We start from the raw sequence: 55048 nt of genomic DNA, 5'->3' as shown, positions 1-55048 counted from the left end.
TCATTCTCAACTGGACGATCGTGTAGATCTCTCGCAAGAAGCTGTAATAAGCGTTGCCTATGCGCCATCTCATAGCCGCCCGCGCCAAGGCGGGCGGCACGCCCTCCGCCGAAACCGAGCTCACCTGCGCCCGCGCAGGCCCTCCGAGCATTCGACGCCCAAGCGGGTCTTCGTCCGCGAAATATCGAAAGTCCTGATAGCTCGGGAGGTTCCCTGACTTCTCCAGGCATACATGGAACATGTGCGTAAACGCGAAGTCGGGATGCCAGTCAACTATCGCCTGGACCGCTTCACCATCACACCTGTTCACCTCGCCAAGCGCATGCTCTGTCCGTGCACACACTGCCGTTACGTCTTCCACGCGCAGCTCGTACACCCGACGTACACAGTGACCAAGCACTACCGGGACCACATCACGACGGCGCCCGTCGCACCTCCAGGCGGCGTAGACCTCCCGAGTGCGTGGCGACCGGCAGAACAGGTTTAGTACGTCACCGGCCGATGTCTCCAACACCACTCGGCACCCACTCCCGCCGTAGCGACCAACTTCCCGGTTCTCTAACGTAGTTGAAGGCGCTGCCGCGGGTCACGCGCGCGGGCGGCAGCAACGCCGCCACCTTGTAGCCTGACCGGATGGACGCCCACGATCCCGACCGCCCCGCATCGCCGGCGGACCTGACATCACTGCATGCCCCAGACAGCCCTGACGTTGCGCTGCGCGAGGTGGCTGACTGGTTCCGCGCCTTCCCTGGAATGGAAGCGACCTTCGGGGCATGCATCCGGCAGGGCATCGACGAAGTTCTGGACGGCGCCAGGACAGGACGGTACGACATCACCGACAAGGACACGGTGGAGTCGACAGAAAAGACCTACCTCGGCACAAAGATGGAGATTCTAATCCGGTCGGCATTCGGCCTGGCGCGCGGAAAAAAGATGGACTTTCTGGTAGACGGTCACGAGGTAGACGCCAAGTGGACCATCAGGAAGAACTGGACCATACCGGTCGAGGCTAAAGGCCACATCTGCCTGCTGATGTCAGCAGACGATCACGCTGCAACGTTCAGGGTAGGGCTTGTGAGGATCGGCGCCGAGTCGATCAATCCCGGCAAAAACAGGGACGCAAAGAGCGGATTGTCACGTACCGGCCGGGACGGGATCGAATGGCTCGTGTCCGAGGGAAGTCTGCCCAAGAACCTTTTGCTACACCTTCCCGAAAGTGCGCGCGCCAAGATCCTGCTCCACACGTCAGGCCAAGGGCGCGTAAACGCACTATTTTTGCACGCCCTGAGGCGCAAGATAAATAGAAGGGTCATACAAACGCTGGCCCAGCAAGAAGACTACATGGCGCGCATCCGTGACGATAAAGGGAATTCACGAGCACGTTCAGCGCTTCGTCGGCAGGGAATTATTATTCTCGGAGGAGCACTCCGACGGCACAAGGAGATCGCACTTGGCCTAGGAGGCCCTGTTCCCGAACGGGATGAGTTCGTCAGTTTCTGCATAGCCAAGCAACAGCCCGAGCACGACCTTCTCCCGTCAGTCGAGCTTGATGGAGCGTCATGGATCGCTGTCGACGACCCCAAGGCAGCTCCCGACCCAGCACCCAAGATCCCAACGAAGTGATTTGCAGCCTCTTATGCCAGATGAGTGGAATCCGCCTGCCGGATCCTGGGCATCCTCAGAAGCCCGCCGCAGGAACATGCAAGCCATCCGCAGCCGCGACACAAAGCCGGAGCGGCTGATCCGCAGTCTCCTGCACGCCCGCGGCCTGCGCTACCGGGTAGCGGCCAAGCCGCTACCCGGCCTTCGCCGGACGGCCGACGTGGTCTTCCGCCCAACGAAGTTGGCAGTGTTTATTGACGGCTGTTACTGGCACGGGTGTCCCGAGCACTATGTCTCGCCCAAGACCAACCCCGGCTACTGGTCGGACAAAGTGGCCCGGAACATGGCACGCGACCGCGACACAGACCAGCAACTCAATGAAGCCGGCTGGACCGTGCTGCGCTTCTGGGAGCACGAATCGCCGGAGGACTGCGCGATCAGGATCGCGGCGACGGTGAGTCGACTCCGAGCCGAAGGGAAGTAAGCGGTTAGCGCTCGTTCTTCTTCGCTGCCTCGAACGCCGCGTAGATCTGCTCTCCAACCGCCTGGGCCACAGGCGGCGGAAAGGCATTACCGACCTGCCGATAGGCCGCCGTCTTCCGGCCACTGAAGTTCCAGTCGCTGGGGAAGCCCTGGATGATCGCTGCCTGGCTCACCGTGAGCTTAGGGCCCGCCTCCGCGAAGAGGTCGCGTTCCTTATCCTTGATCTCATCCGGGTCATTGGCGACGCCCAGCCCGCAAACTCCTAGTTCCGCCCAGGCGCGCTTCGCACGCGTCGGACCGAGATCTGCTCCTCCGTGCTTCTTCGAACCGCCTACGAGAGTCGGGGCCACGCCCCCCAGAGCCTTCTCGTACCAATTCTTGAACGCCTCCTCGGCCCTCAGGTCATCAGCCACTGCGTCGAACCGCTCACGCATCGTGTCGTGCAGCGCCTCGCCAACCGAGACCTCCGGGCGGGGGTGAGGCTTCGTGTGCTCAAAGAACCGAGCGAACTCCGGCTTCATCGCCACCAGAATGGCCCTGGGACGGAGCTGAGGAACGCCGTACCTCTTGGCCTCCAGCACCTCCCAGTAGCACTGCTCGTAGCCCATTGACTCCAGCCGCTTGATGATGTCTTCGCGATAGCCAGCGAACTTCTGGTCCACCAGCCCACGTACGTTCTCGATCATCACCGCTTTGGGGTCAAGCTGTTCAACGAGGTCGAGCATCGTCGGGAAGAGGTCACGCTCGTCATCCCGGCCGAGCTGCTTGCCGGCCGCCGAGAAGGGCGGGCAAGGGACGCCACCAGCCAACAGGTCGAGCTGTCCGCGCTCCAGGCCCAGGCTCTGCGGGTCAAAGTCTCTTAGGTCCGCCTGGATGACCTTGCAACCGGCCCACTCAGCATCCTGGCTGGTGTTCGCCTCCAGAGTGCTGCACGCATCCTTGTCGATCTCGATCAAGGCAACGTGCTTGAAGCCTGCATGGTGCAGGCCGACGGCCTGGCCCCCGGCTCCAGCGCAGATTTCAACCGACTTGTACTTGAGGTCATTGGTGCGGATCATGCCCCCTCCTTCCGGCTAGACAACGGCGGACACTCCACGTGACCAGCCGTTACAGAGGGTGACAGACCCCACTGACAACGAGACCGCTCCAAGTTTGCAGTACGTTGCTTCATTCTCCGAACACACCCCCCGCCCCACCGAACACTCATACGATATGGCTCATGCTTCGCAGCCCTGTATGGACCCGGGATGAGCTGGTGCTGGCCTGTGCGCTCGTCGTGAAGAACGGCTGGCGTGAGCTTCGGGTCGGGGACCTGGCCGTACAGGAGCTCTCGGACCTGCTCCGGTCGCTTCCGCTTCACGACGGCATCGCCAACCGCCTTCCCGAGTACCGGTCGGTCGGCAGCGTCAGCCGCAAGACCACTGACCTCGCCACGAACCATCCCGCCTACGTCGGCAAGCGAACGAAGGGCGGAAGGCTCGATCACGAGATCATCAAGGCGTTCATCGCGAACGAGGCCGACATGCTCGAAGCGGCGAGGGCCATCGAAGGCGGCATCGGGTCTGGTGCACTCGCCCGGATCCCGGAGCAGCCGGATGAAGTCGCCGAGGACGGCACCACAGCACCTGAGGGCCGCCTCCTCGCCCGGTGGGCGATCTACCGGGAACGCAACCCCAAGCTGCGCCAGCGGAAGATCGCCCAGGCCCGTCGGCTCGGCCAGCCCCTGCAGTGCGAAGTGTGCGAGTTCCACTTCGGGCAGGTCTACGGGGAGCTCGGCAAGGACTACATCGAGGTGCACCACACCCTGCCTCTCCACATCTCGGGGCCTCGCGAGACACGGCTAGAGGATCTGGCATTCCTGTGTTCCAACTGCCATCGCATGTGCCACACGAGCCATCGCGGCGAATCATGGCGCACCCCCGATGCCGTACGGGCCGAAATAGCGAAAGCCACGGGGTCGGAGAGCACCGAGTAGCTACCTGAGGGCTGGGCGCACTGTCCTCGCATCAGGCCGCCTCGGCCTCAAAATGCATCTGCGCCCGGTCCAGGAAGTCATCCGGATCCCGCCCCTGCGCAGCCAGCAAGTGCAGCACATCTGCAATCAGGTCAGTCGCCGCTTCCTCCAGCGCTGCGCTGCTGCGGACTGCTGTTCGCCGGTACTGCTCCAGCAGGGCCGCAGCCCGCTGGACCCGGCGGCACTGGGGCGCGGGCTCCAACGAGAGTTCGCACCAGACCGCCTTGCCCGTGGCGGTGAGAACCGTGCCCCAGTCCACGGCCAGCCCTGCGAGCAGATGGAGACCCCGGCCGCACTCGGCATCACAGGCCGCCTGCGTGCGGGTCGGCACTGCATGGCTCTTGTCGTGGAGCTCCAAACGCAACCGGTCACCTGACGCCTGAAGGACAAGCGTCGCGGCGGCACCCTCACCGACATGCTTGGCGACGTTGGCAGCCAGCTCCGAAGCGACCAGCTGCACCTCGTCCGCCACCGCGCCGAGCCCCCACAACCCGAGTTGGGTCCGGACGGCTTTTCTCAGCATCCACAGCTCCGAAGCGGCGGCCTCGAACGGAAGGACGCAGCGGAGTTGGGGTTGGACGCGTTCCTTGCTGGACATGGCGAGACTCCCTCCCGCGCCACGGCAGCGCTGCGCCTGCCGTATCCGTACGGCTGCACTGCGTGGCGTTCCGGTTACAAGAATGACAGCAAGAAGTCTCGCTATGTAACTTCTCACGAGAATCCATCGAGTGAATCTGGTGGTACATCAACTTCCGTGCTGCCTAGCCTGATTGCGGTCGCGGGCAGAGAGCCCACGCGACCGGGGAGGAAGCCGCATGTCCGAGAGGGCCACTACGCGCCGACGCCAGCTCGGAGCGATGCTGCGCAAACTGCGGGCGCGCAAAGGGCTGACGCTGGAAGAGTCCGGCAGGCTCGTCGGAGTTTCCAAGGCGACTGTCAGCCGGTACGAAACGCAGGCCGGGCCAGTGCGGTGGATCGTCGCCGATGCCCTGTGCCGTGCGTACGAGGCGAGCGCGGCGGAACATGCCGCGGTCGTCGGTCTTGCCAAGGATGCCAAGCAGCAGGGCTGGTGGAGCTCGTTCGCGGACTCGATCCCGGAGACCATGAACCTTCTGCTCACGCTGGAAGACGAAGCCGTCCGGGAGGACCACTTCTCCTGCGTGTACGTTCCGGGGCTTCTCCAGACGCGCGCCTACACCAGCGCCATTCAGCAGGCCAATGAACTGCGGCGGGCGCCTGAGGACATCGAGCGGCTAGTGGACATCCGTATGAAGCGGCAGGAGATCCTGAGCCGGACGAAGCCGCCTCACCTGTGGGCCATCCTCGACGAGTCCGTCATCCGGCGCGTTGTCGGCTCTCCCAAAGTCATGCGTGAGCAGCTCAGCCACCTGCTCGAAGCGAACAGCTCCCGCCACATCACGCTGCAGGTGCTGCCCTTCGCCAAGGGTGCGCACACGGCGGCGCTGGGCAGCTTCGTCATCATCGGCGGCCAGGAGCCGTCCCTCGATGTCGTCTACGTCGACCTCCACATCGGCTCGCTGTTCATGGAGAAGGACGTAGAACTGGAGCGTTACAGGCTTGCGTTCGACTACCTCCGCGCACAAGCGTTGGACATGGCCGCTTCATCGGCCTTGATCGAGCGCGTACGCGAGGAGATGCAGTGAAACCGGAGACCGCCCCTGTTCAACAGCCCACCTGGTTCAAGTCGTCGTACAGCGGGGGCAACGAGACCGAGTGCGTCGAGGCCGCGTTCGTTGCCCCCGGCACCGCCATACGTGACTCCAAGCACCCCCGAGGTCCCCACCTCACCTTCGCTGGCCCCACCTGGGAGGTCTTCGTGGAGGCACTGCGGAGAGAAGGATGGTCACGGTGAACGCCCGCAGATCGGATCTACAGGGTGCGGTGACGGGCCAAGACGTCCGCTGGGTGAAGTCCTCGTACAGCGGCGGCAGCGGTACGGAATGCGTCGAGGCCGCGTTCGCGGTGCCGGGCACGGCGATACGTGACTCAAAGCGGCCCACCTGGCCACACCTGCGGTTCTCAGACCGCGCCTGGGAAGTCTTCTTGTCAGCGCTGCGGGAAGAGTGGCGGTAGTCAGCACTGTCAGTCAGACCAACAGGGAGCTTTGATGAACCACGAGGACGTTCGCGCGAAGCCCTCACCCAACGGCGAATGGTTCAGGAGCAGCTACAGCAACGGATCGGGAGGGGAGTGCGTGGAGGCAGCGTTCCTCGCCCCCGGCACCGCCATACGCGACTCCAAGCGACCCACCGGCCCGCGCCTGCGGTTCTCCGACCCCACCTGGGCCGCCTTCGTCACCGCCGTCCGGGCGGACCGGATGCGGGCAGGCTGACGTCTCCCGTTAGCCTCGGAGTGGACAGTCCATAGAGGCGCAGGAGGCACAGCATGGCCAAGGTTCCGGCAGCAGCCATAGCCGCGGGTGGGCTCGTGGGTGGGTACGGGGTTGCCCGGTGGACCAAGAAGCGGCCGCTCGGTGGGGTGGCGCTGGCCGCCGCCGGGGCCGTGGCCGCGCGGGAGTGGCAGCGGACGGCCGGGACCAAGGCGGCCGTCGGGCTCACCACGGCCTACGTCGCCGCCTTCGCCGGGTCGCACCCCCTGGCCAAGAAGGTCGGCGCCTGGCCCTCCGTGTTCGCTGTGGCGGGTGGGGTTGCCGTGGCCTCCTGGGCCGTCACCAGGAAAAATGCCTAGCCGAGAACGGGAACCGTCTGAACGCGGGGAACGACTCGTACGTACGTAACACCGCACACTGCGACTCCCCGCAGGATGGACCGCTGGGTGCGTGGCCACGCAGAGCAGGGACAGGACTGCGGTCACGCGCCCAGCAGGGGAGAGACCGGGACAGGGATGCCCGCCGGGTGGCCCGCGCTCGCGCCGCCCGCACCCGCACCCGCACCCGCGCCCGCACCACGGCAACCCCCCGCATCCCAGCCCGCCAGGGCCCCGCACCCCACCCCCGCCCAAAAACGCGCCCCCCCTACCCCCCAACCCCCCGCGCCACCGCAAAGATCACCACCCCCGCCAGCGCCCCCACCACCGTCCCGTTGATCCGGATGAACTGGAGGTCGCGGCCGATGTGGGCCTCGATCTTCTTCGATGTGTCGTCCGCGTCCCAGGAGCGGACCGTGTCCGTGATCAGGGACGTGATCTCCGCGCGGTACGTGGAGACCACGTAGGCCGCCGCGTCCTGGACCCAGCCGTCCACCTTCGACTGGAGGCGGGTGTCCGTCGACAGGCGGGTGCCCAGGGACAGCAGGGACGCCCTCGCCCGCAGGCGCAGCTCGCTGCGCTCGTCTTCCGCCGCCGCAATGATCATCGCGCGGACGGAGGACCACGCCGAGGCGATCACGTCCTGGACCTCGGGGCGGGACAGCACGTCCGACTTCAGGCGCTCCACCCTCGCCCGCGTCTCCGTGTCCGACTGGAGGTCCGCCGCGAAGTCCGCCAGAAAGCGGTCCAGCGCCCCGCGCGCCGGGTGCGAGGGCATGTCCCGCATCTCCGTGACGAAGCGGAGCAGTTCCTTGTAGACCCGCTCGCCCACCTTTTTGTCCACGAAGCGGGGGGTCCAGCCGGGGGCGCCGCCCTGGACCGCGTCCATCACCGAGTCCCCGTGCAGCACCAGCCAGTCGTGCGCCCTCGCGCACACCAGGTCCACCACCCGGCGGTGGCCGCCGTCCGCGACCACCTTCTCCAGGGTCTTGCCGATGCCCGGGGCGATCTCCGCCGCGTCCGCCCGGCGGGTGATCGCCTCGCCCACCACCGCCTGGACGTCCGAGTCCCGCAGGACCGTGAGGGCGCCTCGCAGTGCCGTCGCCAGCTCTGACGTCACTCTGTCCGCGTGGGACGGCTCCGCCAGCCAGGTGCCTACCCGGGCGCCTATCCCGAGGGCGCCCAGCCTCGTACGTACTACCTCCGGGGAGAGGAAGTTCTCCCCTACGAACGAGCCCAGCGACTCCCCCAGCTGGTCCTTCTTGTTCGGGATGATCGCCGTGTGCGGGATCGGGACGCCCAGCGGGTGGCGGAACAGGGCCGTCACCGCGAACCAGTCCGCCAGCGCGCCCACCATCCCCGCCTCCGCCGCCGCCGCGACGTACGCCGCCCAGGAGCCCGCGCCGGAGCGGTCCGCCCAGGTGGCGAGGGCGAAGATCAAGGCCACCAGGAGCAGCAGGCCGGTCGCCGTGGCCTTCATCCGGCGCACGCCCCGGCGCTTCTCCTCGTCCGCCGCCGTGTACGAGAACGCGGACGTCAGGCCGGCGCCGGGCGCGGCCGCGGCCGACTCGCCGAGGCCACCTGGCCCGCCGCCGCCCGGCTCCCCCGCCCTGGCCGAATCAGTACGTTCCATTCGCTCCGCCCGTCCACGCGCACGCGCCACCCCGTACGCAATTGTCCCTACATGAGGGACTCCCGGGGCGCACGTCGAGTTCCCGTGGGAAGAGTGAACCCTCCTGGCGTGCCCAGCGGCGTGCCCTCAGCGCAGTTCCTCGCGGGGTGCGTCCCCGGCCTTCCGCTCAGCCGCCTTCCGCTGTTTGCGCTCCACCCCGATGCCGCCCATCAGGGCGAATCCCGTCACCGTCACCCGCGGTGAACCCGGGGTGCCCTCGCCCGTCGCCCTGTCGCCGAAGCCGCCCATCAGGCCGAAGCCGCGGACCCTCACCGTCAACTCGGGCGGGACCGTCACCCCCATACCGCCCATGACCGTGAAGCAGCGGATCACCGTTTCTGCGGACTCGAAACGGGCCTCGCGCAGGTCGATCTCGCCGCCGCCCCACATGGCGAACGCGGTGAACGTCCGGCCGACCGTCCATGTACCCCTGCGGCCGAACCCGCCCCAGAAGGCGAAGGCGCCTCGCGAGGTCGCCGTGCCGCCGATCCTCGACGGCCAGTCGAGCTCCGCAGAAGACGAGGAAGCCGAAGAGGCGGCCGTGGAAGGGGCCGGTGTGCGCACGCCCGGTGCCGGCAGATCCCGTACCAGCGGCGCCAACTCCCCGTGCGTACGCGCCTTGTACGCCGCCTCCAGGCGCTCCTCGAACTCCTCCATGTCGAGCCGGCCCTCGGCCACCGCGTCCCGCAGCGCCTCGGCCACCCGCTCGCGTTCCGCGTCCGATGCCCGCATCTCGGGAAGACCCGCCCCCGAAGCCCCCGAAGGTCCACTCGTCATACCGCCAGCCTAATGAAGGCCCCGGTCGGCGTACATCCGAGCGATCACCGACTCGATGTCCGGCTCCCGCACCGACAGGTCCACCAGCGGATACCGCTCCGCGATCTTCGCCACCAGCGGCGCCGCCGACGCCGTGGCCGGGAACGCCAGCCACTGCCTCGGCCCCTCGACCTTCACCACGCGCGCGTCCACGAGGTCGATCGGCGCGAGCTCGCGCTCCAGGTCGACCACCAGGGTGCGCTCGCTGCCGCCGACCTCGTGCAGCCCGGCCAGCGCGCCGTCGTACACCAGACGGCCGTGGTCGATCACCATCACGCGCTTGCAGAGCTGTTCGATGTCGGTCAGGTCGTGGGTCGTCAGGAGCACGGTCGTGCCGAGCTCCGCGTTCAACTCCCCCAGGAAGGTGCGTACTTTGGCCTTGCTCACCACGTCCAGACCGATGGTCGGCTCGTCCAGATACAGCACCTCCGGGTCGTGCAGGAGGGCCGCCGCGATGTCGCCCCGCATCCGCTGGCCCAGCGAGAGCTGGCGTACGGGCACGTCCAACAGCTCGCCCAGGTCGAGGAGTTCGACACAGCGGTCCAGGTTCTCGCGGAAGCGGGCGTCCGGGATGCGGTACATGCGGTGGGCCAGGCGGTACGAGTCGTACAGCGGCAGGTCCCACCAGAGCGTGGTGCGCTGGCCGAAGACCACGCCGATACGGCGGGCCAGACGGGTGCGCTCGCGCGAGGGGTCCAGGCCCGCCACCCTCACCCGGCCGCCGCTCGGGGTCAGGATGCCGGTGAGCATCTTGATGGTGGTGGACTTCCCGGCGCCGTTGGGGCCGATGTAGCCGACCATCTCGCCGCGCGGCACCGAGAAGGTGATCCCGTCGACCGCCCTGACCTGCTTGCGCTCGCGCCGCAGCCGCCGCCCGTTCTTGCGGCGCACCTCGAAGACCTTCTCCACGCCGTCGAGTCGGATCACATCACCCATGGTTGCCTCCCGTCAGCTTCCCGTACTCCGGTACGCGCGCACGCCCGCCCGCCACGCGACCCCCGCCAGCGCGCAGCAGCCCGCCGCCACCAGCGGCGGCGTGAACGCCAGCCAGCCCGGCAGGTCCAGCGGGTACGGCCGGCCCAGCACGTACATCGCGGGCAGCCAGTTCACGAAGGCCAGCGGGACCACGAAGGTCACGCCGCGCACCATGTCCTTGGCGAAGACCGTCGGCGGGTACTGGAGCATCTGGTTCCCGCCGTACGTGAAGGAGTTCTGCACCTCGGAGGCGTCCTGCGCGAAGAACTGGAACGCCCCGCCCGCCACGAACACCGCCGAGAAGATCGCCGCGCCGCTCAGCAGCATCAGCGGGATCATCAGCGCCCGCAGCGGCGTCCAGTGGACGTCGAGCGCCGGCAGCGCGTAGCCGAGGACGAGGAGCCCCTGGGTGATCCGGCCCAGGCGGCGCAGCGCGAACCGGTCCGCCGCGACCTGGGCGAGCACCGGCACCGGGCGCACCAGCAGCGTGTCGAGCGTGCCGTCGCGCACCCGGCGGCCGAGCCGGTCCATCGACCCCATCACCAGGTCCGCGAGCCCGAACGCGGCGCCCGACGCGCCGTACAGGAAAGCCACTTCGGGCAGCGTGTAGCCGCCCAGCGCGTCGATGTGCGAGAACATCAGCAGGATCGCCACGAAGTCGAGCCCGGTGGCCAGGAAGTTGCCGAGCGCCGTCATCAGGAAGGACGCCCGGTAGGCCAGCGTGGAGCGGATCCACATCGCCGCGATCAGGCGGTACGCGCGGATGCCCTCGGCGGCGCCGCGCAGCCGTCCGGCCGGCGCCTCGTGCCGGGGTTCGCGGGCCGCCGCCCCGGCCACCCCGCCGGCCACCGTCTCAGCCACCCTGCACCACCACCCGCCGCGTCGCCGCCGCCTGGAGCAGGCGTCCGATGCCGAGCAGCAGCGCGGCCCAGCCGAGCTGGAAACCGTACGCCCGCACCAGGCCCCAGCCCGTGTGGCGGCCGAGCAGGACGTCGGCCGGGATCTGGAGCAGCGCCGACCAGGGCAGCGCCCGGGCCACCTCGCCGAGGGCGCCCGGGAAGACGTTGAGCGGCAGCAGCATCCCGGAGAAGAAGATCCCGCCGAGCCAGGCCATCTGGGCCATGCCCGCCCCGTCGAGCAGCCAGAACGCGGAGAGCGCCACCAGGTAGCGGATCGAGAAGCTGACGAGGACGCCGAGGAAGACGGCGAACAGGAACGCCAGCCACGTCCGCGGATCGGCGGGCAGCGCCAGGTCGAAGGCGAGCGCGCCGAACACCAGCGGCACCAGCCCGCGCCCCAGGAGGTGGAAGGCCGCCCGGCCCACGTCACCCGCCAGCCACCACAGTTGGAGGTCGGCGGGGCGGTACAGGTCGATCGCGATGTCACCCGTACGGATACGTTCGATGAGCTCGTCCTCGAAGCCGCCGCCCATCATCGCGACCGTCATGATGAGGGCCTGGCCCAGCCACACATAGGTCAGCGCCTCGGCCTGGTCGTAGCCGCCCAGGCGAGGGCGGACGCTCCACAGGGCCATATAGGTGTACGCCATGACCGCGCCGAAGACGGTATTGGTGAACACCCCTGCCGCCGTGGCGATCCGGTACGTCGTATGGCGCCGGAACCCACCCGCGGCAACGACCGCGTAGAGCCGCACCCCACACCTCCCCGTCCGGTCCGTGTATGAAGGGGCCACGCCCGACCGTGCCCGACAGCGCCCGAGCACCGCACCGCGCGCGTGCGCGTCACCGTACGCAGAGCCGGGGCACCGAAGCGCCCGACCCTAGTGCCGTCCGGCGTCCACCGCGACGGCTTTTCCACGGCCGGACGTGCAATATGGGCGTACATCGCGAATCACCCGATACAGCGCAGTGGCGAGAGAGACATGAGCGACGACGAGCAGCCACCCCGGCCCCCTCAGGGCTGGGCCCCTCGGGACCTCAGCGCCATCGGCCCGGAGGCCCCCGCCGCCCCGGGCGGCGACGCGGAGGGCCCGGGCGAGGAGACCGGCAAGGGCAAGAGGAAGCGGCCCGAGCGGACCGGCTGGCGGCGCACCATTCCCACCTGGCGGATGGTCCTCGGCACCGTCCTCGTCGTCGCCCTGCTGCTCATCGGCGGCTTCATCGCCGGCTACGCCCTCGTCCACATCCCGCCCGCCAACGCCACCGCGACCGCCCAGTCCAACGTCTTCCTGTACGCGGACGGCAGCCAGCTCGCCCGGGACGGCGAGATCAACCGCGAGAACGTCCGGCTCGCACAGATCCCCCTCACCGTCCAGCACACCGTGCTCGCCGCCGAGGACCGCGACTTCTACTCCGAACGGGCGGTCGACCCCAAGGCGATGGTCCGCGCCGCCTGGAACACCCTCACCGGCAAGGGCAAGCAGTCCGGCTCCACCATCACCCAGCAGTACGTGAAGAACTACTACCTGGGGCAGGAGCAGACGATCAGCCGCAAGGTGAAGGAGTTCTTCATCGCGATCAAGCTGAACCGCGAGGTCAGCAAGTCGGACATCCTGGAGGGCTACCTCAACACCAGCTACTTCGGCCGCAACGCCTACGGCATCCAGGCCGCCGCCCAGGCCTACTACGGCAAGGACATCGAGAAGGCGACCACTGCCGAGGGCGCCTATCTCGCCTCACTGCTCAACGCCCCCAGCGCGTACGACGTGGTGGCGCACCCGGAGAACAAGGCGAAGGCCGTGGCGCGCTGGAACTACGTGCTCGACGGCATGGTCAAGAAGAAGTGGATGACCCCGGCCGAGCGGGCCGCCGCCACCTTCCCCGTACCGGGCAAGGCGCGGCCCGCGGCCGGGATGGCCGGGCAGCGCGGCTATGTGGTCGAGGCGGTCAAGGACTATCTGACCGACAACAAGATCATCGATGAGAACACCCTGGCCAAGGGCGGCTACCGGATCACCACCACGCTCCAGAAGGCCAAGCAGGACGCGTTCGTCGCCGCCGTCGACGACAAGGTGATGTCCCAGGTCAGCGCCGACCGCAAGGTGGACCGCAACGTCCGGGTGGGCGGCGCCTCCATCGACCCGGACAGCGGCAAGGTGCTCGCGATGTACGGCGGCATCGACTACACCAAGCAGTACGTCAACAACGCGACGCGGCGCGACTACCAGGTCGGCTCGACCTTCAAGCCCTTCGTCTTCACCTCGGCCGTCGAGAACGCCTCCAAGACGCAGGACGGGCGCACGATCACCCCCAACACCATCTACGACGGCACCAACAAGCGCTTCGTACAAGGCTGGTCGGGGACCCCGTACAACCCCTCGAACGAGGACGACAGGTCGTACGGGCCGATCACCGTCCGGTCCGCCACCGACCTCTCGGTGAACGCGGTGTACGCGCAGATGGCCGTGGACGTCGGCCCCAGGAGCGTCCGCCGGACCGCCGTCGCCCTGGGCATCCCCGCCGACACGCCCGACATGCCCAACGGGCCGTCCATCGCGCTCGGCACCGCGACCGCCTCCGTCCTGGACATGACCGAGGCGTACGCCACGCTCGCCAACCACGGCAGGCACGGCACGTACACGATGGTCGAGTCCGTCACCAAGGACGGCGAGAAGGTGGATCTGCCCGCACAGGACGACAAGCAGACCGTCACCCGCGAGGCCGCCGACACCACCACCTCGATCCTCCAGAGCGTCGTGGAGGGCGGCACCGGTACGGCCGCGCAGGCCGCGGGCCGTACGGCCGCGGGCAAGACCGGCACCGCCGAGGACGACAAGGCGGCCTGGTTCGCGGGCTACACGCCCGATCTGGCCACCGTGGTCGCGGTGATGGGCCAGGACCCCGACACGGCCGCCCAGAAGCCGCTGTACGGCGCCCTCGGCCTGCCCCGGATGAACGGCGGCGGGCCGCCCGCGCAGGTGTGGGCGCAGTACACGGCGGGCGCGCTCAAGGACGCCGAGCCGCAGGACTTCGACCTCCAGCTCCAGGAGGGCGCGTCCGTGCCGCCGCCGGTCGAGACCCAGGCCCCCAACCCCAACACCCCGAACCCGCCGGGCCAGACCGAGGGCCAGGACCAGGGCCAGGACCAGGGGCAGACACAAGGACAGACCCAGGGCCAGACGCAGGGCGGGACGACCAACGGCGGCCCGACCACGGGCGGCACGACGACGGGCGGGACCACCGGGGGCACCACCGGAGCCACCACCGACGGAGGCACCACGACCGGCGGCACCACCGGCGGCCCGACCGACGGAGGCACCACCACGGGCGGCACCACCGACGGCGGCACCACCGGAGGAACCACGGACGGCGGGCCCACCAACGGCGGGACGACGGCGGGCACCGACGGCGGCGCCACCACGGGCGGCGCGACGACGGGGACGACGGCCGGGGGCGCCAACCGCCCGCGCCGCCCACCGCGTACGTAGGAGCGATACGGGTCAGTGGCCGGAGGTGGCCTTGAGGCCGACCACGGCCACCAGAAGCAGACAGACGAAGAAGATCCGGGCGGCGGTCGCGGGCTCACCGAGCACCACCATGCCGAGCACCGCCGCACCGGCCGCGCCGATGCCCACCCAGACGCCGTAGGCGGTACCGATGGGCAGGGTCTTGGCGGCCTGCGAGAGCAGCGTCATCGAGGCGACGATCCCGGCACCGGTGAAAAGACTGGGCAACAGCCGGGTGAACCCGTCGGTGTACTTCATCCCGATCGACCAGCCGACTTCGAGCAGACCGGCGACGAGCAGCAGAACCCAGGCCATGACAGACACCTCCGAGAGACGTACGCGCGCGTACGTCCGCACGCGCGGGGTGCGTCGTCTTGTCGTAACCCGGTACGACGCGTCTCGTCGGGGTGCCTCAACGCTAGCAAAAGACCGCGAAAGGGCAGCGAAAAGGGCTGGTGGCGAGGGCCACCAGCCCGTGGTCTGCGCGGTGGGAAGCAGGGTCAGAGATACAACCCGGTCGAGTCCTCCGACACCCGCTCCGAGGCGACGGCGTGCAGATCGCGCTCCCGCATCAGTACGTAGGCGATGCCGCGCACCTCGACCTCGGCACGCTCCTCGGGGTCGTACAGCACCCGGTCGCCCGCCTCGACCGTCCGGACGTTCTGCCCGACCGCGACCACCTCGGCCCAGGCCAGCCTCTTGCCGACGGCGGCGGTCGCCGGGATGAGGATGCCACCGCCGGAGCGCCGTTCGCCCTCGGGTGTGTCGGACCGGACCAGCACGCGGTCGTGGAGCATCCGGATGGGCAGCTTGTCGTGGGTGTTCTGGCTCACGGACCGAACCTACCTGTCCCGACCCACGTCGTATGCCGAAGGGCCGGGGAGAAGCAGGACGAGAAGGCGGCGGTCAGTCCCGGCGCTTCTTGGCCGACGACATGGCGAGCAGCCCGACGAGACCGAGGGCGAGGAGCGCGACCGGCACGATGCGCTCGACACGGGGCGCGCCGTCCTCGTTCACGAACTGGGCCTTCACGTCCGAGACGGTCCGGTTCACGGCGACGAAAGCCCGGCCCGCGGTGCGGTCCACGGCCGAGGCGACCCTGGCCTTCGCGTCGCCGACGATCGTCCCCGGGTGCAGCCGCACGCCGATCTCGTCGAGCGTCACCGCGAGCTGGTCCCGGCGGCTCCTGATGTCCGCCTCGATCTGCGCAGGGGTCCTGGCTTCCGACACTGCGCCGCCTCCGTCGTTTTATGGGGTACGGGGTGTTGTACAGGGTGTTCCGTGGTGTTCCGTCATCGACAGTCTGTCAGCTCTACCGCCGATGCACTGTCACAGGCCCCCATTAGGCTCTGCTGGAGTACGCCACACCCCCGTCCCTTCCGGAGGAAGATCCCATGAGCGAGCGACTCGTCCCCGGCGACACCGCCCCCGCCTTCACCCTGCCCGACGCGGACGGCAACGAGGTCTCGCTCGCGGACCACAAGGGCCGCAAGGTCATCGTGTACTTCTACCCGGCCGCCCTCACCCCCGGCTGCACCAAGCAGGCCTGCGACTTCACGGACAACCTCTCCGTCCTGGCCACCGCCGGCTACGACGTGATCGGCGTCTCCCCCGACAAGCCGGAGAAGCTCGCGAGGTTCCGCGAGCAGGAGTCCCTCAAGGTCACCCTGGTGGGCGACCCGTCGAAGGAGGTCCTGGAGGCGTACGGGGCGTACGGCGAGAAGAAGCTGTACGGCAAGACGGTGACCGGCGTCATCCGCTCCACGGTGATCGTGGACGAGGAGGGCAAGGTCGAGCGCGCGCTGTACAACGTGAAGGCGACGGGCCATGCCGCCAAGATCATCAAGGATCTGGGGATCTGAGGTCCGGGTTCCGCCGTGCGAAACGGTCCGTGCCGCGCTCTGTGCGGACGGGCCGTTCCACATTCCGGGTGCGACTGTCCGGAATCCGGGTCGTCACTCCGTAGGGGTCACCAACATGTGGCACACCAATCACAGGTGAGTCCGGCGCGCGGCGGCCCGCCCCGGCCTCGGCACGAGTCGCTTCAAGCGTCGAAGCCGGGCGCGTCCGGAGCGCACCGCGCCCACGACGAAAGCGGACGGGCACTGGCGACCTTTCCGAAACATGCCGCCCGGACAACAGGTCTCCACTTCATCGAGCCCTGACCGAAATCGGAGTGCCGTACATGTGCGTCGAGTGTGGCGACACCGGTGAGCGGCCGGGGCGACCGATCACCTTGCAGATCGACCACATCAATGGGGGCTGGCGGGACAACCGCCGGGAGGATCCGCGCTGTTCGTGCCCCGACTGCCACGCGATGACGGAGACGTGGTGTCGCCGGAAAGAGCCGACGCACCTCGCCGGACAGTCCGCTCTGCCCGTACACTGAACTCCGCCGATCGAGCAGCGCGACTGGCAGCAGGCGGCCTTGGCGGAACGGCAGACGCCTCGCATTTAGGGTGCGATGGGAGTAATCCCGTGAGGGTTCGAATCCCTCAGGCCGCACGGAGCATGAAATCGAAGGTCTGGCTCGCAGTTCCCGCGAGCCAGACCTTCACGCCTTGGCAGGCTCTCAGCCCAACAGCTCCCGCACCACCGGCACCAGCGCCCGGAACGCCTTGCCCCGGTGGCTGATCGCGTTCTTCTCCTCGGCCGTCAGCTCCGCGCACGTGCGCGTCTCGCCCTCCGGCTGGAGGATCGGGTCGTAGCCGAAGCCGCCCGTACCGGTGGGGGTGTGGCGGAGGGTGCCCAGGAGGCGGCCCTCCACGACCCGCTCGGTGCCGTCGGGGAGGGCCAGCGCCGCCGCGCAGGCGAAGTGGGCCGCGCGGTGTTCGTCCGCGATGTCGGAGAGCTGGGCCAGCAGCAGGTTCAGGTTGGCCCTGTCGTCGCCGTGGGTGCCGGACCAGCGGGCGGAGAAGATGCCGGGGGCGCCGTTCAGTACGTCCACGCACAGGCCCGAGTCGTCCGCGACCGCGGGCAGGCCGGTGGCCTGGGCCAGGGCGTGGGCCTTGAGGAGGGCGTTCTCGGCGAAGGTGACGCCGGTTTCCTTGACGTCGGGGATCTCGGGGTACGCGTCGGCGCCGACGAGGTCGTGGGGCAGTCCGGCGTCCGCGAGGATCGCGCGGAGTTCGGTGATTTTGCCGGCGTTGCGGGTGGCGAGGATCAGGCGGGTCATGCCCCCAGTATCGGGGGCGGGCCCGGCGTCACGGTGTGCAGACCTTGCCGACTTCCTTCGCCGCGTCCTTGACGGGGCTGATGTCCGGCGTGTTGTCGCCGTTCTTGATCGCTGAACGGACGTTCGCGACCGCCTTGTTGAGGTTGTCGACCGCCTTGGAGAGGTCGGCGTTGTCCGTCTTGTTCTTCAGCGACGACAGGTTCTTGTCGATGGCGTTGAGGGCCTGGTCCGCCTGCGTCGGGTTGTCGGTGGCGTTGGAAACGGCGCGGCCGAGGTCGTCGACGCTGGAGGCGATCGCGTCGGCGGTCTGGACGCAGTCGAGCGCCTTGCTGACCGCGCTGCACCCGACGGCGGCGGGCAGGGCGAGGGTGGCGGTGACGGCGGCGAGCGCGAGGGCGCGGCGGCTGCGGCGCATGGGCGGGTCCTCCCCGGGGTGTACGGACGGGCGTACGGTTCGGCCCGTACGCCCGTGTCGGTAGGGACGCCCGGAGCGGCCCTCTTGGTTGCCTCTTTACTCGCCGAGCGTGCGGCCGAGCGCCTCGACCTGGAGCGCCCCGAGGTCGGCGCAGCCGCCGGTGGCGAGGTCGAGCAGGGCGTTGAGCTCCTTGCGGTCGAACGGCTCGGCCTCGGCGGTGCCCTGGACCTCGACGAAGCGGCCGTCGCCGGTGCAGACGACGTTCATGTCGGTCTCGGCGCGGACGTCCTCCTCGTAGCAGAGGTCGAGGAGCGGGACGCCGTCGACGATGCCGACGGAGACGGCCGCGACCGTGCCGGTGAGGGGCTGGCGGTTGGCCTTGACCAGCTTCTTGGTCTGGGCCCAGCTGACGGCGTCGGCGAGGGCGACGTACGCGCCGGTGATGGCGGCGGTGCGGGTGCCGCCGTCGGCCTGCAGGACGTCGCAGTCGAGGACGATCGTGTTCTCGCCGAGGGCCTTGTAGTCGATGACGGCGCGGAGCGAGCGGCCGATCAGGCGGCTGATCTCGTGGGTGCGTCCGCCGATCTTGCCGCGTACGGATTCGCGGTCGCCGCGGGTGTTGGTGGAGCGCGGGAGCATCGAGTACTCGGCGGTCACCCAGCCCTCGCCGCTGCCCTTGCGCCAGCGGGGGACGCCTTCGGTGACGGAGGCGGTGCAGAAGACTTTGGTGTCGCCGAAGGAGATGAGGACGGAGCCCTCGGCGTGCTTGCTCCATCCGCGTTCGATGGTGACGGGGCGGAGCTGGTCGGGGGTGCGGCCGTCGATACGAGACATGCCCCCGAGCCTAGCTCGTGGGCGCCGGGGCCCCGGGCGGGGGCGGGGCACGCGAAAGGCATGCGAGAGGGCACGCGAGAGGGGCCCCTCCCGCGCCGGGAAGGGCCCCTCTCAAAGACTCGCGTCGCTTACATCATGTCTTCGATGTCCGCCGCGATCGGGTCGGCGTCGGTGCCGATGACGACCTGGATCGCGGTGCCCATCTTGACGACGCCGTGGGCGCCGGCGGCCTTCAGCGCGGCCTCGTCGACCTTGCTCGGGTCAATGACCTCGGTGCGGAGGCGGGTGATGCAGCCCTCGACCTCTTCGATGTTCTCGATACCGCCGAGCCCGGCGACGATCTTCTCAGCCTTGCTGGCCATGTCTGTCTCCCTGTTCTTTCAAAGAACGCTGTGGCGGCGCACCGCAGGTCCGGCCGACCGCAGTTCCGCTTTGTCACCGTAACGCACGTTTGGCCCAGTTACGCGAGCGGGCGTCCGCGCGCTGGCCAAGGATGACGATCACCGGCACCGCGCCCGTGCGGCCAGGCTCCGGACGATACCGCAACTGGTCTACACCAGTGCGCAACGCATCCCGGAACTGGCTTGTTCCAGCGGGGACGTACGGGACGGAGGGTCGCCCATGGGCGCGGACAGCGCGGCAGTGGACCGGCCGAAGTGGTGGAACGGCGCGTTCCAGAACCTCCAGAAGATGGGCCGCAGCCTCCAGTTGCCGATCGCCGTCCTGCCCGCGGCCGGCATCCTCAACCGGCTCGGCCAGCCCGACGTCTTCGGCAAGGACGGGCTCGGCTGGACCGACGTCGCCAAGGTCATGGCCGGTGCGGGCGGCGCGCTGCTCGACCCCAACATCGGGCTCCCGCTGCTGTTCTGCGTCGGCGTGGCCATCGGCATGGCCAAGAAGGCGGACGGCTCCACCGCGCTCGCCGCCGTGGCCGGATTCCTCGTCTACTACAACGTGCTGCGCCAGTTCCCCAAGGACTGCGCCGCCGGGGCGAAGGCGATCCCGGCGGGGTGCCAGGCGAACGACGGGACGGTCGCGGCCTTCACGTACCAGAACCCCGGGGTCTTCGGCGGCATCGTCATGGGCCTGCTCGCCGCCTGGTTCTGGCAGCGCTACCACCGGGTCAAGCTGGTCGACTGGCTCGGCTTCTTCAACGGCCGCCGGCTCGTCCCCATCATCATGTCGTTCGTCGCCATCACCTTCGCCGCGACCTGTCTGTGGATCTGGCCGCCGATCGGCGACGGCCTGGAGAGCTTCAGCGACTGGCTGGTGGGGCTCGACGCCTGGGGTTCGGGCATCTTCGGCGTCGCCAACCGCGCGCTGCTCGTCATCGGCCTGCACCAGTTCCTCAACGTGCCCATCTGGTTCCAGTTCGGCAGCTTCACCAAGCCGGACGGGACCGTGGTGCACGGTGACATCAGCATGTTCCTGGCGGGCGACCCGAACGCGGGCCAGTTCACCACCGGCTTCTTCCCGATCATGATGTTCGCGCTGCCCGCGGCCGCGCTGGCGATGACGCACTGCGCCAAGCCGCACCGCCGCAAGCAGGTGGGCGGTCTGATGCTGTCGGTCGGCCTGACGTCGTTCGTCACCGGCATCACCGAGCCGATCGAGTACTCGTTCCTCTTCATCGCCCCGCTGCTGTACGTGATCCACGCGATCCTCACCGGCGTCTCGATGGCGGTGAGCTGGGCGCTGGGCGTCAAGGACGGCTTCAGCTTCTCGGCCGGCCTGATCGACTACGTCATCAACTGGAACCTGGCGACGAAGCCGTGGCTGATCATTCCGATCGGTCTCGTATTCGCCGCCGTCTACTACGCGATCTTCCGGTTCGCGATCACCAAGTTCGATCTGCCGACTCCCGGGCGCGAGCCGGAGGAGCTGGAAGAGGAGATCGAGCGGGAGAACACGAAGTAATAACGGCGGGATAACCAAGCGGTTGTACGGCAGAGGCCTCGGACCCCAGGGTCCGGGGCCTTTGTCCGTCATGCCGGAATGTATGGCTCAGCACACAGAAATCGCAGGTTCCTTATCCAACCCTCACCGTGCTACAACTGGTCTACACCACTCAATGGTGTAGACCACGCGGGCTTAACCGCGTTCCCCCCTGAGACGCCGCCGTCCCCCCGTACTTTTCCATGTCCCCGGGCGGCGCCTTGCCAACTGGAGGAAGTTGATGAGTACGGCCACCGCTACGGCGGCGCCCGCGAAGAAGCGGGGTTCCGGTGTTTTCCAGGGTCTGCAGAAGATCGGCCGCAGCCTTCAGCTGCCGATCGCTGTTCTGCCGGCCGCAGGCATCATGGTCCGCCTCGGGCAGGACGACGTCTTCGGTAAGGACGGCCTCGGCTGGGACAAGGTTGCCGCCGTCTTCGGCAACGCGGGTGGCGCGATCACCGGCGCCCTGCCCCTGCTGTTCTGCATAGGCGTGGCCATCGGCTTCGCCAAGAAGTCCGACGGCTCCACCGCTCTGGCGGCCCTGGTCGGCTTCCTGGTCTACAGCAAGGTGCTGGAGGCGTTCCCGGTCACCGAAGCGGTGATCAAGGCGGGCAAGGACGACCCGGCGACGTTCAACAACCCGGGTGTCCTCGGCGGCATCATCATGGGCCTGCTGTCGGCGATGCTGTGGCAGCGGTACCACCGCAAGAAGCTGGTCGACTGGCTCGGCTTCTTCAACGGCCGCCGACTCGTCCCGATCATCATGGCCTTCGTCGGCGTCGTCGTCGGCGTCTTCTTCGGCCTGGTCTGGGAGCCCATCGGTGACGGGATCGCCGACTTCGGCAAGTGGATGACGGGCCTGGGCGCCGGGGGCGCCGGTCTGTTCGGCGCCATCAACCGCGGGCTGATCCCGATCGGCATGCACCAGTTCGTGAACACCGTGGCCTGGTTCCAGCTCGGTGACTTCACCAACTCCGCCGGCGAGGTCGTGCACGGCGACTACGGCCGCTTCCTGGCCGGGGACCCGTCCGCCGGTATGTTCATGTCCGGCTTCTTCCCGATCATGATGTTCGGCCTCCCGGCCGCCGCGCTCGCCATGGCGCACACCGCCCGCCCCGAGCGCCGCAAGGCCGTGCTCGGCATGATGATCTCGCTGGCGCTGACCTCCTTCGTGACCGGTGTGACCGAGCCGATCGAGTTCTCGTTCATGTTCATCGCGCCGCTGCTGTACGTGATCCACGCGGTGCTCACCGCTGTGTCCCTCGCGGTCACTTGGGCGCTCGGTGTCCACGCGGGCTTCAACTTCTCGGCCGGTCTGATCGACTACGCGCTGTACTGGAAGCTCGACACCAAGCCCTGGCTGATCATCCCGATCGGTCTCGTCTTCGCCGCGATCTACTACTTCGTCTTCCGCTTCGCGATCACGAAGTTCAACCTGATGACCCCGGGCCGTGAGCCCGAGGAGGAGATCGAGGACCTGACGAAGGCGTAAGCCTCACGGGTTGTACGGAAGGGCCCCCGCACCGAGTTGGTGCGGGGGCCCTTTCCCGTACCGACCGGCGGGATCAGACCTCGTACACCGCACCCGGCGCCGCCAGCTCCACCGGGCCCGTGTACGCCCCACGGGCATCCGTCAGGTTGACCTCGCCGTCCGTCCACGGCGGGATGTGGGTCAGGACCAGGCGGCCGGCCCCGGCGCGGGCGGCGTGTTCGCCGGCCTCGCGGCCGTTGAGGTGGAGGGCCGGGATGTCCTCCTTGCCGTGCGTGAAGGACGCCTCGCACAGGAAGAGGTCGGTGCCCTCGGCCAGCTCGTGCAGGGCCTCGCAGACGCCGGTGTCGCCCGAGTACGTGAGGGACCCGCCGCCGTGCTCGATGCGGATGCCGTACGCCTCGACGGGGTGGCAGACCCGCTCCGTACGGACCGCGAAGGGGCCGATGTCGAACGAGCCGGACTTCAGGGTGCGGAAGTCGAACACCTCGCTCATGGAGGAGCTGGACGGCGTGTCCGCGTACGCCGTGGTGAGCCGCTGCTCGGCGCCCTCCGGCGCGTACACCGGCAGGGGGGCGCAGCGTCCGCCCTCATGGCGGTAGTACCGGGCCACGAAGTAGCCGCACATGTCGATGCAGTGGTCGGCGTGCAGATGGCTGAGGAAGATCGCGTCGAGGTCGTAGAGACCGATGTGGCGCTGCAGCTCGCCCAGGGCGCCGTTGCCCATGTCGAGGAGCAGCCGGAAGCCGTCGGCCTCGACGAGGTAGCTCGAACAGGCCGATTCCGCGGACGGGAACGACCCGGAGCAGCCGACGACGGTGAGCTTCATGGAGCGTGAACCTCCGGGAGCGGCAAGGGAACGGGGAGGGCGGCGGGAGGTCGTGCGGTCCGTCGAGCGTAAGGCGCCGCACTGCCGGTCGCTCCTCAGTGGCAGGCCGTTGTGGGGGAACTCACCTGCGCTGTCACCGGTTCGGGCGGAGTGCGGGCGGAGCGCGCGCGGGGGGCGTGCCGCCGGGTAACGTCTGCGGTATGGACACGTCCTGGTGGCTCGCGGTGATCGCCGTGGTGGTGGTCGCGCTGGGGGCCGCGGTGGTCGACGGGCGGGGGCGCGGCCGACCGCGCCCGGCTCGGCCCGGAGGGCGCGTACGGCCGCCCGGGCGACCTGCCGGTCCGCGCCGGGCGCCCAAGCGGCGGCCTCAGCCGGGTGAGATCTGGTGGGCGGACGTGCCGTACGAGGACGGGCCGGGCTCGAAGGACCGGCCCTGTCTGGTGCTGTCGGTACGGGGGAACAGCGCGCTGGTCGCGAAGATCACCAGCAGGTTCCACGAGGAGCAGGCCGGGGTGATTCCGCTGCCGCCGGGCACGGTCGGGGACGCGCAGGGGCGGCCGAGCTTCCTGGAGACGGATGAGCTGCGCGATGTGGCGCTGTGGGAGTTCCGGCGGCGGGTGGGAGTGGTGGACCCTACGGTGTGGGACCAGGTGCGGTACTTGGCGTGACGCCGGTTGCCCCCACTCCGCCCCTTCCCGCTGTGACATGTGCGGCTCCGCCGCGTGGCCTCCGGGGGTGGGCGGGGGCTGAGATGGGTCTCCCGGGGCTACGCCCCCGGGCCCCGTTGCGGGGCCGCGCCCCTGCACGCCGGGGGCGCCGCCCCCCTCGGACCCGGTTTTGGCGGGGCCTGCGCCCCCGGACCCCTGGCGGGGGCTCCGCCCCCTGCACCCCGGTCCCGTGCGTCTGCGGGTTGTCTGTGGCTGGTCGCTCCCCCGAGTTCTCAGCTCCGCTCGAACAGGGGGCTCCCATCGCGGCGGAGCCGCACATGTCACAGCCCCGCGCCCCTGAAGGGGCGGGAGCTTCGCTCCCTGCCCCCGGCTCCTCAAGCGCCGGGGGCTGAAATGTGGCCGGGCCCCCTTCTGCCCGCCTTCAGGGGCGCGGGGAACTGCGCGACCAGCCCCCACCCATCCGCAGACAAACGCGGTCGGGGCCGCAGGCCCCGCTCAGGGGTCGGGGGGCGGAGCCCCCGGCAAGCAAGCCTCAACCCCCACCCACAGACAAACGCCAGGCCCAAAAAGGGGCACGGGGAACTGCGCGACCAGCCCCACCCACCCACAGACAAAGCACGGCCCCCGGGGCCCGGCCCGCAGCCCCGCAGGGCTACGCCCAGAGCTGCCCCTGCAGCATCTCGATCGCTTCCTCCGTCGTCTCCGCCGTATAGACGCCAGTCGACAGGTACTTCCAGCCGCCGTCCGCCACCACGAACACGATGTCGGCCGGTTCGCCCGCCTTGACCGCCTTCTTGCCCACACCGATCGCCGCGTGCAGCGCCGCGCCCGTGGAGACGCCCGCGAAGATGCCCTCCTCCTTGAGGAGTTCGCGGGTGCGGGTCACCGCGTCCGCCGAGCCGACCGAGAAACGGCTGGTCAGCACCGACGCGTCGTACAGCTCGGGGACGAAGCCCTCGTCGAGGTTGCGCAGGCCGTACACCAGGTCGTCGTAGCGCGGCTCGGCCGCGACGATCTGGATGCCGGGGACGCGCTCGCGGAGGTAGCGGCCGACGCCCATGAGCGTGCCCGTGGTGCCGAGGCCCGCCACGAAGTGGGTGATCGACGGGAGGTCGGCCAGAATCTCCGGGCCGGTCGTCGCGTAGTGCGCGCCCGCGTTGTCCGGGTTGCCGTACTGGTAGAGCATCACCCAGGACGGGTTCTCGGCGGCCAGCTCCTTCGCCACCCGTACCGCCGTGTTGGAGCCGCCCGCCGCCGGGGACGGGACGATCTCCGCGCCCCACATCTTCAGCAGGTCGCGGCGCTCCTGGGAGGTGTTCTCGGGCATCACGCAGACGATGCGGTAGCCCTTGAGCTTCGCCGCCATCGCCAGCGAGATGCCGGTGTTGCCGCTGGTCGGCTCCAGGATGGTGCAGCCGGGCGTCAACCGGCCCGCCTTCTCGGCCTGTTCGATCATGTGGAGCGCGGGGCGGTCCTTGACCGAGCCGGTCGGGTTGCGGTCCTCCAGCTTCGCCCAGATGCGGACGTCGTCCGACGGGGACAGCCTGGGGAGGCGGACCAGCGGGGTGTTGCCGACGGCGGCCAGCGCGGAGTCGTAGCGCATGACGGCGATCAGCCTCAGACCATGCCGCCGGCCACGGCCGGCAGGATCGTCACGCTGTCGCCGTCGGACAGCGCGGTGGTGATGCCCGCCAGGAAGCGGACGTCCTCGTCGTTGAGGTAGACGTTCACGAAGCGGCGCAGCTCGCCGCCGGCGGCCTCGTCGACCAGGCGCTCGCGGATGCCGTTGTGACGGGTCTCCAGGTCCTTGAAGAGCTCGTCGATGGTCGCCCCGCTGCCCTCGACGGCCTTGGCGCCGTCGGTGTAGGTGCGGAGGATGGTCGGGATGCGGACCTCGATGGCCATGGCGTGGGCTCCAGTCGGAAGGAGAGAAGACGAGAAGGGGAGAGGAAGGCAAGGGGCGCGCGGCTTCGCGCGGGTGCTGCGGAGGTACGGGTCGTACGTACGGACGTACGGGTCGTGCGCGGGCGGCCGTGGCTCAGGCGGCGGTGGCGCGCGGACACATCGCGCTCGCGAGGCGGCACAGGTCGACGTGCAGGCGCGCCACGAGCAGCGGGCTGCTCGGCTTCTCTTCGCTCACGTCGTGGGGAACCATGCGGTCATCGTATCGATTCCCGGTCCGCTTCCCGGAGTGTGATCTCGGATGGCGGACGCATTCCGCTCAGGATGCGGGCAGAGCCCGGCGGGGCGCGGGCGCCCCGCCGCGCGCCCCGCGTACGGCTCAGTACGCCTCAGTACGCCTCCACCACCGTGACCTCTTCCTCCTCGATCCTGCCGTCCACGATCCGGTACGAGCGGAACTGGAAGTCGCCGAGGCCGTCCGTGTCCGCCGTCGACACCAGGACGTAGTGGGCGCCGGGCTCGTTCGCGTACGTCACGTCGGTGCGCGAGGGGTACGCCTCGGTCGCCGTGTGCGAGTGGTAGACGATCACCGGCTCCTCGTCCCGGTCGTCCAGCTCGCGGTACAGCTTCAGCAGGTCCTGCGAGTCGAACTCGTAGAACGTGGGCGAGCGGGCCGCGTTCAGCATCGGGACGAACCGCTCGGGGCGGCCGGTGCCGGCCGGGCCGGCGACCACGCCGCACGCCTCGTCGGGGTGGTCGGCGCGGGCGTGCGCGACGATCTGGTCGTACAGGGCCTGGGTGAGGGTCAGCATGAGCGCAAGGATAAGCAGACAGGCCGTCCCGTACCGAGGAGTGGTACGGGACGGCCCGAATGGTGAGAACCGGCGGCTGCGCGGGCGCTACGAGCGCTTGGCGAACGCCTTGTTGTCGGGGTTGCGCGCCTTGAGGACCAGGTACGAGACGCCCAGGACCAGGCCCCACAGCGGGGCGCAGTACAGGGAGACCCGCGAGTCCTTGTCGACGCCCATCATCACGATGACCATGAGGATGAACAGCAGCGCGAACCAGCTGGTGTACGGGGCGCCCGGCGCCCGGAAGGTGGACTGGGGCAGCTCGCCGCGGTCGGCCTTGGCGCGGTAGCGGATCTGGCAGACCAGGATCATGATCCAGGCCCACATGCCGGAGATGGTGGCGAAGGAGACGACGTAGTCGAACGCCTTGCCCGGCGCCTTGTAGTTGATCCAGACGCCCACCAGCATCAGCGCGGCCGAGACCGTGGTGCCGATCAGCGGGGTGCCGCTCTTGGTCAGCTTGGTGAAGACCTTCGGGCCCTGGCCGTTGAGCGCGAGGTCGCGCAGCATGCGGCCGGTGGAGTACATGCCCGAGTTGCAGGAGGACAGGGCGGCCGTCAGGACCACGAAGTTGACGATCGCCGCGCCGACGCCGAGGCCCATCTTCTCGAAGGCCGCGACGAAGGGGCTCACGCCGGGCTGGAACTCGTGCCACGGGACGACCGAGAGGATCATGATCAGGGCGCCGATGTAGAAGACGGCGATGCGCCACGGCACGGTGTTGATGGCCTTGGGGAGCGTCTTCTCGGGGTCCTTGGACTCGCCCGCGGTGACGCCGACCAGCTCGACGGCGAGGAAGGCGAACATCACGATCTGCAGGGTCATCAGCGTGCCGCCGATGCCCTTGGGGAAGAAGCCGCCGTCGTTCCAGAGGTTGGCGACGGTGGCGGTGTCCGCGGCGTCCGAGAAGCCGACGGTGAGGATGCCGGCGCAGATGAGGATCATGCCGACGATGGCCGTCACCTTGACCATCGAGAACCAGAACTCCAGCTCACCGAAGAGCTTCACCGAGATCAGGTTCACCGCGTACAGGATGAGCGTGAAGACCAGCGCGTACAGCCATTGCGGGACGTCGTTGTGCGTCCAGAAGGCCATGTACTGGGCGGCCGCGGTGACTTCGGTGATGCCGGTGACGACCCAGAAGAGCCAGTAGGTCCAGCCGGTGACGAAGCCCCAGAACGGGCCGACGAACTCACGGGCGTACTCCGAGAAGGAGCCCGAGACCGGGCGGTACATCAGCAGCTCGCCCAGCGCCCGCATGATGAAGAAGATGACCAGGCCCGCGATGGCATAGGCCAGGATGAGGCTGGGGCCGGCCTTCGAGATGGCCTTGCCCGCGCCGAGGAAGAGCCCGGTGCCGATGGCTCCGCCGATCGCGATCATCTGGATCTGGCGGGCGCCGAGGGCCCGCTGGTATCCCTCGCCCTCGGCTGCGCCGTGGGCGGTCCCCACGGCCTCATTGCCGGAGCGGTCGTCCTGCTTGTCGACCTGCGCTGAGGTCATGGTGGTGCGCCTTTCTCCATGCTGACCCGCCCGCTTCGATGAGTGAAGCCGCGGATCAGGTCCTGATCCCCCCGGATGTGGATGGAGTGCCACCGGCGGTCAGCCGGCCGAAGCGCCCCCGGGAACATGGGTGGCGTCCCCGGGTGGTCGTGAAGATTTATCACGTCTTTACGGGTGATCCACTGGGGTCTCTGTGGCGCACACCACAGAGAAGACCGGACAAAGCGCGCAGGAAACCGCAAACCATGCCGTTGCGGTAATCGGATCGTTATGCGGATTTGAGCGTCCGCTGAGCGAACAGAGAGAAAACAGCCGTCTCAGGCCATCAGTGTCTCGACGAGCGTCTCCTGGAGCCCGCCGAGCCAGAGGTACGCCATCACCATCGGCTTGCGCGGGTCCTCGTCCGGCAGCCGGTACAGGTCGCCGCTCTCGTCCTCGTCGGTGACGTCCAGCCGGGTCCCGATGGTCAGACGCAGGTCGTTGAGCGCGCCCAGCCAGCGCCGGGAGTCGTCGGCGGACAGCTTGAGGACCGCCCCGCCGTCGCCCTGCGGGGTGAGCGAGTCGAGGGCGCGCACCACCGCGAGCGCGTCCTCGCGCTTGCGGGCGCGCAGGTCCTTCTCGGTGAAGCGGCGGAACTCGGCGGCGGAGGCGCGCAGTTCGTCGCTCTCTCCGCTGTCGTACGCGTCGGGGAAGAGCCGGGCAAGCGCCGGGTCGGCGGGCGGTTCGCTGGGGCCCTCGGCGAAGAGCGCGGCCAGCGGGTCCTCGCCCTCCATCGGCTCGTCGCCCGGGCCGATCAGCTCAAGGAGCTGTACGGACAGGGAGCGCAGGATGGCGATCTCGACCTCGTCGAGCGCGACGGCGGCGCCACCGCCGGGCAGCGCCTCGAAGTAGCCGGCCATCAGCCGCGGTCCTGGGTGAGCGTGGCCCACAGCCCGTAGCCGTGCATCGCCTGCACGTCGCGCTCCATCTCCTCGCGGCTGCCGCTGGAGACCACCGCCCGGCCCTTGTGGTGCACATCGAGCATCAGCTTGCGGGCCTTGTCCTTGGGGTAGCCGAAGTAGCTCTGGAAGACGTACTGGACGTAGCTCATGAGGTTGACCGGGTCGTTGTGGACGAGCGTCACCCACGGCACATCGGGTTCGGGGACGGCGAAGGTCTCCTCCGCCGACTCGGGGCGTTCGATCTCGACCGGGGCAACACTCACGTCTGTGGACGACCTTCGTCTTCTTTGCCGGGGGTCCGGGGGTTGTTCCCCGGGAAGCACAGCCTCACTTACCCAATGCTGCCACTCGGGGGCCGCAGTCGCACAAACGGGCCCCGAAATCGTCACTCTGACGCGAAGAGGAGTAACATCCGGCCCATGGCTGCTACTCCCGGGGGACGCTCCCCGGACCCCCGGCCGACCCGGTCGACAGCCGGAACGGAAAGGCGAGGTAACCGGTTGTGAACACTGCGGACCTTGGGCTGCCGGTGGACGTGCCGTCGACCGCGCTCTTCACGGACCAGTACGAGCTGACCATGCTCCAGGCGGCACTGCGCGCCGGGACGGCCGACCGGCGGTCGGTCTTCGAGGTCTTCACCCGGCGGCTGCCGGAGGGGCGCCGGTACGGCGTGGTGGGCGGGACCGGACGGGTCCTGGACGCCGTGGAGAACTTCCGCTTCGACCCGGCCGTCCTCGGCTTCCTGCGCGAGCGCGCGATCGTCGACGAGCCGACCCTGGAGTGGCTGGCCTCGTACCGCTTCTCGGGCGACATCTGGGGCTATCCCGAGGGCGAGGTCTACTTCCCGGGCTCGCCGATCCTGCGGGTCGAGGGCTCCTTCGCGGAGTGCGTGCTCCTGGAGACCGTGATCCTGTCGATCCTCAACCACGACTCGGCGATCGCCGCCGCCGCGTCCCGGATGTCCGCGGCCGCGGGCGGCCGGGCGCTGATCGAGATGGGCGCCCGGCGCACCCACGAGCTGGCCGCGGTGGCCTCGGCCCGGGCCGCGTACGTGGGCGGCTTCACCACCACCTCGGACCTGGCGGCCGGGTTCCGGTACGGCATCCCCACCGTCGGCACCAGTGCGCACGCCTTCACCCTGCTGCACGACAGTGAGCGGGACGCCTTCCGGGCCCAGGTGGACTCGCTGGGCCGGGGCACCACCCTTCTGGTGGACACCTACGACGTGGCCGAGGCGGTCCGTACCGCCGTGGAGATCGCGGGCCCCGAGCTCGGCGCGGTCCGGATCGACTCCGGGGACCTGCTGCTCGTCGCCCACCGGGTGCGCCAGCAGCTCGACGAGCTGGGTGCGACGAAGACGAGGATCGTGGTGACGTCCGACCTCGACGAGTACGCCATCGCCTCGCTGGCGGCCGCGCCCGTCGACGCGTACGGCGTCGGCACCCAGCTGGTCACCGGCAGCGGGCACCCCACCTGCTCCATGGTCTACAAGCTGGTCGCCCGCGCGCAGAGCGCGGACCCGAAGGCGCCGCTGGTGCCGGTGGCGAAGAAGTCGATGGGCGGCAAGACGTCGATCGGCGGCCGCAAGTGGGCGGCCCGGCGCACCGACGCCGACGGGATCGCGGAGGCCGAGGTCGTCGGCACCGGGCCGGTCCCGGACGGGCTGGCCGACCGGCAGCTGCTCGCCGAGCTGGTCAAGGGGGGCGTGGTGGTGGCCCGCGAGCCGCTGGACGCCGCCCGGGAGCGGCACATCGCGGCGCGCGGCACGCTGCCGATGTCCGCGATGCAGCTGTCGCGGGGAGAGCCGGTACTGCCCACGGAGTACGCGTAACGCCGCACGTCCGGGCCTTTGCACCCCAATTGCCCCCTGCCGGACCGGGGTCGGAGTCTCTACGCTCGTTGAACAGCCCCCTGACCGAAGGACAGCCGACATGCACCGCGCGTTGATCGTCGTAGACGTTCAGAACGACTTCTGCGAGGGCGGCAGCCTCGCGGTCACGGGTGGCTCCGACGTCGCCGCTGCCATCACCGACCTGATCGGCCAGGCCGCCGGGTCCGTGTACCGCCATGTGGTGGCCACCCGCGACCACCACGTCGACCCGGGCGACCACTTCTCGGCGCACCCCGACTTCCGGCACTCCTGGCCGGTGCACTGCGTGGCCGGGACGGAGGGCGTGGGCTTCCACCCGAACTTCGCCCCGGCGGTCGCCTGCGGCGCCATAGACGCGGTCTTCGACAAGGGCGCCCACGCGGCCGCGTACAGCGGCTTCGAGGGGCGCGACGAGAACGGCGTGGGCCTGGCGGAGTGGCTGCGCGCCCGGGAGGTCACCGAGGTCGACGTGGTCGGCATCGCCACGGACCACTGCGTGCGGGCGACGGCACTGGACGCGGTGCGGGCGGGCTTCGCCACGCACGTACTCCTCGACCTGACGGCCGGGGTGGCCGAGGAGAGCACCGAGCGGGCGCTGGAGGAGCTGCGGGCGGCGGGCGCGGAGCTGTCAGGCAAGCCGGTGTTCTGACCGGTGCTTCGCGTTGTCGCCCGGGTGCGGGCCGTCCTGGGCTGGTCGCGCCCACGCGGCGGAGCCGCACGATGTCACGGCCCCGCGCCCCTGAAGCGCCCTCACGGGCGCAGCAGCGCCCTTATCGGGTGCCAGAGCTCCTCGGCCTCCGGCTGCGGCGCGGTGCGCCACAGCAGGCCGTCCGGGTGGTGCAGGACCGCCGTGATCTCGTCCGGCGTGGGCGGCTGGGTGTTGCCGCGCAGATAGACCGCGCGCAGGCCCAGGTTCCGCAGCCGGGTGAGGGCGCGGGCCCGGTTGGCCGCATGGACCAGGACGCGCACCTGGCGGCCGTCCCCGGCGGGGCTGGGCAGCGTGAGCGCGACGACGACGCTGCCGTTCGGCAGCTTGCTGAAACCTCCGCCAGGCATGGCGTACCGCTCCCCCGTAAGACGTCGTGTCAATAAGGACTCGTAGGACGCACCTAAACACGATCGGCCGCCGCCCGCTAGAGGGCGACGGCCGATCATGGTTTGACCTGCGGTTTTTAGAACTACTTGGTCGACGGACCAACCTTCACGGTGATCGTCGAGCCGTCCTTGGGCTGCTGGACGATGGAGATCCGGGTGTTGGTGTCAGGAACCTGCACGCTTCCCGTGGGGTTCTCCTGGTACCAGTAGGTGCCCCGGTGGTCGTCGAACATCGGCACGCCCGCCTGCGGGCGGACCGTGGTCGCCACATCGGCCTTGTGCAGGGTGAGCGCGCCCGTCGGGTAGAAGCTGAACGCGGCGTCGAACGGCGTGATCTTGTTGCGCATCAGCGTGCCGTCCGCCCACTTCAGCGGCTTGGCGTGGGCGTCGACCGGCAGGATCTGGCCGTGGCCCGGGTGGACCGAGACGTTGTTGTCCTTCTGGGACAGGTCCCAGAGCCAGATGAGCAGACCGGGCTGGTACGCGTAGTGCTCCACCCAGGACGGGCGGGTCTTGGCGAAGCCGAAGTTGTACGGGCCGACCTTGAGGGTCTGGTCGTACGACACGTACTGACGGTTCTCCGCGATGTAGTACTGCGGGTAGTCGTTGGTGAACGACTCGCCGATGCGGGAGAAGTTCTTCGACGTCCAGCCGTTGTCGTCGCCCTCGCCACCGTCGGTGAAGAGCGCGGCGCCATCGGCGTTCACGGTGATCGCGTCGGCGGTGAAGCCCTTGCCGCCCGCGCCGCCGTCCGTGGCGTAGCGGAAGCGGAGGTCGATCTTCTTGCCCGCGAAGGCGTCCAGGTTGTACGAGAGCTTCTTGTACGCGCCCGACACGTCGGTCAGGGCCGGCTTGTCGCTGGGGTCGCGGCTGATCTGCTTGCCGTCGGCGGTGCCGTCGAGCGCGGTCCAGGTGGCGCCGCCGTCCGTGGAGGCCTCGGCGTACAGGAAGTCGTAGTCCAGCTCGATGTCCCACCAGCCCGAGAGGTCCAGGGAGGCCTTGGACTTGCCGGACAGGTCGACCGAGCGGGTCAGGGTGTTGTTGAGGTTGTCACCCATCCCGCTCCACCACTGCTTGGAGCCCTCGGCGGGCTTCACGATCGTGGTGGTGACGGGCTTCTTCGGCAGCTCGACGACGAGCGCCTGCTTGTCGTTGGTGTTGTACTCCGCCACACCGAGCTTGGTGGTCGAGTGCGTCGCGGCCTTGGCCGTGGCGTAGTTCAGCCAGCCCAGCTGGAGCTTGTCCCAGGCGGTCATGTCGCCCGGCATGTCGCCGATCGAGTCCTTGCCGGTGCCCAGCCAGGAGCCGGCCGACATCAGGGACCAGAAACCGACCGAGTTCTCGGCGGTGTTGGTGGTGTCGTAGAGGTCCGGCAGACCGAGGTCGTGGCCGTACTCGTGCGCGAAGACACCGAGGCCGCCGTTCTCCGGCTGCATCGTGTAGTCGCCGACCCAGATACCGGTGTCGCCGATCTGCGTGCCGCCGGCCTTGTTGCTCCCCGGGCCGGTCTTGCCCGCGTCCGTGCCGTAGGCGTACGAGCGGTGGGCCCACAGGGCGTCGGTCTTCTGCGCGCCGCCGCCGGCCGACTCGTCCTCGCCCGCGTGGACGATCTGGAAGTGGTCGATGTAGCCGTCGGGCTCGTTGAAGTTGCCGTCGTTGTCGAAGTCGTTGCGGTCCCACTGGTCGTACTGCGCCAGGGTCGCCTTGATCTGCTCCGTGGTCTGGCCCTTGGCCTTCTGGTCCGCGGCCCAGGCGTTGACGCCGTCACGGACCAGGTCCATCACGTTGGAGCAGTTGGTGGCGCCGCAGTAGTTCGAGCCGTAGCGGGCCTCGTTGGCCGGGACGCGCACCCAGTCGGTGACCGTGCCGTCGACCGAGTAGCGGCCCGAGGAGGTCTTCTCGTAGTACGTCTTCAGGGAGTGCTTCTGGGTGCCGTCGGCGTTCGTGCCGGTCCCGAAGTACAGGTCCTGGAAGTGCTCCCGGCTGTAGTCCTTCTGCCAGGCGGTGGAGTTGTCCTTGGCGCGGTCCGGCTGCTTGATGGTGTTGTGCGCCGGGCCGGCCGTGCCCCCGTACTTGAGGACCGCCGGCTTGGGGCCGGTCGGGCCGTCCGGGTCGAACATGGTCGTGCTGTCGATCTGGTCCCCGAAGTCCACCAGGACCGTGAAGATCTTGTCGGTCTTCTCGCGGCCGAGCTCGACGTACTTCTTGTCGTCGAGCTGGACGACCTTGGAGGCGCCGCGCTGCTGCACCTTCTTGTCGCCCGAGATGACCTTCTGCAGCGCCGCCTGGCGCTGCTGCTCCCGCTGCTTGGTGAACGGGCCCGGAATGTCGTCGATGTGCTTGGCCGAGCCGGTGCCCGGGTCCCGCCGCTCGACAGGTGCCGGGGCCTTGGTGTCGGCCTGGGCGGTGGCGAACGCGGAGCCTATCGCGCCGGTCGTGGCCAGGGCCACGAGTATGGCGGCAGCTCTGACCGCTCGTCTGTTGCTGGTCACTTGATGATGTCCTCCCCCGCGGCCGCAGGCACGGACCGGGGGTGAGGGGTCTGGTCTCCGGTGCGCGGCACGCGTCTCAAGTGACGACATTGGACCGGAGTTGCCAAAGAAAAGACAGATCTTGACTTGGGTCAGCCAATTACATTATGTAGAGCGGCACTTCCGCTATCCGAACGCTTCCGATGTGCTACCCAACCCGGACATCGGGTGCGCCTGTCTCGCCTGTCGGAACGCGGAATGACTCCGTGCGCCCCCTGTGCACCAGCACCGTGGGTTAGGTCACGCTTACCAACGGTTCCGTCAGGGCAAGCACCGTCGTAGAGTCGCTTGACAGTGCGATCCGGTTGCCCGGTCGAGAGACCCGCCCCATCCGATGCCTGCCCCCGAGGACGGATACCGCTATGCCGCGTCCGACTGCAGCACAGCTCGCCTACGGTTCGGCCACCGTCGTCTTCTCGACCGTAGCCATGATTCTTCTCTCCCAGACCGACTCGGGTGTCGGGGTGGGAGTGATAGTGCTGGCCGCGCTCCTGCTGGGGCTGCTGGTCGCCGTGACGGTCCCCATGCCGAAGGCGGCGCGCACGGTTCGTACGAACCGCGCCGCCGCCGTCGAGGAGAGCGCCGAGCCGGGGGTGCGCGTACCGGCCGACTCGGTACGGAGCTGACCCCTGCGCACCGAACCGGCCCCGGGTCAGGGGGCGGTCGAGACCACCACCGTCTTCCCTGCCTTGTCGTGCAGGCCCTGCTTGTAGGGCTTGTCCGTGAGGATCGTGATGATGAGGATGATCTGCCACAGACACGGACAGCACAGCAGGGCGGGCAGCCAGAGCACGGCTGTCCGGGCCAGGGCGGCGCTCGTGGTGGGCACGCTGCCGTCGTTGAGCATCGCGACCCGCAGGTTCAGCAGCTTCTTGCCGACCGTCTGACCGTCCCGCTTCAGCATGATGGTGTCGTACGCGAGATACGCCACGATACCGATGAGGTTCCAGGCGAGTCCGCTGCCGCTGTACGCCCGGCCGATGACGTCGGAGGTGTCTTCACCGCTCCTCGTCTGGTACACCCAGCGGTCCGAGGTCGCCCACTCCAGCACGCCGAGCGGGATCGCGATCAGCAGGGCGTCGATGATGCGGGCGAGCAGCCGCCGGCCGAAGTCGGCGAGCGGCGGCATCCCGCTGAGCGGATCGGGACCGCCGTACTGGTTTCCCCCGCCGTACGGGTCGTACGGCGGCGGGGTACTGCCATAGGGCGAACCGGGGGGCGGCGTGCCGTAGGGGCTTCCGGGGGGAGGGCTGCCGTACGGACCGCCGCCGGGGGGAGGGGCGCCGCTGCCCGGAGGTGGGCCGCCTCCGGGGGGCGGGTCCTGGCTCCAGCCGGGAGACCCGGACGGCCTCTTGAGGAACGGGTCGTTCTCGGGCGGCTCGTCCTCGGGCGGCCGGCCGGGGGGCGGTTCGTTGCTCATGTCCGCAGTGCACCGCGCGGGGTGGGGCCCCGCAACGGTACGGGGCCCGTTCGGGGTACGGGCGACGGCCGGCCCCGGCGTCAGGTGCCCGCGACGAAGGTGCGGGCCGCCTTGTCGTGCCAGCACTGGCGCCACGGGCGGTCGAACAGGCACCACACGACGTTGACCACGCCGACGGCGAGCACGCCGAGGACGCCGTAGACCAGCCAGCGGCGCAGGGCCGCGCCGAAGGCCGGCGGCTCGTGCGACTCCAGGTCGCGCACCTGGACCCGCAGCAGCCGCTTGCCCAGCGTGCGGCCCCACTTGGCGGTGGGCAGCGCCTCGTAGAGCAGACCGAGGAGCAGGAAGGCGCCGAGCACGATCGCGAGATAGCCCGCGGTGGTGCCGTCCAGGAGGTAGACCGTCACCGTCTCGCCGGACAGCTTCGCGGCGTCGATCTTCGCCTGGATGTGGTCCGCGCCCTTGATCCAGAGCGGCAGGGCGAGCCCGGCGACGACCCCGCCGAGCACCACGGTGTCCACCAGCCGGGCGGCAAGGCGCCGCCCGAGACCGGCGGGCCGGGCCGCGGCCTGCGCCCGCGCGGCCCGCAGGAACGGGTCTTCCACGGGCGGCTTCCACGGCACCACGGGCTCTCCGGGCCCCGAGCGCTCCTCGGGCCGCGCCAGCTGGTGCACCTGCTGCGCCCAGGACGCGGAGCCCCCGCCGGCCCCGGTGGTGACGGGCGAGGAGGGCGTGGCGGCCTGCTGCGGTACGGAGGGCGGCGCGGCGGACTGCTGCTGTACGGGGGTGGGCTGCTGCGGGGCGACCGGCGGCGAGGGCAGCGCGGCCCGGGCGGGCGCGGGCTGGTCGGCCGCCGGGGCCCCCTGCGGGTCGGCCACGCGCGGGTCGCCCCCGGCGCGCGGGTCCCCGGGCCACTGCCGGCCCGGCAACGGCTGCGCGGGCAGCGACTGCACCGGCACCGGCGCACCCGACGGGTCCTGGCCGCGTCCCTGGCCCGGCGGGACGGGGGCCGGGTCGGCGGGCAACGGCACGGCGGCCCCGGCCCGCTCGGACGCCGGCCCGGCGGGCAGCGGAAGCGGCTGGGGCACCTGCCCCTGCGCCGGATCCCCCGGCTGCCCCCACGAGACCCGCCGCGCCGCGTCGTCGCCGAAGCCCGACTGGTGGGAGGCGTCGGCGTACCAGGCCGGGGCCGGGTCGGGGCGGCTGCCGTGGAGGGGGGCGGGCCCGGGCTCGTCGAGGAAGACGGGGCCCGTCTCCTCCACGGCGGGCGCGGGCATCGGCATCGGCGGGGCCGAGGCGAGGGCGGGCGCCGCCGGGGCCGCACCGGCCGGCGGCACGGGCATGGCTTCGCCCTCGGCCGGGGCGGGCCGGCTCGTACCGGGCACCCAGGCGGCGCCGTTCCAGTACCGGACATATCCGGGGATGGACGGATCTGGATAGAAGCCTGCGAAGGGGGTTCCGTCGCCGGTTGCCGGGGTGGGGGCGCTCATCACGGTCCCGTATCTGCTCGTGGGCCTCGTCAATACAAGGGTCCACATCTACCAGACGGGCGACCGCCGCCGGGCGGGTCCGTCGGTACCGACCACTATCCGGTCAACCTGGAGCCGCGCCTCACCCACCCGGAGACCGGGCCACAGCCCCCGTCCGGGCCGTTTCCCCGGCCGCCGGAAAAATTTTCCGGAAGCCGCGTCATAGCAGCGCCCCAGCCCGCTCTCACCTGGTACGGCCCGATCCCGGGCTCGTACGCGGAGAGGAAAGGCACTGTCATGCACACCGTGGTGGAACGCGAGCTGGAGCTCAACCTGGTGCTGTCGCCCGAGCGCAGCATCCCGGTCCCGGCCCGGCTGACCTATCGCACGGACGACCCGTACGCCGTGCACATCACCTTCCACATCGGCACCGACCACCCCGTCGACTGGACGTTCGCCCGTGAGCTGCTCGTCGAGGGGGTGTTCCGGCCGTGCGGCCACGGCGACGTCCGGATCTGGCCCACCAAGGTGGACGGGCGCAGCGTGATCCTGATGGCGCTCAGCTCGCCGGACGGCGACGCGCTCCTGGAGGCGCCGTCCGCCCAGGTGTCGGCGTGGCTGGAGCGGACGCTGCGGGTGGTCCCTCCGGGTTCTGAGACCGGGCAGCTAGGCATCGACGACGGCCTCGCCGAGCTGCTCGCGCCCACGACCGGCCGCGCGACCGGCCGCAGCCGCGCCGAGGAGCTGTACCTGAACGACCCGTGGCCCTCGGACGAGTCCCGGCCGGAGGAAGGCGCGTGACGGGAGGGGCCACAGGAGTAACGGTTGTTCAGAACAGTTTGCCGGGGTTCAGCAGCCCCAGCGGGTCGAAGGTGCGCTTGACCGCGCGCTGTATCTCCACGCCCACCGGGCCGAGTTCGCGGGCCAGCCACTCCTTCTTGAGCACGCCCACGCCGTGCTCGCCGGTGATGGTGCCGCCCAGCTCCAGACCGAGCGCCATGATCTCGTCGAAGGACTCCCGGGCCCGCCGCGACTCGTCCTCGTCGGCGGCGTCGAAGCAGACGACCGGGTGGGTGTTGCCGTCCCCGGCGTGCGCGCAGACGCCGATGGTCAGGTCGTACTTGGCGGCGATCGCCGTGGTCCCCTCCAGCATCGCGGCGAGCCGGGAGCGCGGGACGCAGACGTCGTCGATCATCGTGGCCGGCCTGACGGTCTCCAGCGCCGGGAGCGCCAACCGCCTTGCCTGGAGCAGCAGTTCGGACTCGGCGGCCGACTCGGCCGGGACCACCTGGACGGCCCCGGCTGCGGTGCACAGCTCCCCCACGGCGGCCAGGTCGGCGGCGGGGTCGGGGGTGTCGAAGGCGGCGAGCAGCAGCGCCTCGGTGCTGTCCGGCAGACCCATGTTCGCCATGCGGTTGACCGCCCGTACGGTCGTACGGTCCATGAGTTCGAGCAGCGACGGCGTGTGACCGCGCTCCATGATCGCGCAGACCGCGTCGCAGGCGGCGGCCGCGGAGGGGAACTCGGCGGCGAGCACCAGCTGCTCGGGCGGTGCGGGCCTGAGCGCGAGCACGGCCTTCACCACGATGCCGAGGCTGCCCTCGGAGCCGACGAAGAGCCGGGTCAGGTCGTATCCGGCGACGCCCTTGGCGGTGCGGCGGCCGGTCTCCAGGAGGCGGCCGTCCGCGAGGACCACGTCGAGGCCCAGGACGTACTCGGCGGTCACCCCGTACTTCACACAGCACAGCCCGCCGGACGCGGTGCCGATGTTCCCGCCGATGGTGCACTGCTCCCAACTGGACGGATCCGGCGGGTAGTAGAGCCCGTGTTCCATGACTTTCCGGGAGAGCACGGCGTTGACGACGCCGGGCTCGACGACCGCGACCCGGTCGACCGGGCTGATCTCCAGGATGCGGTCCATCCTGACCAGGGACAGCACGACGCATCCCTCGGTCGCGTTGGCGCCGCCCGACAGTCCGGTGCGGGCGCCCTGGGGCACCACCGGCACGCGCAGCTCGGTGGCGGTGCGCATCACGTGCTGGACCTGCTCGACCGTACGCGGCAGGACGACCACGGCCGGGGCCCCGGCGGCGCAGAAGCTCGCCATGTCGTGGGCGTAGGACGCGGTGACGTCCGGGTCGGTGATCAGCGCGTCGGCGGGCAGGCCCGCGCGCAGCCGTTCGAGGAGGGCGCCCGGCTCGGGGGCGGGCGTGGCGACGGGCTCGGCTCCATCGTTCATGATCCCAGCGTGGCACCCGGGGCCATCGGTGTGAACCCTGCGCGGCCCGGCGGGCGCGGGCGGGATGTGCTCTTCGTATGGACGCACAGTGATCGCCATGGAGACCGAACACGAATGGCCGCCGCACCGGCAGACCCTGACGCTGCCGCCGCCGCCGCGGCCGAGGCCGCTGGAGCCGGCCGGGCCGCCGCCCGCCCGCACCGCGCGCCGCACGATGATCGGCGCGGCGGTGGCCGCGCTGCTGACCGCCGGGGTCCTCGTGGTCCTGCCGCAGACCCGGATCGGCGGCGGCCACGACGCGCCGCCGCCCGCGCCGGGACCGGCCGCACGGGCGCTGACGGCCGTCGGGGCGGGGGCGCCCGCGGCGGCCGCCGATCTGACCGCGCTGATCGCGGACCGGCGGGCGTGGGTGCGCACGCACCCCTCGGACGACGCCTCCTGGGCGGTGCTCGGCTCCGCCTATCTGGGGCGCGGGCTGCGGGCGGCGGACTCCTCGTACTATCCGCGTGCCGAGTGGGCCCTGCGCCGCTCGCTGGCGGTCAGACCGGCCGCCCGGGGCAACGCGGACGCGCAGATCGGCCTGGCGGCGCTCGCCAACGCGCGGCACGACTACGGGGCCGCGCGGAAGCTGGCCGAGGAGGTCCGCCGGCGTGAGCCCAAGCGCTGGACGGTGTATCCGGCGCTGATCGACGCCTACGGGGGCCTCGGCGACCTCAAGGGCGCCGGCAAGTCCGTGGAGCGGCTGCTCGATCTGCGCGGCGGCTCGGTGGCGCTGGCCCGGGCGGGCGCGGTGTACCGGGAGCGGGGCTGGCGCGAGGACGCGGCGGCGACGCTGGCCGAGGCGGCCGCGTACGCCACGACGCCGGTCCAGAAGGCGGACTGCCTGCGGCAGTTGGGCGACCTGGCGTGGGACCGGGGCGAGCCGGCGGAGGCCCTCGCCCACCACTCGGCGGCGCTGCGCACGGATCCGGGCGGGCACGCGGCACTGGCCGGGAAGGCGCGGGCCGAGCTGGCGCTGGGCCGTACGGGGGCGGCTCGCCACGACTACGCGGCGGCGGTCGCGCGTCAGCCGCGCCCCGAGTATCTGTTGGAACTGGGCGAGTTGTACGAGTCGCTCGGGCTCGGCGTGGACGCCCGGGCCCAGTACGCGCGGCTGCGCGCGCGGGCCGCCTCGGACGGCGGACGCGGGGTGAGCGACGCGCTCGTCCTCGGCCGCTTCGAGGCGGACCACGGGGCGCCCGATCCGGCGGTGAAGCGCCTGCGCGCGGAGTGGCGGCGCGCGCCGAGCGCGGCGGTGGCGGATGCGCTGGGGTGGGCGCTGTACCGGGCCGGGGAGCCGGAGGAGGGGCTCGCCTTCGCGAAGAAGGCGGCGGAGAAGGGGGGCCGGAGCGCCCTGTTCTCCTATCACCGGGGGGTGCTGGAGCGGGAGCTCGGGCAGTCCGGTCCGGCGCGCCGCGATCTGGAGGAGGCGCTGCGGACGAATCCGTCCTTCTCGCCGCTGCTGGCGCCGAAGGCGCGGAAGTCTCTGAAGGGGTTGGGGGATCCGCCGGAGGGGGGTCCCAAGGACATGTATGGCTACGTGGCGGATCCGCCGGCGGAGTCGGGGCCCTCCGGCTCGGCGGCGTCCCCGTCGACGGGGACGGGGACGGGGACGGGCTCCGGCTCCGGCTCGGGGTCGGGGTCGGGGTCGTCCCCCCGGAAGCCGACGGGGTCGGGCTCGAAGCCGCCCAAGCGCCAGCAGTGAACCCCCCACCCCGCCTGTACCCGCTGTGCCATGTGCGGCTCCGCCGTGTGGCCTCCGGGGGTGGGTGGGGGGTGGTTCCCCCGGGGGCTACGCCCCGGACCCCCGTTGCGGGGCCTCCGCCCCCTGCACCCCTGGCGGCCCCTGCACCCCGCTTACGGGGGCTCCGCCCCGGACCGGCACAGAGGCGGGTAGGTTACCGGCGCCGCGCCCCTGCCCCCGCTACGGGCTCCGCCCCGGATCCAGCACAGGGGTGAGTGGGTTACCGAGGCCGCGCGCCCCCCGGACCCCGCTACGGGGCTCCGCCCCGGACCGGCACAGAGGTGAGTGGGTTACCGGGGCCGCGCCCCGCCCCCGCTACGGGGCTCCGCCCCTGGACCCCGTTCGGCTGCGGGTCGTCCGTGGCTGGTCGCGCAGTTCCCCGCGCCCCTGAGGGGAGGGCCTGCGGCCCCTGCCCCGCTCCAGCGCCGGAGGGTGAAATGGGGCCGCGCCCCGTTCTGCCTTCAGGGGCGCGGGGAACTGCGCGACCAGTCCCCACCGACCCGCAGACGAACGCCCGGCACCGAGAAACACTGCGGCCCCCTCGGGTCAGGTCCGAGGGGGCCGCAGTGTTCGACCGTAACTCAACTACCGCATCCGCACGGCAAGTTGCAGGTCACAGATTGCCCCGCTTCTCCTGCTCCCGCTCGATCGCCTCGAAGAGCGCCTTGAAGTTGCCCTTGCCGAAGCCCATCGAACCGTGGCGTTCGATCATTTCGAAGAAGACCGTCGGCCGATCCTGCACCGGCTTGGTGAAGATCTGGAGGAGGTAGCCGTCCTCGTCCCGGTCCACGAGGATCTTCAGCTCGCGCAGGGTCTCGACGGGCACCCGGGTCTCGCCCGCCCACTCTCCGAGGGTGTCGTAGTACGAGTCCGGCGTGTCCAGGAACGCGACGCCCGCCGCGCGCATCGCCCGTACCGTCGAGACGATGTCGTTCGTGGCGAGCGCGATGTGCTGGACGCCCGCGCCCCCGTAGAACTCCAGGTATTCGTCGATCTGCGACTTCTTCTTCGCGATCGCGGGCTCGTTGATCGGGAACTTGACCTTCAGCGTGCCGTCCGCGACCACCTTCGACATCAGCGCGCTGTACTCGGTCGCGATGTCGTCGCCCACGAACTCCTTCATGTTCGTGAAGCCCATGACGTTGTTGTAGAACGCCACCCACTCGTTCATCCTGCCGAGCTCGACGTTGCCCACGCAGTGGTCGATCGCCTGGAACGTGCGCTTGGCCGGCGGCTCGACGATCGGGTCGGCGGCGACGAAGCCGGGCAGGTACGGGCCGGAGTAGCCGGACCGGTCGACCAGGGTGTGGCGGGTCTTGCCGTACGTGGCGATCGCCGCGAGGACGACCGTGCCGTGCTCGTCCTTCAGCTCGTACGGCTCGGCCAGGCCGCTCGCGCCGTGCTCGGTGGCGTACTTGTACGCCGCACGCGCGTCCGGCACCTCGATGGCGAGGTCGACGACGCCGTCCCCGTGCTCGGCCACGTGGTCGTCGAGGAAGCGGCCGTGGTCGGTGGACGCCTTGATGACGGAGGTGAACACGAAACGGGCGGAGCCGTTCGTCAGGACGTACGAGGCGGTCTCGCGGCTGCCGTTCTCCGGGCCGGAGTACGCGACGAGCTTCATGCCGAAGGCGGTCGAGTAGTAGTGCGCGGCCTGCTTGGCGTTGCCCACGGCGAAGACGACCGCGTCCATTCCCTTCACCGGGAAGGGGTCGGCCTGCCGTGCGGTGTCGGGCGTGTGATCGATGGTCTCAGTCATAGCGGCAGGCTCCCCCCGTACTGCAAGGTGCGCAATAGTTTGTATTTGTGGTGGGCAATCTGACCAGCCGCAAGGCGGTGCGCACCCCCTTTCTGTACATCATGACCATCCGGAGTGACTCATGGCGATCGATCATCTGGACGGGCGGCTCATCGTGCTCCTGGCACGGGAGCCGCGTATCGGGGTCCTTGAGGCGTCCCGCAGGCTCGGCGTGGCGCGCGGCACCGTCCAGGCCCGGCTCGACCGGCTTCAGTCGAATGGAGTCATCCGGGGATTCGGCCCGGACGTCGACCCGGCCGCGCTCGGCTACCCGGTGACCGCCTTCGCGACCCTGGAGATCAAACAGGGCCAGGGCGCCGACGTACGGGCGCACTTGGCCACCGTGCCCGAGGTCCTGGAGCTGCACACCACCACCGGGCACGGCGACATGTTCTGCCGCCTGGTGGCCCGCTCCAACGCCGATCTCCAGCGGGTGATCGACCGGGTCGTCGGTTTTGATGGCATCGTCCGGGCCTCCACGGCGATCGTCATGGAGAACCCCGTTCCGCTGCGGATCATCCCGCTGGTGGAGCAGGCCGCGGAGGACTCCGTCAGAGGCTGAGGTCCAGAGCCCGAGGTCCAGAGCCCGAGGTGAGGTGGCGTGGAGTGAGCTTCTGGAGCTATCTGTCCAGTCGGCATCAGCAGCTGCTCACGGACGCCTTCCAGCACGCCAGCGTGGTCTTCCAGTGCATGGTGATCGCGACCGTCCTGGGCGTCCTGACCGGCGTCCTCACGTACCGCAGCGGCTGGGCGGGCGCGCTCGCCGTCACCTCCACGTCGATGATCCTCACCATCCCCTCCCTCGCCCTGATCGGTCTGCTGATCCCGCTGGTGGGGCTCGGGGTCGCGCCCACGGTCATCACGCTGACGCTGTACGGGCTGCTGCCGATCGTCCGCAACGCGATCGTCGGTCTGCGCGGAGTCGATCCTTCGCTCGTGGACGCGGCCATGGGCATCGGGATGTCGCGCCCGGCCCGGCTGCTCCGGGTCGAGCTGCCGCTGGCGTGGCCGCCGATCCTGACCGGGATCCGGGTGTCGACGCAGATGCTGATGGGCATCGCCGCGATCGCCGCGTACGCCTCGGGCCCGGGGCTCGGCAACGAGATCTTCCGCGGTATCGCCTCGCTCGGCAGCGCCAACGCGATCAACCAGGTGCTCGCGGGCACCCTCGGGATCGTCGTCCTCGCCCTGCTCTTCGACGCCGCGTACGTCCTGATCGGCCGACTGACCATCCCCAGGGGGATCCGTGCCTGAGCCGTCCGACGCCACCGCCGGAGCCCGGGCCGCCGCTTCCGGTGCCTCCATCGAGCTGGAGAACCTGACCAAGCGCTATCCGGGCAGCCCCGGCCCGGCCGTGGACAACGTCAGCATGGAGATCAAGGCGGGCGAGACCGTGATCTTCGTGGGGCCCTCGGGGTGCGGGAAGTCGACCACGCTCAAGATGATCAACCGGCTGATCGAACCGACATCCGGTCGCATCCGGATCAACGACGAGGACGTCACCGACATCGACCCGGTGAAGCTGCGCCGCAAGGTCGGGTACGCGATCCAGTCGTCCGGGCTCTTCCCGCACATGACGGTCGCCGAGAACATCGCGCTCGTACCGAAGATGGTCGGCTGGTCCAAGTCGAAGGTGAAGGACCGGGTGGAGGAGATGCTCGACCTGGTCGGGCTCGATCCGCGCGAGTTCCACGGGCGCTATCCGCGTCAGCTGTCCGGCGGACAGCAGCAGCGGGTGGGCGTGGCACGGGCGTTGGCGGCCGATCCGCCGGTTCTGCTGATGGACGAGCCGTTCGGCGCGGTCGACCCGATCACCCGCGACCACCTCCAGGACGAGCTCATCCGGCTCCAGCACGAGCTGCACAAGACCATCGTGTTCGTCACCCATGACTTCGACGAGGCGATCAAGCTGGGCGACCGGATCGCGGTGCTGCGCGAGCGGTCGCACATCGCCCAGTTCGACACCCCGGAGGCGATCCTCACCAACCCGGCCGACGACTTCGTCTCGGGGTTCGTGGGGGCGGGCGCGGCGCTGAAGCGGCTGAACCTGACGCGCGTACGGGACGTGGAGATGGCCGACGTGCCGACCGTCACCGTCGACGACCCGCTCCAGTCGATCTTCAACAAGCTGCGCGGCGGCCCGCACAACGAGCTCCTGATGCTGGACCGGCGCGGGCGCCCGTACAAATGGCTGCGGCGCGGCGACCTGATGCGGGCCAAGGGGTCGCTGGCGCGGGCCGGGCAGCTGGTGCACGACACGGTGACCCGGGACGCGACCCTGCACGACGCCCTGGAGGCGGTGCTCATCGACTCCGGCGGCCGGGTCGCGGTGACCGGGCGGCGCGGCGAGTACATCGGCGTCGTCGACATGGAGACCCTCATGAACTCCGTCCACGAGCTCCTGGAGGCCGACCGGCTGGCCGCCGTCGAGCACCAGCACGACCTGGAGGAGACCCGCCACCATCTGACCGAGCAGGAGCTGGAGGGTTCGGACGGCGGTGCGGACGTATGAGCACCGCACCCGGACGCCCGCCGGGCGAGCACGAGGCCGGCGGCCACGTCTTCCGCGACGAGGAGGCGGAGCCCGCCCCGGCGCCCGCGCCGCCGAGGCGCCGGATCACCTGGCAGAAGCTGGTGCTGCCGCCCGCGCTGGTCGCGGTGATCCTGCTGATCACCTTCGTCTGGATCACCAACGTCCAGCTGGACTCGATCGCGATGAACTCCCTCGACAACGGCAATGTCCGGCTCCGGCTCTGGCAGCACGTGAAGCTCACCGTCGTCTCCACCTTCTGGGTGCTGCTCGTGGCGATCCCGCTGGGCATCGCACTGACCCGGCGCGGGCTGAGCCGGGCCGCTCCCCTGGTCACGTCGGTCGCCAACATCGGCCAGGCGACCCCGGCGATCGGGCTCCTCGCCCTGCTGGTGATCTGGCTGGGCATCGGCCCCTCGACGGCGGTCATCGGCATGGTGATCTACGCGGTCCTCCCGGTGCTCTCCAACACGGTCGCGGGCCTCAAGGCGATCGAACCGCAGCTGGTGGAGGCCTCGCGCGGCATCGGCATGTCGGCGCTCGGCACCCTCGGCAAGGTCGAACTGCCGCTCGCGGTCCCGCTGATCCTCGCGGGCGTGCGCACGGCGCTCGTCCTGAACGTCGGCACGGCCACGCTGGCCACGTTCGGCGGCGGTGGCGGGCTCGGCGACCTGATCACCTCCGGGATCCAGACCCAGCGCATGCCGGTCCTGGTCCTCGGGTCGGTCCTCACGGTCGCGCTCGCCCTGCTGGTGGACTGGCTGGCCTCGCTGGCCGAGGTGGCGCTGGCCCCGCGCGGCCTGGAGGTGGGGTGATGCGCCGCGTACGTACGAGGTGGACGGCGGGGTGGGCGCGGGCGGCGGGCGCCCTCGTCCTGCTCTCGCTCCCGCCGGCCGGCTGCGGCCTCAAGAGCGGCTCGCCGATGGTGGACGACGTCCGGCCGGGCTCGGTGGGCCAGGGCCGCCCCCTCAAGGGGGCCTCCCTGACGGTCACTTCGAAGAACTTCAGCGAGAACATCATCCTCGGCCAGATGGCCGGTCTGGTCTTCAAGGCGGCCGGCGCGGACGTCGTCGACCGCACGAACCTGCCGGGCTCGATCAGCGCGCGCGAGGCGATCGTCAAGGGCGACGCGGACGCGATGTACGAGTACACCGGCACGGCCTGGATCACCTACCTCGGCCACAGCAAGCCCATCACCGACCCGCAGGCGCAGTGGCGGGCGGTGCGGGACGCGGACGTGAGGAACGGGGTGACCTGGCTGCCCCAGTCGACCCTCAACAACACGTACGCGCTGGCCATCAGCAAGCGGAACAACGCGAAGTACAAGCTCACCACGCTCTCGGACGTGGCCGCGCTGACGAAGACGGACCCTTCGGCGGTCTCGCTGTGTGTGGAGAACGAGTTCGCGTCCCGGAACGACGGGCTGCCGGGCATGGAGAAGGCGTACGGGATGTCCATCCCCGCCTCCAGGATCCAGAAGATGGACGCCGGGATCATCTACACCCAGGTGTCCAAGTCCAGCTCCTGTCTGCTGGGCGAGGTCTTCACGACGGACGGCCGGATCAAGGCGATGGACCTGGACGTCCTGACCGACGACCGGCACTTCTTCCCCAACTACAACGCGGCCCCGGAGCTGCACGCCCCGACGTTCGCCAAGTACCCGGCGATCGCGGCCCTGTTGAACCCGGTGAGCGCGAAGCTGACGACGCAGGTCGCGCAGGTCCTCAACGCCCGGGTGGACGTGGAGGGCCGCGATCCGCACGACGTGGCGAAGGAGTGGCTGGTGGAGCAGGGGTTCATTCGGAAGGGGTGAGGGGGCCGGGGGCCGGACCGCTGCGGGTGCCGGGATCGGGCCGCCGGGGCCTTCTTCGGACGCCGGGTCACAAAGAACCCCTTGCAAAGATCTAGATGCAAAGACGTTGATGCAAAGAAAGGCTTGCAACTAGTTCTTTGTATGTCTACGGTTGAGCCATGAGCGAGCACGACGACCCGAAGCCCGAAGCCGCGAAGCCCGAAGCTGCGCAGCCTGAAGCTGAAGTTGCGAAGCCTGAAGCTGCGAAGCCCGAGATCCCGAAGGGCGAGCCCCGCGAGCCCCGCGAGCGCACGCTCGACGCCCACTCCCTGCGGGGCCTGGCCCACCCCCTGCGGATCCGCCTGCTGGCGGCGCTGCGGCACGACGGCCCGGCCACCGCCTCCCAGCTGGGCGAACGGCTCGGCGAGTCCAGCGGCGCGACCAGCTACCACCTGCGCCAGCTCGCCGCGCACGGCTTCGTCGAGGACGCGCCCGAGCACGGCAAGGGCCGCGAGCGCTGGTGGCGGGCCACCCACGACGGCACCAGCTTCACCGAAGAGCTGCACCACGACCCCGACCCCGAGGTGCGCGGCGCCGTCAACCTGTTCATGCACGAGATCGCGACCATCCACACCCAGGAGCTCTCCACCTGGCTGGGCACCGCGAGCGACTGGCCCGACGAGTGGTCCACCAGCTCGGACATGAGCGACTTCACGCTCCGGCTGACCGCCGCGCAACTGCGCGAGCTCAACGAGAAGGCGCACGAGCTCATCGAGAGCTACCGCGGCCTCGCCCACACCGAGGCCGACGACACCGCCCAGGTCCGCGTCCACCTGCACGCTTTCCCGCGCAAGAGCCACTGACCCGTACCACGAGCAGCGAAGGGATCACGCACATGCTGCCCTCCACGCACCTCACCCTGCACGAAGCCCGCGCCACCGAACTCCGCCAGGCGGCGGCCGATCACGCGCTCATACCGCGCGACCGCCGCCGTATACGCGCTCAAGTCGGCCTGAGGCTGGTCGAGTTGGGCACTCGCCTCGCCCAGCCCCCCGCGCGCCACCGCACGCGTATCGCATGAGCGGCGACGGGGGGCACGCCGAGGAGGAGAGAGCACGTAAACGTACCGCCTTGGCGGCCGTCCTGACGGCCAACACCATTTCCACCGCAGGCAGTTCGCTGACCATGATCGGCGTCCCCTGGTTCGTTCTGGAGACCACCGGGAGCGCCGGGCGGGCCGGGGTGGTGGCCTTCTGCGCCACCCTGCCGATCGTGGTGGCCGCGCTGATCGGGGGCCCGGTCATCGACCGGCTGGGCCGGCGGCGGGTGAGCGTCGGCTCCGACCTGGTCTGCGCGCTCGCCGTCGGGGCCGTCCCGCTGCTGCACTTCGCGGGCGCGCTCCACTTCTGGCTGCTGTGCGCGCTGATGGCGCTCGAAGGCCTGGCCGTCACCCCCGGCCGGACCGCCCGTTACGTCCTGGTGCCCGACCTCGCCGAGCGCGCCGGTACGACTCTGGCCCGCGCCGCCAGCCTCTTCGACGCCGTGCAGCGCGGCGCCAGGATGGCGGGCGCCGCGCTCGCCGGGCTGCTGATCGCACTGGTCGGCGCGGAGACCGTACTGCTCCTGGACGCGGCGACGTTCGGCACGTCCGCGCTCCTCGTCGCCCTCGGCGTACGCGGCATCCGGGCGGCCGAGCCGGTACGGGACGCGGCGCCGGTCTCCCTCGCCACCTACCGGGCCGAACTCCGCGAGACGTACGCCTTCCTGCTGCGTGCCCGGCTGCTGCTCGCGGTCACCGTGATGGTCATGGTCACCAACGGCCTCGACCAGGGCTGGAACGCCGTCCTGCTGCCCGTGCACGCCGAACACGAACTCGGCGGCGCCACCCAACTCGGCCTGCTCACCGCCGCCTTCGGCGCGGGCGGGCTGCTCGGCGCGCTGCTGTACGGCGCGGTGGGCCACCGGTTCCCCCGGCGCGCGGTGTTCACCACCGCCTTCGTCCTGGCGGGCGCGCCGCGCTTCGTGGTCGCCGCACTGACCGGCTCGGCGCTGCCGCTCGCCGCCACGATGGCACTCGGCGGCCTCGCGGGCGGCATGCTCAACCCGATCCTGACGACGGTGACGTACGAACGAGTCCCCCAGGAGCTGCGCAGCCGGGTGTCCGGCGCGCTCACGGCCGGCTGCGAGCTGGCGATGCCGCTCGGCGGCCTCGGCGCGGGCCTCCTGGTGGACGGCGCGGGGGCGCGGGGCGCGCTGCTGGTGGTGGGCGCGGTATATCTGGCGACCACGCTGAGCCCGCTGGTGTTCCCGGCGTGGCGGGGGATGGACGCGCAAGTCGCGCAGCGGGGCGTGGAGTTGAGGGCCGAAACTGTGGGCACCGCACGCTGAGCAGCTGTGCCGGAGTCCGGTGCGGCACAGCGCCCCACAGGGGCGCGGGGAACTGCGCGACCAGCCGCTGACGGTCCGCGGCCGAAACACCGCGCTCCCGGCGGAGCGCCTAGCAGCTCGGTACGTCCCCGCCCTTGTCCAGCACCTTCAGCGCCGACACCGCGCCCGACAGGGTGGTGACGGGGATCAGCCGCAGCCCCTGCGGCAGCTCGGCGCGTGCGTCCGAGCACTCGGCCTTCGGCACGAGGAACACGGTCGCGCCGTCCCGCCGGGCCGCCCGCGTCTTGAGCGAGACGCCGCCGACCGCGCCGACGCTGCCGTCCGCGTCGATCGTGCCCGTACCGGCGATCGTACGGCCGCCGGTGAGCTCGCCGCCGGAGCCGTTGCCGTCGAGCTTGTCGACGATGCCGAGGGAGAAGAGCAGCCCGGCGCTGGGCCCGCCGACGTCGGCCAGGTTGAGGGTGACCTTGGCCTGGTGCGGACCGAGGTGGAGGTAGTTCAGCGCGGCCGCGGTGGCGCTGTCCTGCGACTCCTTCATCTCGGCCCGGTTGTGCTCGGTGATCTCCTTGTCGCTGCCGCCGCTCGGGTAGACCGAGTCGCGGGGCATGACGGCCTGGTCGGTACGGAACCAGGCGCGCACCACGTCGGCGATCCCGACCTCGGCGGACGGCCCGGTCGCCTCGATGGTCGTCATCCGCAGCTGCCCGGTGGTGTGCCGGGCGGGCCTGCCCTCGATGGTGATCACCGGGGTGCCCTTGTCGTCCCCGAGCACGTTCGCGGTCAGCCCCGGCTGCGCCACCGAGAACGGCAGCGGCGCGAAGCCGACGACGGCGAGCAGCGCGACGACGGGGGCCGAGCCGATGGCGAGGTTGCGGAGGCGTGAGTGACGGGGGTGCACGGATCCAATGTATCGGGGCGCGATCGGCTGCTTACCGGGGCTCCGCCCCGGGCCCCGTTCGCGGCGCCGCCGCTCGCGGGCTCCGCCCCCGCACCCCTGCTCCTCAATCGCCGGAGAGGCTGATTTCTACCGCAGCGCGTCCGCGACCTCCCGCGCCGCGTCCACGACCCTCGGGCCGACCCGCTCCGGCACCGCGTCCGCGAGCATCACCACGCCCACGCTGCCCTCTATCCCCGTGATCCCGACCAGCGGCGCGGCGGCGCCGCTCGCCCCGGCCTCCAGTTCGCCATGGGTGAGGGTGAAGCCGGGATCGACGAGGCCGCCGGCCTGGCGGGCGGAGAGGATGGCGCGGCCCGCCGCGCCCCGGTCGAGCGGGTGGCGGAACCCGGCCCGGTAGGCCACGTGGTAGTCGGTCCACGTCGGTTCGACGACGGCGACGGCGAGCGCGTCGGCCCCGTCGACCAGCGTGAGGTGCGCGGTCGCCCCGATGTCCTCGGCGAGCGAACGCAGTGCGGGCAGGGCCGCTTCCCGTACGAGGGGATGGACCTGCCGGCCGAGGCGCAGCACGCCGAGGCCGACCCGGGCGCGGCCGCCCAGATCACGTCGTACGAGAGCGTGCTGTTCCAGTGTGGCCAGCAGACGGTAGACCACCGTCCGGTTGACGCCGAGTTTGTTGGACAACTCGGTGACGGTCAGGCCGTGGTCGGTGTCGGCGAGCAGTTTGAGGACACGCAGTCCCCGGTCGAGCGTCTGAGAGGTCTCCGCGGTCACGACGCCCACTCCTTATGGTGAGTCGCGGCGGCTCCCCACGGGATCGCGGCACCGGTCCCATCGGCGACGCGCACAGAGGCCGCCGGCAGGCCATGGCACCGGCTGCGCTCCGCGGCGGCGCTGCCACGGGGCGTTTTGCATGGCGGGACAGTAGCGATCGGTCCCGCTCAGCGGAAGCCCTCGTCCAGAATCCGGGCGCGTACGTTGACGACCCGGGGCATTGCTCCTGGTTCAGGACCTAAGTCCAGGGTGCCCGGGACCTTGGCCACCGCAGGCGACTTTGCCTTCCCATTACGGTTGTGTCGCGCGAGGGGCGTCCATGGGGGCCGGCCCTCGCCGCCGCATCCCGTCCCCACGGAAAGGCGGGGCCCGGCGTCGCACCCGGGCCCCGCCGACGGCGCAAGGGCAGCCAACTCCCTTACGCAAAAACGTAGTTACCGGACAGGCGGAGTCACTTCATCCGCGTGGCCCACTCCTGCACCTTCTTGATCCGCTCCCGGAGCTGCCCGGCGGTCGCCTCGGCGCTCGGCGGTCCACCGCACACCCGCCGCAGCTCGGTGTGGATCACGCCGTGCGGCTTGCCGCTCTGGTGGACGTACGCGCCGACCATCGTGTTCAGCTGCTTGCGCAGCCCCAGCAGCTCCTTGTGGGAGACGACGGGCCGCCGCTCGGCGGGCATCTCCAGCAGGTCGGCCTGCTCGGCGGGCTTCTGCCGGCTGTGCGCGATCTGCCGGGCCTGCCGCTTCTGGAGCAGCAGCTGCACCTGGTCGGGTTCGAGGAGACCGGGGATACCGAGGTAGTCCTGCTCCTCCTCACTCCCCGGGTGCGCCTGCATACCGAACTCGGCGCCGTCGTACAGCACCCGGTCGAAGACGGCGTCGGACTCCAGCGCCTCGAAGGGCAGCATGTCCGGGTCGCCGGTGTCCTCGTCCTGCTGCTTCTCGGCCTCGGCGAGGAGCTTGTCCTCCTCGGCGTACGGGTCCTCCTCGCCGTCCTTCTTGGGCTTGTCGAGCACGTGGTCGCGCTCGACCTCCATCTCGGAGGCGAAGCTCAGCAGGGTCGGGATGGTCGGCACGAACACGGAGGCGGTCTCGCCGCGCCGCCGCGACCGTACGAAACGGCCGACCGCCTGGGCGAAGAAGAGGGGCGTGGAGATGGTGGTGGCGTACACGCCGACGGCGAGCCGGGGAACGTCGACGCCCTCGGACACCATCCGGACGGCGACCATCCACCGATCGTTGCTCGCGCTGAACTCGTCGATCTTCTTCGAGGCACCCGTGTCATCGGAAAGAACGACGGTGGCCTTGTTGCCGGTGATCTCCCGGATGAGCTTGGCGTAGGCGCGGGCCGAGTCCTGGTCGGTGGCGATGACGAGCGCACCGGCGTCCGGAATGCCCTTGCGTACTTCGGTCAGCCGCTGATCCGCCGCCCGCAGCACGTTCGGCATCCAGTCACCGCGCGGGTCGAGCGCGGTGCGCCAGGCCTGCGAGATGGCGTCCTTGGTGAGGGGCTCGCCCAGCCGCGCCTCGATCTCGTCCCCGGCCTTGGTGCGCCAGCGCATGTTGCCGCTGTACGAGAGGAAGATGACGGGCCGCACGACGCCGTCGCCGAGGGCGTTCCCGTACCCGTAGGTGTAATCGGCGGAGGACCGCCGAATCCCGTCATTGCCCTCTTCATACGTGACGAAGGGAATGGGATTGGTGTCGGACCGGAAGGGGGTGCCGGTGAGGGCGAGGCGCCGAGTGGCGGGATCGAAGGCCTCAAGACAGGCCTCACCCCAGGACTTCGAGTCACCCGCGTGGTGAATCTCATCAAGGATGACGAGGGTCTTGCGCTGCTCGCACCGGTTGCGGTGGAGCATGGGCCGCACGCCGACACCGGCATACGTCACGGCGACCCCGTGGTACTCCTTGCTCAACGGCCCCGCGCTGTAGTCGGGATCCAGCCGGATGCCTATCCGCGCCGCCGCCTCCGCCCACTGCTTCTTCAGATGCTCGGTCGGCGCGACGACGGTGATCTGCTGCACGACGTGGTGGTGCAGCAGCCACGAAGCGAGCGTCAGCGCGAACGTCGTCTTGCCGGCGCCGGGCGTGGCGACGGCAAGGAAGTCACGCGGCTGCTCCTGGACGTACTTCTCCAGCGCCCCCTGCTGCCAGGCACGCAGCTTGTTGGCCGTACCCCAGGGGGCACGCCCGGGAAAGGCGGGTGAGAGGTGGTGGGAGGCGGTAGTAGTCACGGTCTCCGGGTTCGTGCGGTCGGGGCGGCGGCGCGGGCTTGCGCCTTGCGGCTCACGGTCGGTGGTCACGGTCGCGTACGTCACGCGGTTGTCGTACGTGACGGTCGCGAACGTCACGGTTGTCGTACGTGCCGGTCTCGGACGTCACGGTTGTCGTACGTCACGGTCGCATTCGTCGCGGTCGCGTTCATCACGGCCCCGTACGTCACGGTCGCGTACGTACGACAACCGGGCCACCTTACCGGTGGGGTGGGGGCGATCCGGAGTCAACGGGGCGGGTGGGGGGTGGGGGTGAGCGGGTTCACAGCCCGCCCATCGCGGGTGCAGGGGCGGAGCCCCGCGTGACCTGCGTGTCCCCGCAGGGGTCTGGGGGGCGGAGGCCGCGCAAACCTGCGTGTCCCCGCAGGGTCTGGGGGCGGAGCCCCGCGCAAACCTGCCTGCCCCCGCAGGGGTCTGGGGGCGGAGCCCCGCGCGGGGTGCGGGGGCGCGGGGCGCCGTGACCTGCCTGCTCAGCCGGGTGCGGGGCGGAGGCCCGGAGGGGTGCAGGGGCGCGGCCCGGGTAGCCCACCCGCCCGGCAGGGCCCGGGGCGGAGGCCCGAGCGCGATGCAGGGGCGCGGCCCCGTGACCCGCCCGCTCCGCCGGGTGCGGGGCGCGGCCCCGAAGCGGGGTGCGGGGGCGCGGGGCGCCGTGACCTGCCTGCTCAGCCGGGTGCGGGGCGGAGGCCCGAAGGAGGGGTGCAGGGGCGCGGCCCGCGTAACCCACCCGCCCCGCAGGGCCCGGGGCGGAGGCCCGAGCGCGATGCAGGGGCGCAGCCCGGGTAACCCGCCCGCCCCACCGGGATCTGGGGTGGAGCCCCATGAGCGGGGTGCAGGGGCCGCAAGCCCCGCGAGGGCACGGCCTCCGTAACCCGCCCGCCCTCCCCCGCAAGGGTCCGGGCCCCCGTGGCGGGGTGCAGGGGTGCGGCCCCGCTGGGGGTGCAGGGGGCGAAGCC

Annotated in this window: 58 protein-coding genes, 1 tRNA gene and 1 riboswitch (1 of these 60 cut by a window edge); of the genes, 27 read left to right on the top strand and 32 right to left on the bottom strand. The window is 70.3% G+C overall.

Annotated elements, in window-relative coordinates; all coding sequences use genetic code 11:
* Window positions 1-361 carry the 5' portion of a hypothetical protein gene (locus tag ACFWA7_RS16115; RefSeq protein ID WP_385823479.1) on the bottom strand. The gene continues 281 nt to the left of window position 1, outside the view, so 361 of the gene's 642 nt are visible here — the first part of the coding sequence; it begins with the start codon at window positions 359-361; its stop codon lies beyond the left edge, outside the window.
* 272 nt (window positions 362-633) lie between these two features.
* On the opposite strand from ACFWA7_RS16115, the gene ACFWA7_RS16110 reads away from it, so the two are divergent.
* Both ACFWA7_RS16110 and ACFWA7_RS16105 read left to right on the top strand, forming a co-directional pair.
* On the top strand, window positions 634-1623 hold the full coding sequence (locus ACFWA7_RS16110; protein ID WP_385823477.1) for a NaeI family type II restriction endonuclease: 990 nt from the start codon (window positions 634-636) through the stop codon (window positions 1621-1623).
* A 13-nt stretch (window positions 1624-1636) separates the two neighbouring features.
* Window positions 1637-2086: a very short patch repair endonuclease gene (locus tag ACFWA7_RS16105; protein WP_385823475.1), complete on the top strand. Its 450-nt coding sequence runs from the start codon at window positions 1637-1639 to the stop codon at window positions 2084-2086.
* A gap of 4 nt (window positions 2087-2090) precedes the next feature.
* Here ACFWA7_RS16105 and ACFWA7_RS16100 read toward each other — a convergent pair whose 3' ends face one another.
* On the bottom strand, window positions 2091-3140 hold the full coding sequence (locus tag ACFWA7_RS16100; RefSeq protein ID WP_385823502.1) for a DNA cytosine methyltransferase: 1050 nt from the start codon (window positions 3138-3140) through the stop codon (window positions 2091-2093).
* A 164-nt stretch (window positions 3141-3304) separates the two neighbouring features.
* Between ACFWA7_RS16100 and ACFWA7_RS16095 the strand changes: the two genes are divergently transcribed.
* Complete coding sequence (locus ACFWA7_RS16095; protein WP_385823473.1) at window positions 3305-4060, top strand: HNH endonuclease; 756 nt, start codon at window positions 3305-3307, stop codon at window positions 4058-4060.
* Between the two features lie 31 nt (window positions 4061-4091).
* Here the strand turns inward: ACFWA7_RS16095 and ACFWA7_RS16090 are convergent, their stop codons facing one another.
* Window positions 4092-4697, bottom strand: coding sequence for an ATP-binding protein (locus tag ACFWA7_RS16090; RefSeq protein ID WP_385823471.1), 606 nt, complete (start codon window positions 4695-4697; stop codon window positions 4092-4094).
* Window positions 4698-4914: 217 nt separating this feature from the next.
* Between ACFWA7_RS16090 and ACFWA7_RS16085 the strand changes: the two genes are divergently transcribed.
* The 5 genes from ACFWA7_RS16085 to ACFWA7_RS16065 are packed head-to-tail and all read left to right on the top strand — an operon-like array spanning window position 4915 to window position 6808.
* Window positions 4915-5763: a helix-turn-helix domain-containing protein gene (locus tag ACFWA7_RS16085; protein ID WP_385823469.1), complete on the top strand. Its 849-nt coding sequence runs from the start codon at window positions 4915-4917 to the stop codon at window positions 5761-5763.
* The gene (locus ACFWA7_RS16080; protein ID WP_385823467.1) at window positions 5760-5972 is read left to right on the top strand and encodes a DUF397 domain-containing protein; all 213 of its coding nucleotides are present in this window, start codon (window positions 5760-5762) and stop codon (window positions 5970-5972) included. Before ACFWA7_RS16085 ends, ACFWA7_RS16080 begins: the two co-directional genes overlap by 4 nt.
* Window positions 5960-6193, top strand: a complete 234-nt coding sequence (locus ACFWA7_RS16075) for a DUF397 domain-containing protein (RefSeq protein ID WP_385823465.1) — start codon at window positions 5960-5962, stop codon at window positions 6191-6193. Before ACFWA7_RS16080 ends, ACFWA7_RS16075 begins: the two co-directional genes overlap by 13 nt.
* 34 nt (window positions 6194-6227) lie before the next feature.
* Entirely contained in the window at window positions 6228-6452 is a 225-nt protein-coding gene (locus tag ACFWA7_RS16070) for a DUF397 domain-containing protein (protein WP_385823463.1), read from the top strand.
* A gap of 53 nt (window positions 6453-6505) precedes the next feature.
* Window positions 6506-6808: a hypothetical protein gene (locus ACFWA7_RS16065; RefSeq protein ID WP_385539958.1), complete on the top strand. Its 303-nt coding sequence runs from the start codon at window positions 6506-6508 to the stop codon at window positions 6806-6808.
* 286 nt (window positions 6809-7094) lie between these two features.
* On the opposite strand, the gene ACFWA7_RS16060 is transcribed toward ACFWA7_RS16065, so the two are convergent.
* The 5 genes from ACFWA7_RS16060 to ACFWA7_RS16040 form a co-directional block, all read right to left on the bottom strand.
* Window positions 7095-8459 carry a DUF445 domain-containing protein gene (locus tag ACFWA7_RS16060; RefSeq protein ID WP_385823460.1) on the bottom strand — a complete coding sequence of 455 codons (1365 nt, stop codon included), beginning with the start codon at window positions 8457-8459 and terminating at the stop codon, window positions 7095-7097.
* 126 nt (window positions 8460-8585) lie between these two features.
* Window positions 8586-9230 (bottom strand): DUF1707 domain-containing protein, encoded by a 645-nt coding sequence (locus ACFWA7_RS16055; RefSeq protein ID WP_385823500.1) that lies wholly within the window; start codon window positions 9228-9230, stop codon window positions 8586-8588.
* A gap of 54 nt (window positions 9231-9284) precedes the next feature.
* On the bottom strand, window positions 9285-10250 hold the full coding sequence (locus tag ACFWA7_RS16050) for an ATP-binding cassette domain-containing protein (protein ID WP_385823458.1): 966 nt from the start codon (window positions 10248-10250) through the stop codon (window positions 9285-9287).
* 12 nt (window positions 10251-10262) lie between these two features.
* The gene (locus ACFWA7_RS16045) at window positions 10263-11150 is read right to left on the bottom strand and encodes an ABC transporter permease (protein WP_385823456.1); all 888 of its coding nucleotides are present in this window, start codon (window positions 11148-11150) and stop codon (window positions 10263-10265) included.
* Window positions 11143-11943 (bottom strand): ABC transporter permease, encoded by an 801-nt coding sequence (locus ACFWA7_RS16040; RefSeq protein WP_385539951.1) that lies wholly within the window; start codon window positions 11941-11943, stop codon window positions 11143-11145. Before ACFWA7_RS16040 ends, ACFWA7_RS16045 begins: the two co-directional genes overlap by 8 nt.
* 228 nt (window positions 11944-12171) lie before the next feature.
* Between ACFWA7_RS16040 and ACFWA7_RS16035 the strand changes: the two genes are divergently transcribed.
* Window positions 12172-14676: a transglycosylase domain-containing protein gene (locus tag ACFWA7_RS16035; RefSeq protein WP_385823454.1), complete on the top strand. Its 2505-nt coding sequence runs from the start codon at window positions 12172-12174 to the stop codon at window positions 14674-14676.
* Window positions 14677-14688: 12 nt separating this feature from the next.
* Here the strand turns inward: ACFWA7_RS16035 and ACFWA7_RS16030 are convergent, their stop codons facing one another.
* The 3 genes from ACFWA7_RS16030 to ACFWA7_RS16020 all read right to left on the bottom strand — a co-directional run bounded on the left by ACFWA7_RS16030 (window position 14689) and on the right by ACFWA7_RS16020 (window position 15924).
* Window positions 14689-15009, bottom strand: coding sequence for a DMT family transporter (locus tag ACFWA7_RS16030; RefSeq protein WP_385539948.1), 321 nt, complete (start codon window positions 15007-15009; stop codon window positions 14689-14691).
* Window positions 15010-15057: 48 nt separating this feature from the next.
* Window positions 15058-15129: riboswitch (guanidine-III (ykkC-III) riboswitch) on the bottom strand.
* Between the two features lie 65 nt (window positions 15130-15194).
* Window positions 15195-15527: a GroES family chaperonin gene (locus ACFWA7_RS16025; RefSeq protein WP_385539946.1), complete on the bottom strand. Its 333-nt coding sequence runs from the start codon at window positions 15525-15527 to the stop codon at window positions 15195-15197.
* 73 nt (window positions 15528-15600) lie between these two features.
* A complete protein-coding gene (locus ACFWA7_RS16020; protein WP_385539945.1) occupies window positions 15601-15924 on the bottom strand; it encodes a DUF3618 domain-containing protein in 324 nt (107 codons plus the stop codon).
* Window positions 15925-16088: 164 nt separating this feature from the next.
* Between ACFWA7_RS16020 and bcp the strand changes: the two genes are divergently transcribed.
* Window positions 16089-16556, top strand: coding sequence for a thioredoxin-dependent thiol peroxidase (bcp, locus tag ACFWA7_RS16015; protein WP_385823452.1), 468 nt, complete (start codon window positions 16089-16091; stop codon window positions 16554-16556).
* 560 nt (window positions 16557-17116) lie between these two features.
* Window positions 17117-17199 (top strand) — tRNA-Leu (locus tag ACFWA7_RS16010).
* A gap of 67 nt (window positions 17200-17266) precedes the next feature.
* On the opposite strand, the gene rdgB is transcribed toward ACFWA7_RS16010, so the two are convergent.
* The 4 genes from rdgB to ACFWA7_RS15990 form a co-directional block, all read right to left on the bottom strand.
* Window positions 17267-17869: an RdgB/HAM1 family non-canonical purine NTP pyrophosphatase gene (gene rdgB, locus ACFWA7_RS16005; RefSeq protein WP_385539941.1), complete on the bottom strand. Its 603-nt coding sequence runs from the start codon at window positions 17867-17869 to the stop codon at window positions 17267-17269.
* Between the two features lie 28 nt (window positions 17870-17897).
* On the bottom strand, window positions 17898-18284 hold the full coding sequence (locus ACFWA7_RS16000) for a hypothetical protein (protein WP_385823450.1): 387 nt from the start codon (window positions 18282-18284) through the stop codon (window positions 17898-17900).
* A 96-nt stretch (window positions 18285-18380) separates the two neighbouring features.
* Complete coding sequence (rph, locus tag ACFWA7_RS15995; RefSeq protein WP_385823447.1) at window positions 18381-19118, bottom strand: ribonuclease PH; 738 nt, start codon at window positions 19116-19118, stop codon at window positions 18381-18383.
* A gap of 128 nt (window positions 19119-19246) precedes the next feature.
* Window positions 19247-19480 (bottom strand): glucose PTS transporter subunit EIIB, encoded by a 234-nt coding sequence (locus ACFWA7_RS15990; protein WP_018517946.1) that lies wholly within the window; start codon window positions 19478-19480, stop codon window positions 19247-19249.
* A 259-nt stretch (window positions 19481-19739) separates the two neighbouring features.
* On the opposite strand from ACFWA7_RS15990, the gene ACFWA7_RS15985 reads away from it, so the two are divergent.
* A complete protein-coding gene (locus ACFWA7_RS15985) occupies window positions 19740-21035 on the top strand; it encodes a PTS transporter subunit EIIC (protein WP_385823445.1) in 1296 nt (431 codons plus the stop codon).
* Between the two features lie 259 nt (window positions 21036-21294).
* Window positions 21295-22545 carry a PTS transporter subunit EIIC gene (locus tag ACFWA7_RS15980; RefSeq protein WP_385539934.1) on the top strand — a complete coding sequence of 417 codons (1251 nt, stop codon included), beginning with the start codon at window positions 21295-21297 and terminating at the stop codon, window positions 22543-22545.
* A 73-nt stretch (window positions 22546-22618) separates the two neighbouring features.
* Here the strand turns inward: ACFWA7_RS15980 and ACFWA7_RS15975 are convergent, their stop codons facing one another.
* Window positions 22619-23371 (bottom strand): MBL fold metallo-hydrolase, encoded by a 753-nt coding sequence (locus tag ACFWA7_RS15975; RefSeq protein WP_385539932.1) that lies wholly within the window; start codon window positions 23369-23371, stop codon window positions 22619-22621.
* A 200-nt stretch (window positions 23372-23571) separates the two neighbouring features.
* Here ACFWA7_RS15975 and ACFWA7_RS15970 point away from each other — a divergent pair, with 200 nt between their 5' ends.
* The gene (locus ACFWA7_RS15970; protein WP_385539930.1) at window positions 23572-24039 is read left to right on the top strand and encodes a type II toxin-antitoxin system PemK/MazF family toxin; all 468 of its coding nucleotides are present in this window, start codon (window positions 23572-23574) and stop codon (window positions 24037-24039) included.
* Between the two features lie 652 nt (window positions 24040-24691).
* On the opposite strand, the gene ACFWA7_RS15965 is transcribed toward ACFWA7_RS15970, so the two are convergent.
* From ACFWA7_RS15965 to clpS, 7 genes are all read right to left on the bottom strand, one after another.
* Complete coding sequence (locus ACFWA7_RS15965; RefSeq protein WP_385823443.1) at window positions 24692-25642, bottom strand: PLP-dependent cysteine synthase family protein; 951 nt, start codon at window positions 25640-25642, stop codon at window positions 24692-24694.
* A 14-nt stretch (window positions 25643-25656) separates the two neighbouring features.
* Window positions 25657-25944 carry a MoaD/ThiS family protein gene (locus tag ACFWA7_RS15960; RefSeq protein ID WP_385539926.1) on the bottom strand — a complete coding sequence of 96 codons (288 nt, stop codon included), beginning with the start codon at window positions 25942-25944 and terminating at the stop codon, window positions 25657-25659.
* Window positions 25945-26077: 133 nt separating this feature from the next.
* Complete coding sequence (locus ACFWA7_RS15955) at window positions 26078-26194, bottom strand: putative leader peptide (RefSeq protein WP_385539924.1); 117 nt, start codon at window positions 26192-26194, stop codon at window positions 26078-26080.
* A 136-nt stretch (window positions 26195-26330) separates the two neighbouring features.
* Window positions 26331-26753, bottom strand: a complete 423-nt coding sequence (locus ACFWA7_RS15950) for a Mov34/MPN/PAD-1 family protein (RefSeq protein ID WP_385539922.1) — start codon at window positions 26751-26753, stop codon at window positions 26331-26333.
* An 87-nt stretch (window positions 26754-26840) separates the two neighbouring features.
* Entirely contained in the window at window positions 26841-28295 is a 1455-nt protein-coding gene (locus ACFWA7_RS15945) for an amino acid permease (protein WP_385823440.1), read from the bottom strand.
* A gap of 317 nt (window positions 28296-28612) precedes the next feature.
* Entirely contained in the window at window positions 28613-29194 is a 582-nt protein-coding gene (locus ACFWA7_RS15940) for a DUF2017 domain-containing protein (protein WP_385539918.1), read from the bottom strand.
* A complete protein-coding gene (gene clpS / locus ACFWA7_RS15935; protein ID WP_067159503.1) occupies window positions 29194-29499 on the bottom strand; it encodes an ATP-dependent Clp protease adapter ClpS in 306 nt (101 codons plus the stop codon). The genes ACFWA7_RS15940 and clpS overlap by 1 nt, the downstream gene beginning before the upstream one ends.
* Window positions 29500-29738: 239 nt before the next feature.
* Here clpS and ACFWA7_RS15930 point away from each other — a divergent pair, with 239 nt between their 5' ends.
* Window positions 29739-31067: a nicotinate phosphoribosyltransferase gene (locus tag ACFWA7_RS15930; protein ID WP_385539916.1), complete on the top strand. Its 1329-nt coding sequence runs from the start codon at window positions 29739-29741 to the stop codon at window positions 31065-31067.
* A gap of 100 nt (window positions 31068-31167) precedes the next feature.
* Window positions 31168-31755, top strand: coding sequence for an isochorismatase family protein (locus tag ACFWA7_RS15925; protein WP_385539914.1), 588 nt, complete (start codon window positions 31168-31170; stop codon window positions 31753-31755).
* A gap of 101 nt (window positions 31756-31856) precedes the next feature.
* On the opposite strand, the gene ACFWA7_RS15920 is transcribed toward ACFWA7_RS15925, so the two are convergent.
* Window positions 31857-32162, bottom strand: coding sequence for a hypothetical protein (locus ACFWA7_RS15920; protein WP_385539912.1), 306 nt, complete (start codon window positions 32160-32162; stop codon window positions 31857-31859).
* Window positions 32163-32284: 122 nt separating this feature from the next.
* Window positions 32285-34693 (bottom strand): immune inhibitor A domain-containing protein, encoded by a 2409-nt coding sequence (locus ACFWA7_RS15915; protein ID WP_385539911.1) that lies wholly within the window; start codon window positions 34691-34693, stop codon window positions 32285-32287.
* 401 nt (window positions 34694-35094) lie between these two features.
* Between ACFWA7_RS15915 and ACFWA7_RS15910 the strand changes: the two genes are divergently transcribed.
* The gene (locus ACFWA7_RS15910) at window positions 35095-35358 is read left to right on the top strand and encodes a hypothetical protein (RefSeq protein ID WP_385539909.1); all 264 of its coding nucleotides are present in this window, start codon (window positions 35095-35097) and stop codon (window positions 35356-35358) included.
* 26 nt (window positions 35359-35384) lie between these two features.
* Here ACFWA7_RS15910 and ACFWA7_RS15905 read toward each other — a convergent pair whose 3' ends face one another.
* Complete coding sequence (locus ACFWA7_RS15905) at window positions 35385-36152, bottom strand: RDD family protein (protein WP_385823438.1); 768 nt, start codon at window positions 36150-36152, stop codon at window positions 35385-35387.
* 80 nt (window positions 36153-36232) lie between these two features.
* Complete coding sequence (locus ACFWA7_RS15900; protein ID WP_385539906.1) at window positions 36233-37642, bottom strand: RDD family protein; 1410 nt, start codon at window positions 37640-37642, stop codon at window positions 36233-36235.
* A 276-nt stretch (window positions 37643-37918) separates the two neighbouring features.
* On the opposite strand from ACFWA7_RS15900, the gene ACFWA7_RS15895 reads away from it, so the two are divergent.
* Window positions 37919-38422, top strand: a complete 504-nt coding sequence (locus ACFWA7_RS15895) for an SsgA family sporulation/cell division regulator (RefSeq protein ID WP_385823436.1) — start codon at window positions 37919-37921, stop codon at window positions 38420-38422.
* Between the two features lie 28 nt (window positions 38423-38450).
* Here ACFWA7_RS15895 and ACFWA7_RS15890 read toward each other — a convergent pair whose 3' ends face one another.
* Window positions 38451-39860, bottom strand: coding sequence for an FAD-binding oxidoreductase (locus ACFWA7_RS15890; RefSeq protein WP_385823434.1), 1410 nt, complete (start codon window positions 39858-39860; stop codon window positions 38451-38453).
* Window positions 39861-39957: 97 nt separating this feature from the next.
* Between ACFWA7_RS15890 and ACFWA7_RS15885 the strand changes: the two genes are divergently transcribed.
* Window positions 39958-41604, top strand: coding sequence for a tetratricopeptide repeat protein (locus ACFWA7_RS15885; protein WP_385823432.1), 1647 nt, complete (start codon window positions 39958-39960; stop codon window positions 41602-41604).
* Window positions 41605-42256: 652 nt separating this feature from the next.
* Here the strand turns inward: ACFWA7_RS15885 and hppD are convergent.
* Window positions 42257-43402: a 4-hydroxyphenylpyruvate dioxygenase gene (gene hppD, locus ACFWA7_RS15880; RefSeq protein WP_385823430.1), complete on the bottom strand. Its 1146-nt coding sequence runs from the start codon at window positions 43400-43402 to the stop codon at window positions 42257-42259.
* 121 nt (window positions 43403-43523) lie between these two features.
* Here hppD and ACFWA7_RS15875 point away from each other — a divergent pair, with 121 nt between their 5' ends.
* The 8 genes from ACFWA7_RS15875 to ACFWA7_RS15840 all read left to right on the top strand — a co-directional run bounded on the left by ACFWA7_RS15875 (window position 43524) and on the right by ACFWA7_RS15840 (window position 50151).
* Window positions 43524-44003, top strand: a complete 480-nt coding sequence (locus tag ACFWA7_RS15875; RefSeq protein ID WP_385548888.1) for an Lrp/AsnC family transcriptional regulator — start codon at window positions 43524-43526, stop codon at window positions 44001-44003.
* Between the two features lie 44 nt (window positions 44004-44047).
* Window positions 44048-44695: an ABC transporter permease gene (locus ACFWA7_RS15870; protein WP_385548891.1), complete on the top strand. Its 648-nt coding sequence runs from the start codon at window positions 44048-44050 to the stop codon at window positions 44693-44695.
* The gene (locus ACFWA7_RS15865) at window positions 44688-45953 is read left to right on the top strand and encodes a betaine/proline/choline family ABC transporter ATP-binding protein (RefSeq protein ID WP_385823428.1); all 1266 of its coding nucleotides are present in this window, start codon (window positions 44688-44690) and stop codon (window positions 45951-45953) included. The genes ACFWA7_RS15870 and ACFWA7_RS15865 overlap by 8 nt, the downstream gene beginning before the upstream one ends.
* Window positions 45950-46786, top strand: a complete 837-nt coding sequence (locus ACFWA7_RS15860) for an ABC transporter permease (protein ID WP_385823426.1) — start codon at window positions 45950-45952, stop codon at window positions 46784-46786. Before ACFWA7_RS15865 ends, ACFWA7_RS15860 begins: the two co-directional genes overlap by 4 nt.
* Complete coding sequence (locus ACFWA7_RS15855; protein WP_385548899.1) at window positions 46786-47784, top strand: glycine betaine ABC transporter substrate-binding protein; 999 nt, start codon at window positions 46786-46788, stop codon at window positions 47782-47784. Before ACFWA7_RS15860 ends, ACFWA7_RS15855 begins: the two co-directional genes overlap by 1 nt.
* A 158-nt stretch (window positions 47785-47942) precedes the next feature.
* On the top strand, window positions 47943-48626 hold the full coding sequence (locus tag ACFWA7_RS15850; protein ID WP_385823424.1) for an ArsR/SmtB family transcription factor: 684 nt from the start codon (window positions 47943-47945) through the stop codon (window positions 48624-48626).
* 32 nt (window positions 48627-48658) lie between these two features.
* Window positions 48659-48844 carry a hypothetical protein gene (locus ACFWA7_RS15845; protein WP_385548905.1) on the top strand — a complete coding sequence of 62 codons (186 nt, stop codon included), beginning with the start codon at window positions 48659-48661 and terminating at the stop codon, window positions 48842-48844.
* Window positions 48841-50151, top strand: coding sequence for an MFS transporter (locus ACFWA7_RS15840; RefSeq protein WP_385823422.1), 1311 nt, complete (start codon window positions 48841-48843; stop codon window positions 50149-50151). Before ACFWA7_RS15845 ends, ACFWA7_RS15840 begins: the two co-directional genes overlap by 4 nt.
* A 109-nt stretch (window positions 50152-50260) precedes the next feature.
* Here ACFWA7_RS15840 and ACFWA7_RS15835 read toward each other — a convergent pair whose 3' ends face one another.
* From ACFWA7_RS15835 to ACFWA7_RS15825, 3 genes are all read right to left on the bottom strand, one after another.
* On the bottom strand, window positions 50261-51049 hold the full coding sequence (locus tag ACFWA7_RS15835; RefSeq protein ID WP_385548912.1) for a PDZ domain-containing protein: 789 nt from the start codon (window positions 51047-51049) through the stop codon (window positions 50261-50263).
* Between the two features lie 126 nt (window positions 51050-51175).
* A complete protein-coding gene (locus tag ACFWA7_RS15830) occupies window positions 51176-51820 on the bottom strand; it encodes an IclR family transcriptional regulator (protein ID WP_283143297.1) in 645 nt (214 codons plus the stop codon).
* A gap of 451 nt (window positions 51821-52271) precedes the next feature.
* Window positions 52272-54056 (bottom strand): DEAD/DEAH box helicase, encoded by a 1785-nt coding sequence (locus ACFWA7_RS15825; RefSeq protein WP_385548915.1) that lies wholly within the window; start codon window positions 54054-54056, stop codon window positions 52272-52274.
* Window positions 54057-55048 lie beyond the last annotated feature (992 nt).

This window comes from Streptomyces sp. NPDC059994 (genome assembly GCF_042737755.1).
Taxonomy (GTDB): domain Bacteria; phylum Actinomycetota; class Actinomycetes; order Streptomycetales; family Streptomycetaceae; genus Streptomyces.
This window is presented reverse-complemented; position numbering and strand designations above follow the sequence as displayed.

Coding starts and splice junctions, on each gene's coding strand:
- ACFWA7_RS16110 (WP_385823477.1), top strand. CDS start 634: ATGGACGCCCACGATCCCGACCGCCCCGCATCGCCGGCGGACCTGACA.
- ACFWA7_RS16105 (WP_385823475.1), top strand. CDS start 1,637: ATGCCAGATGAGTGGAATCCGCCTGCCGGATCCTGGGCATCCTCAGAA.
- ACFWA7_RS16095 (WP_385823473.1), top strand. CDS start 3,305: ATGCTTCGCAGCCCTGTATGGACCCGGGATGAGCTGGTGCTGGCCTGT.
- ACFWA7_RS16090 (WP_385823471.1), bottom strand. CDS start 4,697: ATGTCCAGCAAGGAACGCGTCCAACCCCAACTCCGCTGCGTCCTTCCG.
- ACFWA7_RS16085 (WP_385823469.1), top strand. CDS start 4,915: ATGTCCGAGAGGGCCACTACGCGCCGACGCCAGCTCGGAGCGATGCTG.
- ACFWA7_RS16075 (WP_385823465.1), top strand. CDS start 5,960: ATGGTCACGGTGAACGCCCGCAGATCGGATCTACAGGGTGCGGTGACG.
- ACFWA7_RS16070 (WP_385823463.1), top strand. CDS start 6,228: ATGAACCACGAGGACGTTCGCGCGAAGCCCTCACCCAACGGCGAATGG.
- ACFWA7_RS16065 (WP_385539958.1), top strand. CDS start 6,506: ATGGCCAAGGTTCCGGCAGCAGCCATAGCCGCGGGTGGGCTCGTGGGT.
- ACFWA7_RS16060 (WP_385823460.1), bottom strand. CDS start 8,459: ATGGAACGTACTGATTCGGCCAGGGCGGGGGAGCCGGGCGGCGGCGGG.
- ACFWA7_RS16055 (WP_385823500.1), bottom strand. CDS start 9,230: ATGCGGGCATCGGACGCGGAACGCGAGCGGGTGGCCGAGGCGCTGCGG.
- ACFWA7_RS16050 (WP_385823458.1), bottom strand. CDS start 10,250: ATGGGTGATGTGATCCGACTCGACGGCGTGGAGAAGGTCTTCGAGGTG.
- ACFWA7_RS16035 (WP_385823454.1), top strand. CDS start 12,172: ATGAGCGACGACGAGCAGCCACCCCGGCCCCCTCAGGGCTGGGCCCCT.
- ACFWA7_RS16030 (WP_385539948.1), bottom strand. CDS start 15,009: ATGGCCTGGGTTCTGCTGCTCGTCGCCGGTCTGCTCGAAGTCGGCTGG.
- bcp (WP_385823452.1), top strand. CDS start 16,089: ATGAGCGAGCGACTCGTCCCCGGCGACACCGCCCCCGCCTTCACCCTG.
- rdgB (WP_385539941.1), bottom strand. CDS start 17,869: ATGACCCGCCTGATCCTCGCCACCCGCAACGCCGGCAAAATCACCGAA.
- ACFWA7_RS16000 (WP_385823450.1), bottom strand. CDS start 18,284: ATGCGCCGCAGCCGCCGCGCCCTCGCGCTCGCCGCCGTCACCGCCACC.
- rph (WP_385823447.1), bottom strand. CDS start 19,118: ATGTCTCGTATCGACGGCCGCACCCCCGACCAGCTCCGCCCCGTCACC.
- ACFWA7_RS15990 (WP_018517946.1), bottom strand. CDS start 19,480: ATGGCCAGCAAGGCTGAGAAGATCGTCGCCGGGCTCGGCGGTATCGAG.
- ACFWA7_RS15985 (WP_385823445.1), top strand. CDS start 19,740: ATGGGCGCGGACAGCGCGGCAGTGGACCGGCCGAAGTGGTGGAACGGC.
- ACFWA7_RS15980 (WP_385539934.1), top strand. CDS start 21,295: ATGAGTACGGCCACCGCTACGGCGGCGCCCGCGAAGAAGCGGGGTTCC.
- ACFWA7_RS15975 (WP_385539932.1), bottom strand. CDS start 23,371: ATGAAGCTCACCGTCGTCGGCTGCTCCGGGTCGTTCCCGTCCGCGGAA.
- ACFWA7_RS15970 (WP_385539930.1), top strand. CDS start 23,572: ATGGACACGTCCTGGTGGCTCGCGGTGATCGCCGTGGTGGTGGTCGCG.
- ACFWA7_RS15965 (WP_385823443.1), bottom strand. CDS start 25,642: ATGCGCTACGACTCCGCGCTGGCCGCCGTCGGCAACACCCCGCTGGTC.
- ACFWA7_RS15960 (WP_385539926.1), bottom strand. CDS start 25,944: ATGGCCATCGAGGTCCGCATCCCGACCATCCTCCGCACCTACACCGAC.
- ACFWA7_RS15955 (WP_385539924.1), bottom strand. CDS start 26,194: ATGGTTCCCCACGACGTGAGCGAAGAGAAGCCGAGCAGCCCGCTGCTC.
- ACFWA7_RS15950 (WP_385539922.1), bottom strand. CDS start 26,753: ATGCTGACCCTCACCCAGGCCCTGTACGACCAGATCGTCGCGCACGCC.
- ACFWA7_RS15945 (WP_385823440.1), bottom strand. CDS start 28,295: ATGACCTCAGCGCAGGTCGACAAGCAGGACGACCGCTCCGGCAATGAG.
- ACFWA7_RS15940 (WP_385539918.1), bottom strand. CDS start 29,194: ATGGCCGGCTACTTCGAGGCGCTGCCCGGCGGTGGCGCCGCCGTCGCG.
- ACFWA7_RS15925 (WP_385539914.1), top strand. CDS start 31,168: ATGCACCGCGCGTTGATCGTCGTAGACGTTCAGAACGACTTCTGCGAG.
- ACFWA7_RS15920 (WP_385539912.1), bottom strand. CDS start 32,162: ATGCCTGGCGGAGGTTTCAGCAAGCTGCCGAACGGCAGCGTCGTCGTC.
- ACFWA7_RS15910 (WP_385539909.1), top strand. CDS start 35,095: ATGCCGCGTCCGACTGCAGCACAGCTCGCCTACGGTTCGGCCACCGTC.
- ACFWA7_RS15905 (WP_385823438.1), bottom strand. CDS start 36,152: ATGAGCAACGAACCGCCCCCCGGCCGGCCGCCCGAGGACGAGCCGCCC.
- ACFWA7_RS15900 (WP_385539906.1), bottom strand. CDS start 37,642: ATGAGCGCCCCCACCCCGGCAACCGGCGACGGAACCCCCTTCGCAGGC.
- ACFWA7_RS15895 (WP_385823436.1), top strand. CDS start 37,919: ATGCACACCGTGGTGGAACGCGAGCTGGAGCTCAACCTGGTGCTGTCG.
- ACFWA7_RS15890 (WP_385823434.1), bottom strand. CDS start 39,860: ATGAACGATGGAGCCGAGCCCGTCGCCACGCCCGCCCCCGAGCCGGGC.
- ACFWA7_RS15885 (WP_385823432.1), top strand. CDS start 39,958: ATGGAGACCGAACACGAATGGCCGCCGCACCGGCAGACCCTGACGCTG.
- hppD (WP_385823430.1), bottom strand. CDS start 43,402: ATGACTGAGACCATCGATCACACGCCCGACACCGCACGGCAGGCCGAC.
- ACFWA7_RS15875 (WP_385548888.1), top strand. CDS start 43,524: ATGGCGATCGATCATCTGGACGGGCGGCTCATCGTGCTCCTGGCACGG.
- ACFWA7_RS15860 (WP_385823426.1), top strand. CDS start 45,950: ATGAGCACCGCACCCGGACGCCCGCCGGGCGAGCACGAGGCCGGCGGC.
- ACFWA7_RS15855 (WP_385548899.1), top strand. CDS start 46,786: ATGCGCCGCGTACGTACGAGGTGGACGGCGGGGTGGGCGCGGGCGGCG.
- ACFWA7_RS15850 (WP_385823424.1), top strand. CDS start 47,943: ATGAGCGAGCACGACGACCCGAAGCCCGAAGCCGCGAAGCCCGAAGCT.
- ACFWA7_RS15845 (WP_385548905.1), top strand. CDS start 48,659: ATGCTGCCCTCCACGCACCTCACCCTGCACGAAGCCCGCGCCACCGAA.
- ACFWA7_RS15840 (WP_385823422.1), top strand. CDS start 48,841: ATGAGCGGCGACGGGGGGCACGCCGAGGAGGAGAGAGCACGTAAACGT.